This window comes from Flavobacterium gelidicaeli (assembly GCF_013294005.1).
Lineage (GTDB): Bacteria > Bacteroidota > Bacteroidia > Flavobacteriales > Flavobacteriaceae > Flavobacterium.
Genome location: NZ_JABSNK010000005.1, coordinates 230,687 through 288,357 on the forward strand (window position 1 = coordinate 230,687; position 57,671 = coordinate 288,357).

Sequence of the window (57,671 nt, forward strand, 5' to 3'; positions counted from 1 at the left end):
AGACACAAAAGGTGTAGACCTAGGAATCTGGAAGAGTATTGCTCCAGCGGTACTCTCCTGCCCTTTAGATGTACATTCTGGAAATGTTGCCCGCAAGTTAGGAATGCTTTCGCGAAAGCAAAATGACGGTAAAGCACTTTATGAACTCGATACAAAACTTCGTATTCTAGATCCTTTAGATCCATCAAAATATGACTTTGCTTTATTTGGTTTAGGAGTTTTTGAAGGTTTCTAAAATAATCTATTATTAGCTAGTTATTTTTCAACTATAAACACAACTAATTCATAAGTATTGCGTTGTAGAAATAGTAAGTATTGACATAGCTGATTTTTATGTAAAGAATAAAATATTAATAGATTTTAATTAATTTAAACAACTAATAATTTTCTTAAACAAATACATTATTGCAAATCGAAAATAGTCTATTATCATCCTTTAAATCATTAATTACAAATACGTTAATACCTAAACGTATTAAGATATCTTTGACCAATTTCAACGATTTTTTTCAAGAAATAAAAAATGGTCTGCTTACTATTTACAACACTAATGATATTACAACAATTAGTTATGAATTATTAAAATATATAATCATTCCTATATTTTTATTGATTGTTATATTAACTATACTTTCTTTAATAACGTACCGTTACCGTTATGAAAAAAGAACAATTTTGCTTCAAGAATTAAACACCAAACTAGATGATTTTCTTACAGAACTTGTTTTTTCTAATTACTCAAAAAAAGAATTAGAAACTAAAATTACAAATTACAAAAAACATCCTCTCTTTAAAAAAAATTGGTATAAAGAACTAATTCTAAATAAAATAATCGCTATTAAGCAAAATGTTAATGGTATAGATCCAAACCTACTATTGAAAATTTATAAAATTTTTGGCTTTCATCGCTATAGCAAAAAACTCATCTTAAGTAGAAAATGGAAAGATAAATTATTAGGAATATACCATTACCAGATCCTAGAATATAAAATTAAAACAGGCTATATTAGACCTTATGTAAACAACCACAGCAATAAATACCTAAATTCTAACGCCTTAATTGCTATGATTATTTTGTCAAATGAAAAATTTGAACTAATAGCAAACTATAAAAGAAAGATCTCAAAAACTGATGAACTAAAAATCCTCGATATTATTGCTAAAAAGAAAACGCACTTACCCACCAATATTATTGATTGGTTGTATTCTGACAATTCTTCAATTGTAATTTTAGCGATAAAATTAATGGTACGTTATAGAAAAGATTTTACAATTGAACAAATTCGTTTTTTATTAAATTATAACTCTATTAAAGTTCGAAAAGAAACATTATTAGCCATCAGTTTACTATATCTAATAGACGCCAATGACTATCTAATTGAATATTATAAAAATATAACCAATAAAGAGAATAAAATTTTTTGTTTAAAAACTTTTGCTGTTATTGGAAATGATGTTACCACAAAATTCCTTTGTAACTTTCTAGAAGAAAATGATTTAGATATTAAATTTCAACTTGTCAAAACGATTTACAAACTTGATCCAAATTATTTTAATCAAGAAAATAAACAAGAAAGTAAAGAGCAAAATATTTTAAATAAAATTTTATTACACGTTAAAAACCCCTATCTAAATTGAATACCATAGAAAAAATAATAAATGCTTTTGAGGCCTGTGTCATTTACTACTCACTGAGTTACCTTTTATGCTATTCTATTTTAGCAATATTATCATGGTTTGCAATTAAAAGATACTATAACAAGAAATATTTTTTATTGAAAGATGTATTAGTAAAATCAAATCATACTATTGGCGTTTCCATAATTGCACCGGCTTTTAATGAAGCTACAACTATTGAATACAATGTAAAATCCCTGCTTTCACAAGAGTATCCAAAATTTGAAGTTGTTATTGTTAATGACGGTAGTACTGATAAAACACTCGAAATATTAATCACTAAATTCAATCTGGTTAAAGTAGATTTTTTTTATCAAGAAAAAATACCTACTCAAGAAGTTATTGGTCATTATAAATCGACAAATCCTATTTACTCTAAATTATTAGTTGTAGATAAAATCAATGGAAAAAGTAAAGCCGATGGATCAAATGCAGGAATAAATTCAGCTAAATTCAATCTTTTTATATGTACTGATGTTGATTGTATTTTAAGAAAAGATACCGTTTCCATGTTGGCAAAGCCATTTATAGAGAACACTAAAAGAGTAATAGCAACTGGTGCTGCAATTAGAATATCCAATTCTTGCGAGTTTAAAGACGGTATGCTCTATCGCTCTCATTTTCCGACTAATTTTTTTGCAGGATTTCAGGAATTAGAGTACATACGCTCCTATTTATTTGGTAGAATGGCTTGGACTAGCGTTAACGGTTTATTATTGGTTTCTGGTGGATTGGGTATGTTTGATAAGGAAGTCGCAATTGAAGCGGGTGGTTATTGGCATAAATCTCTTGGAGAAGACATGGAACTTATTACGCGCATGAGAAAGTTAATGCATCATAAAAAAGAACAATTTTCAATAATCTATATTCCCGAATCCCTTTGTTGGACTGAAGTTCCTAGTACTTTAGAAATATTTTTACGTCAACGGGTAAGGTGGGCAAGAGGATTAGTACAAACATTGAATTTACATCGAGACGTTTTTTTAAATCCCAAATACGGAAAAACAGGCTTTTTAATTTTTCCATATTTTGTTTTTTTTGAGTTTTTGGTCCCTATTTTGGAAGTATTTGGATTGACTATCTTACTCTTAGACTTAATATTTTTTAGTGTAAATGTGCAACATCTTATTATAGGCACAAGTTTTGTGTACTTATTTTATATTACTATTACACTTATTTCCGTATTTTCGGATCAAGTCATTTATAAACATTATACTGGATTAAAGGAGGTTTTAATACTAATTTTTATGATTTTCATGGAGCCTTTAGTTTTTCACCCTATAAATGTATTTGCTTCAATTAAAGGATATTGGCACTTTTTTAAGCAAAAAGAACAAAAATGGGGAGTACAAGTGAGACAAGGATTTAATGCACCTAAGAATTAACAAATGAAGAAAACAATATTTATTATCTTATCGATAATACTCATCAATACCAGCGTACGAGCTCAAAAAATTGACACGGATAGTTTATTAGTAAAAGCTTACTATGAATTAAATACTGCCAAAAATAATACTAAAGCTATTGAACTTGGCCGTTTGGGAATAACCGAAGCTGCTGACTATGTTGATTTTTACATGGTTTTAGGAAGAGCATATATGAATACAAAACAAACAGATAGCGCTAGAGTCTATTTCAATCATGTCATTGATAAAAACCCTCAATACCAAGAGGCATTTTCTTATTTAACAAAATTAGAAATTCAAAATAAAAATTTTAAAAACGCAAGCAACACTATTGATAAAGCCCTTCAATTTTATCCTGATGATTTAGACTTTAATTTATTAAAATTAAATATCATCCAACTTAAAAATGAAGACAATGATGACGAGACGTTAAGCTTCCTTAATAGTTTAATCGAAAAATATCCTTCTAATTTAGATCTAAAACAAAGACTGACACAGTTAAAAACCAAAACAAATTCAGACAGAGTAGGCGTAAATTACAGCTTCACAACATTTAGTAGAGAAAGCGTAGGTCCATGGCAATTAACAGGCTTACAATATATTAGAGAAAGAAAAAAGTTTACTCTTATAGGTCGAATAAATTATGCTGATAGGCAATCTTTTGGTAATAGTATTGGTGCTGGATTTCAATATGAAATTGAATCCTACATAAAAAATAATGCTAAGAGCTATTCTTATGTAACTGCTTCCCTTAGTGATGCAATTGTATTTCCAAAATTAAGGCTTGGATATTCCTATTTTCATAATTTTGAAAAAGGATGGGAAGCTGATCTTGGTATGCGTTATACAAAGGCTGCTGATGATAACATATATGCTGCGGTTTTTGGTGTTGGAAAATACATCGGTTCGTACTGGTTAAACCTGAGATCCTATTTACAAATAAGTCAAAACGATGTAAATCCCGCATTTACTGCCACAGCAAGATATTATTTTAATACAAAATACGATTACGCTACCGTATTACTAGGTTATGGGTCTTCACCTGATGAAAGGGTTTCTTTAGTTGATGTTGAAAAAAGAATATCCTTAAGCTCATATAGAATAGGTGCTGGATATTATAAATTAATTAATGAACATTACTTGACCGGAATTCAAACCATATTTAACAATCAAGAATATGTGTCTACCAAGACCCAAAATGAATTCGAAGTCTTCTTAACGTTCCAATATAAATTTTAAGATGTTTCCTAAAAAATTGATTTTAAAAACCATAATAATCCTTTTTATTATAAGCTTCAAAATGATGGCTCAAAATGATCTTGTTATTAAAGACCAAACGATAAACAAAAATGTAATCACTATTGCATCCGAAAGTGAAAAACCTGCAGCAACATTATTAAAAAAGTATTTAGACAAGTCTTTTAAAAGTGCTTTTATTATCCAAAACACTTTTAATCAAGACTCCGAAAACACAACAATTCATCTTGAAATAAAAGCTTTAGAAGACAATACTACCTTTATAATTAAGAGTGATACTAGAGATATATTTCTGATTGCCCCTAATGCAAAACTGCTTCGTTATGCCGTATATACGCTTTTGGAAAAATGGGGTTTTAGAAAATTTACCGCACAAGAAACATACATTCCAAAACTAAACCTTGTTAAATTTCCAAAAAACAACGAAGAAATTAACAAACCCTCTTTTGAATATCGTGCTTTATTATATCCTGATGCATATGACGAAGATTTTAGAGATTGGCATAAATTAGACTGGCATATTGATGATTTTAGCGTTTGGGGACATTCCTTTAATATGCTTCTATCCGCTAAAGAATATTTCAAAACGAATCCTGATTTTTTTGCATTATACGAAGGTAATCGCAACACTGAATCACTTTGTATGACTAATGACACTGTAGTTGATTTAGTTATAAAAAAAATGACACAAGTAATTTCAGAACATCCAAATGCACAATTTTATTCTGTTAGTCAAAATGATGATGTCGTTTATTGTGAATGTACTAAATGTAGTACTATAAACCATAAACATGGAGGTCCGCAAGGCTCGCTTTATTATTTTTTAAACAAAATAGCAGTGCATTTTCCAAAAACAAAAATCACGACTCTTGCTTACTTACATACATTTAAACCACCAACAAATTTAAAGATACAACCAAATATTTATACCCTACTTTGCCCTATTGAGTTGAACAGAGGAAAAGCAATTGCTGACGATAATTATAGTAAACCATTTAGGAAAAATATTCAAGACTGGAACGCTGTCACTTCAAATTTATATTTATGGGATTATACCGTACAATTCTCAAATTACATGTCTCCTTTTCCTAACATCAATACCTTATCTGATAATTATAAATTTTTTAAAAAGAATAATATAAAAGGATTATTTGTGCAAGGATACGCTGATGTACCTGGTGACCTATCAGAATTAAGACAGTATCTTTTAGCTAAATTATTATGGAATACTGAAATCGACATTGATGCCACGACAGATGATTTTTTAAGGGGTTTTTATGGTAAAGCAGCGCCAAATGTTAGAAAGTATTTAAACCTATTAACTGAAAATCAACAAAAATCAAATGCTTATCTTGATATTTATTCAGGTCCTGTTCAAAGTCGCAATACTTTTTTGACACCAGAAGCAATGGATCAATATGACACTATTATTGACGCTGCTGAAATTGCAGTAGCTGATGATTCAATTTTAGCATCAAGAGTTCAAAAAATAAGATTAACGCTAGAATATGCTTTTTTTGAACAATCAAAATTTTATGGACAAGACAAGCACGGTATGTTTATTGTTAATCAAAATGGTACTAAAGAATTAAAAAAAGGGTTAAATGAAAGAGTATTAAATTTTACCAAAAAATGTACTGAATTAGGAATATACGAATTAAGCGAATCAGGAACAACACCTGAAAATTATTATAAAGAGTGGCTAGAGATATCTAATAATATAACCAGACATTTAGGTGAAAATTTAAAAGTGAATTTCTTGACCCAACCCGCTGAAGATTTTATAGGTAAAGGAAGCTACGGACTTGTAGACGGGACAAGAGGTTACAAAGATTTCAATATTAACTGGATTGGTTGGTACGGCAATAATCCCGAGATAGAAATAGAAACTAATAATACCGTTTTTAATCAAATAAAAATGAATTTTCTTGATGATCAAAGACATTGGATTTTTTTACCAAAAAAAATTACAGTTTATGGCTTCAAAAACAACAAATGGACATTTATCAACTCTAAAACAATTGGCGATTTAACTGAAAATTATGAAGTCAATATGTTAAATACGGAACTAAACAATAGTAAATTTAGTATTTTTGCAAAAATAAAAATAATTATTGAAAATCATGAGGATTTACCTATTTGGCGAAAGCGAAAACATAAAAAACCCATGGTCATGATCGATGAAATTGAACTTTACAATAAAACTGAAATAATAAAATGATTCCAAAAAAAATACTGATAATTGAAGACGACAGTCTAATTATAAAGATTTTAGATTTCATTCTAAAAAAAGAAGGGTATGAAACTCATATTTCTATAGACGGGAACGATGGTATTGCACAAATTGAGCTTTTTAAACCTGATCTAATCATAACTGATGTGATGATGCCGTATAAATCTGGTTTAGAAATTACAGCATTTTCTAAAAAAAATTATCCAAAAATACCGGTAATTATTGTTTCGGCACTTGGTAAAGAAGACCTTACTGTAATAGAAGGATTTAAACTAGGTGTCGATGATTTTGTTGCTAAACCATTTAATCCAATAGAATTAACATTGCGAGTAAAACGTTTCTTATTGTAATAAATTTTGGTAAAACACCAATAAACAATATATTACAATCGCCATAAAGTCATAACCCAACTATCCTTATAAAAACGTATCTTTGCAAAAAATATACGTTTTATGAGCACTTTTGAGCAATTTAATCTTCCTAAATCAGTACAAAAAGCAATTGATGATTTAGGCTTTACATCACCTACTCCCATTCAGGAAAAAACTTTTTCTGTAATTATGTCTGGAAGAGATATGATGGGAATTGCCCAAACTGGTACTGGTAAAACATTTGCCTACTTATTACCACTTTTAAAATTATACAAGTTTACGCCTGGCCACACTCCAAAAATTGTAATTCTAGTTCCTACACGTGAATTAGTTGTACAAGTTGTGGACGAAATCGAGAAATTGACTAAATACATGTCGGTTAGAACGATTGGTATTTTTGGAGGTGTAAATATCAACACTCAAAAAACAGCCGTTTATACTGGTTGTGATATTCTTGTAGGTACACCGGGTAGAATAATGGATTTAACATTAGATAATGTTATTCGTTTTGAGGAAATGCAAAAATTAGTTATTGATGAATTTGATGAAATGCTGAACTTAGGTTTCCGTGTGCAACTGACTTCTATCTTGGCTATGATGCCAAAAAAACGTCAGAACATTCTTTTCTCAGCTACAATGACTGAAGAAGTGGATGCTATCTTGAACGATTATTTTGATTACCCGCAAGAAGTTACACTTTCTGCTTCAGGAACACCACTTGAAAACATCAAGCAGATTACCTATAATGTTCCCAACTTTAATACAAAAATCAATTTACTAAAGCATTTATTAGCGACTAACGAAGACATGAGTCGTGTTTTAGTGTTTGTGAATAACAAGAAAATTTCTGATATGGTTCATGAACGAATCGAAGAAGATTTTGATGGTCAATTTGGAGTAATTCACTCTAATAAATCACAAAACTATCGTTTAACAACGATGGCAGAATTTCAAGAAGGAAATTTACGTGGTTTGATCACTACTGATATTATGGCTAGGGGTTTAGACATATCAAATATCACACATGTTGTTAACTTTGAAATGCCTGAAATGCCTGAGCTTTACATGCACCGTATAGGTAGAACTGGTCGTGCAGATAAAACGGGTACTGCATTAAGCTTTGTTACTCCTCGTGAAGAAGAGTTTAAAGTAGAAGTAGAAGTTTTAATGAATATGGAATTAGGCATCGATGCTTTTCCTGAAGAAGTCGAAGTTTCATTAAAATTAATCGAACCTGAGAAAGACAGACAACCGATGAAGTTCATGATGAAAAAAGTGAAACTTGAAGGTGATGGAGCGTTCCAAGAGAAGAGTAAGAAAAACAAAAAGGTAAACTTAGGTGGACCTGGAGTTACCAAGAAAAAAACACATGGTTCTGTAAACAGAAATATGTTAAAAATTCAAGCTCAAAAGAAGAAAAAGAAGAAAAAATAGTTTCTCTAAAATATAAAAAGTCCCGAAATCAACATTTTGATTTCGGGACTTTTTATTTATTACTGTTCTGTGAATACTAAACAAACTGGCGCGCACAACTCAATTCGTTTTCCAGTGTCAGTTAAGGCTCCGGTAATTATATCACGCTTAAAAACCACAACATTATTACTATACTGATGCGCGACTAATAAATAATTTCCAGTGGGGTCAATAGCAAAACTTCTAGGACCGTCACCTAATGTGCTTAGTTCTCCCTTAGATTTTAATTTTCCGTTTTTTAAGATTTCAAAAGTTGAAATTGTATTTGCCTCTCCCCTATTTGTAACATATAAAAATCTTCCATCAGGGGCTATTGCTATCGCCGCAGCAGTAAATTTCCCTTTAAATCCTTTTGTTAAAATAGATGTTGTTTGTATTTTTTTAAGTTGGCCTTCATTGTGACTGTAAACCGTTAAAGAGCCGTCAAGTTCATGCACTAAATACAAATACTTACCGTCATCACTAAATGTTAAATGTCTTGGTCCGCTTCCTGCTGCTACCTTCATGCTATCAACAAATTTCAAAGGAGTTTCTTTTGCATTAGCATCATAAGCGTAAGTAAATACCTGATCAGTTCCCAAATCAGTTGCTAAAACAAACTTTTTATCTGGCGAAAATTGTACCATATGTACATGAGGCCCTTCTTGTCTACTCGTATTTACACCTTTACCATGATGTTGCACTAGTTGTTTTATTTCGCCAATACTTCCATCGTTATTTTTTTCTAAAACGGTAATACTCCCTCCAGAATAATTTGCCGTAATAATATTCTTTTCATCATTAATTAAATAACAAGGATCAGCACCTTTAGTTTCTTGCTTATTTAATGGTGCAACTGTAGCTTTATTAGCTTTGTAACTAAAGGCGCTCACATAACTATCACTCCCATTTTCATTAACACTATAAATAAATTTATTATCAGTTGAAACCGATAAATAACTTGGATTTACAACTGCACTAGAACTGTTTTCATAACTAAAATCTCCCGTTTCTGAATTGAAATTGTAAAGGTAAATTCCGTTACTATCACAACTGTTTGTATAAGTACCTATTACTAAATTGAAATCTTTATTTTGTGCCTGAATAGTCGAAATTAGTAAAATTATAACAAATGTAAAATACTGCCTTTTCATGTTTTTAGCTTTTTTAATAGATAGCTAAAATACATATTATTCTAATAATGACATAGATTAATAAACAAGTTCAAAAAATTACAACAACATCAATTAAAACTGTGTACAAATTTGTATTTTTGAGTCATTAATTCAATGATAGCATTGAAAACAAAACCAGAAGAGATAAAGTACTATTTGAATGCAATTTAAAAATCCTGAAATTTTATATTTTCTGTTCTTATTAGTGGTGCCTATTTTGGTTCATTTATTTCAATTACGCCGTTTTAAAACGCAATATTTCACGAATGTTCGTTTTTTAAAAGCATTATCCATTCAATCTAGAAAGAGTGCTACAATAAAAAAATGGTTGTTACTTGCTTGTCGTTTGCTTTTACTAATTGCTTTACTAATTGCTTTTGCACAACCTTTTTATCTAGCCAAAGATGCTAAAAACGCTTCAAATGAGCTGTATATTATTCTTGATAATTCGTATAGCATGCAGGCTAAAGGTAAAAAAGGAGAACTACTGAAGCGTGCCATTCAAGAATTACTAGAAAACACAGCCGAAAAAACTCATTTCTCGTTACTTACTAATACAGATACTTACTGGAAAACAGATATCAAAGCCATAAAAAACAGTTTACAAAACTTAGATTATAGCGCAATTCCGTTTGAACTTGAAAACCAAATAACTAAAATAAAAGCGCATAAAACCGCATATAATAAAGACATTGTTATTATTACAGATGCTTTAGACTTAAGTAGTAAACAATTAAACGGTATTGATAAAAAAGACAACACTTATTTTATAATTCAAAAATCAGAACAAAAAAACAATACAGCAATTGATAGCGTTTACATCAATAAAACAGTTGATAATTTTTACGAAATAAGCGTTAACCTTTCTCATTACGGAGATAAAGGACAAGCAATTCCTATTGCAATTTACAATCAAAATCAATTAATTGCAAAAACGCAACTTCGCTTTGAAACTGATAAACAAACCGCTCAATTCACTATTCCAAAAACTGCATTTAATGGTTTTGTAAGCATTGAAGATGGTGGATTGACTTATGATAACAAACTTTATTTTTCTATTGCTGATCTTAAAAAAAATAAGGTAACAAGTATTGGAGATCCTCAAAAAAGTAATTTCCTTAAACGAATTTACACTCCTGATGAGTTTAATTTTAAAGCTGTTTCATTAAACACACTCAATTATAATGATTTAGAAAACCAAGATGCCATTGTATTGAATGAATTAGAGGAGATTCCGCAAGCACTGCAAACAACCTTAAAATCTTTTGTCTCTAAAGGAGGAAATCTTATAATTATTCCTGCAACAAATAGCACGATTACGGCTATCAATCCGTTTTTAAAAACTTTTGGCTCCGTACAGTTTCAAAAAAAGGAAACTATTGAAAAACAGCTTACAAAAATCAACTTTAACCACCCTTTATTCAAAGATGTATTTGAAGGTAAGGTCAAGAACTTTCAATATCCTACTACAAAAACTTCTTTTCTACTTACGCCTTCTGGATCAGTGGCATTAGCTAACAACGATCAATCATCGTTTTTGAGTACTATTGCTAGTAATGGAGGGAATGTATCTGTTTTTTCGGCTGCGTTGAATATTGAAAATTCAAATTTCCAACAATCTCCTTTGATTGTGCCTAGCTTTTATAAAATGGCAATTAGCAATCAAAACAATACTATAAAAGCTTTTTCAATTGGTAATTCAAATACTTATTTTGTTACTGCTGCTATTTCAAAAGATGCGATTTTAACGGTGAAAAATAAAGACGAACAATTCATCCCTATTCAACAAGTATTAAATAATAAAGTAAAATTGCTTTTCAATGATTACCCATTACATGCGGGGAATTTTGAAATTTTAAAAGAAAATAAAAATATTGACGCCCTTAGCTTTAATTATTCCCGCACTGAGAGTAATTTGGCTCCAGCCAATTTAAAAATACTAGATAATTATAAAACAATCGATTCAATTGAAGCCGTTTACGATAGCTTGCAAAGCGACAGAACAGATAATCAAATTTGGAAATGGTTTGTTATCTTTGCACTGTTATTTTTGCTTAGCGAAATGGCAATTATCCGATTCATGAAATAAATAAGTTCCTTTTAATTCAGCACTTAACACAACACAGCTATGAAACTAATCATCAGAGAAGCAAAAATTATTGATACAAAAAGTCCCTTTCACAATCAGACTGTAGATATTTTAATTGCCGATGGTTTTATAAAAAAAATAGGCAGCAAACTGGCTAATCCTGATCAATTTGAAGAAATAACACAAGAGAATCTTCACATTTCACAGGGTTGGTTTGACAGCAGTGTTTCATTAGGAGAACCAGGTTTTGAAGATCGCGAAACAATTGCCAACGGATTGAAAGTAGCCGCAAAAAGTGGTTTTACAGGAATTGGTTTGCAACCCAACTCTTTTCCGGTTATTGACAATCAATCACAAGTTTTATTTGTAAAAAACAAAGCATTACAGAGTGCTACGGAGTTATTCCCAATAGGTGCTTTGACCAAAGGAAGTGAAGGAAAAGACATGGCGGAATTATTTGATATGAAAAATGCTGGTGCAGTAGCTTTTGGTGATTATAACAAGAGCCAGGCTAATGCCAATATGCTAAAAATAGCGTTACAATACGTACAGGATTTTGATGGATTGGTTATTGCGTACCCACAAGATGAAATGATAAAAGGCCATGGCGTGGTTAATGAAGGGATTGTTTCGACACGATTAGGATTAAAAGGAATTCCAAATCTAGCTGAAGAGTTACAAATTGCTCGTAATTTATTTTTACTCGAATATACGGGCGGAAAGCTACATATCCCAACTATTTCTACAGCAAAATCTGTTGCATTAATTAGTGAGGCTAAAGCCAAAGGATTAGCAGTAACCTGTAGCGTAAGTGTGCATCATCTTGTACTTACTGACCAAAAATTAGAACAATTTGACACTCGTTATAAAGTGACACCACCTTTAAGAACTGAAACTGATAGAAAAGCATTACTAGAAGGAGTAAACAATGGCACAATAGACATGATAACCTCTGACCACAACCCTATCGATATTGAGCATAAAAAAATGGAATTTGATGCCGCCAAAGATGGAACAATAGGTTTAGAAAGCGCTTTTGCAGCCTTAATGACCGTATTGCCTCTTGAAACTGTAATTAATAAACTAACTGCAGGAAAAAATGTTTTCAAAATTGAATCGAATACTATTCAAGAAGGAAGTAAAGCTAATTTGAGTTTGTTTAATCCTGAAGGAGAGGTCGTTTTTACAAAAAAATCCATAGTATCTAAATCTCTTAATTCGGCTTTCTTAGGATTAACTTTAAAAGGAAAAGCCTACGGAATAATAAATCAAGAACAAATAATATTAGCATAACACTATGAACAATACAATTGAAAAAGGAAAAACAGCTGCAATAACAAGTTACATATTAGGGATTGGCGTTTTTATTGCTATGTCTATGAATGCTGAAGACAAAAATGCGTTCGCTTCTTTTCACATTCGCCAAGGATTAGGATTAACATTAACCTTTATTTCTTTGGGATTAATCATTAGTAATTTTGACAGCTTATTGATCTCTGCTCCTATGTGGATTTGCATTTCTGTCCTATGGTCTTACGGAATTTTTAGCGCTATTAAAGGAGAAACAAAACCACTCCCTTTACTAGGTGATTTATTTCAAAAATGGTTTAAAAGTATCTCTTAAAATATAAAAAATGAAATTATCCTTAGAATATCTCATCAGAGAACCTAAAATAAAATTAGATAAAAACCCGTTATTGCTATTATTGCATGGATACGGTAGTAATGAAGAAGACTTATTCTCTTTTGCAACAGAACTTCCAGAGGAATATTATGTTGTTTCGGCACGTGCCCCTTACAACATGCAGTACGGCAGTTATGCCTGGTACGCAATTAATTTTGACGCAGACGAGAACAAATTCTCAGACAATGAACAAGCAAAATCATCACGAGATTTGATTTTGAAGTTTGTTGATGAATTAATCGCAACCTACCCTATTGATCCTAAAAATGTCATTCTTACTGGCTTTAGCCAAGGTGCTATATTGAGCTATGCTGTAGCATTATCGCATCCTGATAGAATAAGCAAAGTTGTCGCTTTGAGCGGATATGTAAATGACGAAATCATAGCTAATAATTATCAAAATAACGATTTCTCAAAATTAAAAATATTTCATTCTCACGGAACTGTAGATCAAGTTATCCCTGTTGATTGGGCAAGAAAAACAAGTCCGTTTTTAGAAAAATTAAACATCAACGCCACTTACAAGGAGTATCCAATAGGACATGGTGTTTCTCCTCAAAATTTTTACGATTTTAAAAGCTGGTTATTAGCATAAAAAAAAGGTTCTCAATTGAGAACCTTTTTTTAATTTATTTTTGATACAATAAAGACTGATTGACTTCAAATGAAATAGATTGATCATCATTTACAAAGTATTTCAATAAGACCTCTCCCCAGAGATTACCATCACTAAAGTCAGCGATAATCCAACGGTGATTTAATACTTTTACTTTATTAATTATAAACTTATTTGTTCCTATTTGATCTTGACCTGTATACGGATTTCCTTTAGGATTTGCGTTAAGATCTAATAATCGTTCGGTAACAAATGGAATCAATTTTTGATGCTGAATAATTTTCGATCCATCAGCTGATTCAAAATAATTTTGTGCGTTTTCATTTTTTTCTAAAGAAAAGTAATTCGCATCAACTAATTTATTATTTACAGATTTTAAACTGTCTTTTAGTTTTGTAGTAACCTTATCGTATCGTTCTTGTTCAAAAGCTACTTGTTTACTATAAAACATGAACGTAAAAATATTCATGAGTACTAAAAGAATGAATGCGTAAAGTAAAAAAGATTTTTTCATTGGGGTAAATTATAGTGTTATTTCTAAATTATCATAAGCCAAAAAAACATTCTCTGGCAATTTTTTTTGAATCTCTTCATGGAAACCTAATAAATGGCTAATATGTGTTAGATACGCTTTTTTTGGCTTGACCAAAGCTATGAAATCTAAGGCTTCTTCCAAATTAAAATGGGTATTATGTGGCGCCTCCCTTAAAGCGTTTATAACGAGTACTTCTAAACCTATTAATTTATCCGTCTCTTCTTTTTCTATCGTTTTCACATCAGTTAAATAAGCAAAATTATCAAAACGATAGCCAAAAACCTGTAAGCTGCCATGCATTACATTAATAGGAACAACCTTTTTATCTCCTAGAATAAAAGGTTGGTCATTAACAACCTCAATTGTTTTGACAGATGGAGCACCAGGATACCTATTTTCAGTTTCAAAAATGTATTCAAAACGTCTTTTTAAATTATCTATTACTCTTTGATGTGCATAAACAGGCATTTCGCCTTGCATGAAATTAAATGGTCTTATATCATCAAGGCCTGCTGTATGATCTGCATGTTCGTGTGTAAAAAGGATTCCATCAACTTTTTGACATTTAGCGCTAAGCATTTGTTGTCTAAAATCAGGTCCGCAATCGATAACGTAAGAATAAGAATCCCAACTAATCCAGATTGCAACTCGAAGTCTTTTATCCTTACTATCAACACTTTGACAAACGGGATGATTGCTTCCTATGACAGGAATTCCTTGTGATGTACCGGTACCTAAGAAATATACTTTCAATGTGCTTATAATTTTTTACAAAAATAGGATTAATTCTCTTTCATTAGAAACCTATTTAGTTAACTTTGTATCCTATTAGCCATATTTAAAATAAAATGGATACTCAAATAAAACTGAAAGGTGACAAAGTCATCGCACAAATTCCTTCGATAAAAGACAAAGCACTACGTATAAATTTGAATGAAAATATATATGGAACCTTTGCTGAGATAGGTGCTGGACAAGAAACTGTGAGGCATTTTTTTAGATCAGGTGGATCTTCTGGAACTATTGCAAAAGCGATGTCTGCATACGATAAAGACTTCAGTGATGCCATTTATGGTATTGAAGAAGATGGTCGTTATGTAACTGAAAGCCGACTTAAAAGAATGATCACTATGGAAGGTGAGCTAGTTGAAAAGCGTTTAAGTAGGGAAAAGCACCCTAATAAAATGTTTTTTAGCTACGCTAATACTGTAGCAACGATTGATTTTGCAAAACAATTTAAAGGACACGGTTGGGTAGGTATTCGCTATCAAATTGAGCCTGATGAGGATTATAACGAAATCATTCTTCACATTCGTTTTAAAGAAACTGATGCAAGATTGCAACAAGAAACACTTGGGATTTTAGGAGTAAACCTTATATATGGTGCTTTTTACAAATACAATGACCCAAAACGCTTATTACGTTATTTATATGACCATTTAGACAAAGACCAACTTGAGATTGACACAATCAACTTCTCTGGTCCTCGTTTTGCTGATGTAGACAACCGTTTAATGAGTTTACAATTAGTTAAAAACGGAATGACTGATGCCGTAATGTTTGACCCTAACGGAAAAAATATCCTTCCGGCAGCTATTCTTTACAAGAAAAACATCCTTGCATTAAGAGGAAGTTTCCGTCCGGTTACTAAGGTAAACATGGACATGTATGAGAAATCATTAAAAATGTTTATTGAAGAAAATAAAGTAGAAAAAGAAAATACCTTAGTGGTTTTTGAAATTACCCTTTCCAACCTTCGCTCTGACGGAGAGATTGATGAAAGAGATTTCATGGATCGAGCCGAATTACTATGTTCGCTAGGTCAAACCGTAATGATCTCTAATTTTCAAGAATACTATAAGGTAGTTGAATATTTTGCTAATTATACTAAAGCCAGAATGGGATTAGCCATGGGCGTAAATAACTTAGTAGATATTTTTGACGAAAAATATTACCGCCATTTAAGTGGAGGAATACTTGAAGCTTTTGGGAAATTATTTTACCGTGATATGAAAGTATTTTTATATCCAATGTCTGATGAAAATGGAGAAATCATTAATTCTGACAATCTAAAAGTACATCCTAGAATGAAAGAATTGTATAAATTCTTTAAATTCAATGGTAAAGTAATTGATATTGATGATTATGATCCTGAAACTTTAGAGGTTTTTTCTCGCGAAGTACTAAAAATGATTAATGAAGGAAAACCAGGATGGGAACCAATGTTACCTTCAGGAATTGCCGAAATCATTAAGGAGCACTACCTTTTTGGGTATGATCCAAATAAGATTTTAAAAGAAATCAACTAGACTATTTACAAAAAAAAATAATTTAACTATATAATAATCACGCAGATGAACTGTTATATTTTGGGTGTTATTAGTTTATTTTCTCACTTTGATAACTCAAGTGCGAATTTAAGAAAAGAACTTAAATTAAATTCAATAGATAAAAATCACGAAATTGCATCATCACTTGATGATGCAAAAAGTGACTTTCGTTTAAGCAAAAATACATCCCGTAAAATTGTTTTTTTAGAAAAATTAGACAGTACAAAACATAGTACAATAACAATCGGCGAAATTGCCACTAACATCAATACCCTTTCTGATGTTAATAGCGATAAGCCAACTGGAAAAATCAAAACTAAAGGTATTGTAACTTATAGAATTTTTTTTACTGGTAAAATTGAAAAAGAAATCCCTAAAATCATAAAAAAAGGGAATGAAAATAAATACAAATACGTTTACATTGATAAAAAATGTAATGAATTTGATTTAGGTGACTATACGTTCAAGAAAACTCCTGTATATAGAGGTACTAAAGATGAATTTGTAAATCTTATTAATTTAGAAGAAGTACCCAAGTATTTCAAAAAAGGCAACCATCAATACCACTTCAATATCGATTCGGAGCGATCTTATGTGAATGAAAGAACATTAGCTAGTTTTTTTGGCGCGATGCTTGAAGTTAATTATTTAGACATTAGCTGCAATGGTTTTAGCCACGAAGATGGCTCCAGTAGACCTAGCCGAAGTCATATTAATGGCAATAATGGCGATTTTAAATACCTAAGAATTAATAAAACTATGAAATGCGGCTCCGGAACTAGTTTAAATATTAGTAAATCCCCTGATGCACTCGACGTTACACGACAAAACAAATGGATTGATGCCTTATACAAATTTGGCTGGAAACAAATGCTCGGTTGGTCTTATACTATTGATAAAAAAACTGAATATTTACATCACATTACACATAAAACAAAAAATCACCATCATCATTTGCATGTTCAAAGTTACGAACCACAATTTAAAGAAATAAAACTATGAAAAAAGCAGCTTTATTATTACTATTAATAGTCGTTTTTTCATGTAAAAAAGAAGGTGAAAAATCTACCAATACCAAAACAGAAATAGCTAAAACAGATAGTATTGTTTATAATACTAATGATTTTCAGCCACATTTAAAATTAGAAGATGAGTTTAGTGAATTTGAATTAACTGGACTTAAAAATCCTGAAAAGTTCACCGCTGTAGAGCTTACTTATCCGATAAAAGAGAATGAATTTGATTTTAAAAAATCAGCTGACTTTGATTATTTTACCGTTAATGATTTTAATGTAGACAAAACAAAATGTAAAATAATCGCATTTTCATCTTATGGAGAAAATGACTCAAAAATAGTTAATTTGCAATTAAACAGTTATCAATCAGGCGAACAAAAAGATGCTTTATTACTTGATTGTAGGTTCACTTTTGAAACGGAATACTACCGTAATTTTGAAATTAAAAAAGACGGTACTGTTATCATAAAAAAAATTGCTGTTAATGGTTTACTTTACAATAATGAAGGTGATATTACAGGTGAGAAAGCAGTAAATGACACAACCACTGAAGTTGTAAAATATAAAATGAATGCTAATGGTCAGTTTGTAAAGTTTTAATTTTACACTTATTACTCTAGCAACCAAATATAAAAAAGGCTCTAAGTGAAATTTAGAGCCTTTTTTTTGTATTATTTCAAAATTTGCGCAGCGTGCTCTTTTGTTTTTACTTTTTCGATTACTTCATCTATGATTCCGTTTTCATCGATTACAAAAGTGGTTCTGTGAATTCCGTCGTATTCTTTACCCATGAATTTTTTAGGTCCCCAAACTCCAAATGCTTCGATTACTGCTTTATCTTCATCGGCTAATAAAGGAAAAGGAAAATTGTATTTTTCTTTAAACTTAGCTTGTCTTGCAGCAGGATCTGCACTTACTCCTAATAACGCATAATTATTAGCTTCAAAACGTTTAAAGTTATCTCTTAAGTCACATGCTTCTGCAGTACAACCTGGCGTACTTGCTTTTGGGTAGAAAAAAACAACTAGTTTTTTTCCTTTATAATCAGCTAGTTTATGTGCATTTCCGTCTTGATCTACTCCTGAAAAAGCGGGTGCTTTATCTCCTTTTTTTAATGTTGTCATAAGTTTGTATTTTATTTATACGCGTTGTTAACCGCAAGATTTATTATTTTTTAACTTGTTGTATCAAATTTATATACTGCTTTATGCCCCAGATGGTCGTGGAAAGCCCGGACTGAAAAAACCTATTTTTTTCTTGGTAAAAAAGAGCGACCATAGGAAGCTCCTTATTTACCTTAGAAAAAAAGGTTTTTGAAGGAGGACTTGTAACATACAGCTGGATTAGGCACATGATAAAAATTATGCTATTTTTACAAGATATAAAATTACAAAAATGACTAAGCAAGAACGGGTAACATTTGTTATAAATACGTTAAAAGAATTATATCCTACCATCCCAATTCCGTTAGATCATAAAGATCCTTATACGTTGTTGATTGCGGTTTTGCTTTCGGCGCAATGTACTGATGTACGTGTGAACCAAATTACGCCTTTGTTGTTTGCTAAGGCTGATAATCCTTATGATATGATCAAAATGTCTGTAGAGGAAATCAGGGATATTATACGTCCTTGTGGGCTTTCGCCAATGAAATCTAAAGGCATTCATGGCTTGTCACATATTTTAATCGATAAACATAACGGTATTGTTCCCCAGAGTTTTGAATACTTAGAAGAATTACCTGCAGTGGGACATAAAACCGCTAGTGTAGTGATGTCACAAGCCTTTGGAGTTCCTGCTTTTCCTGTAGATACACACATTCACCGATTGATGTATCGCTGGAATTTAACCAATGGTAAAAATGTTGTACAGACTGAAAAAGATGCCAAACGTATTTTCCCAGAGGAGATATGGAACGACCTCCACTTACAAATTATTTGGTATGGAAGGCAATATTCTCCAGCTCGCGGTTGGGATTTAGAAAAGGATATTATTACCAAAACAATAGGTAGAAAAACAGTTATAAACGACTATCATAATAAATAATCAACTCTTTTACACAAGCGTTTGTTTAGAAAAAACTCAGTTTGATCATGATATTTTTTCCAGCTGCTATGGCTGTTTTATTATCTACGAATCTAATAGTGTACAAATTAGGATTAGTTGCTAATTGTTGCCAAGAATCGCCGCTATCATTTGAATAATAAACTCCCGAAGTACCAACACTCACTAAAGATTTACCTTTACTATTAGGTACATATTGTACGCAAGAACTGTAACCAAAACCACTGTTTTCAGCGACTAATTCCCATGTCTTTCCGCCATCACTAGTACGTGCTTTATTCCCGTAATTTTGATCTGGTTTTTCATAATTTCCACCAGCAACAAAACCATTTTTAGCATCATAAAAATCGGCCGTAAAGATGCCTGTCATTGCTTCGCCTTGTACTATAGGCGTGCTGTGTTTTTGCCATGTTTTTCCTTTATCAAGGGAGATAATTACGTTTGCCTTTTTACCTCCACTCACAATCCAAGTAGTGTTGTTTTTTATAACGATATTTGTATTACTAGCTGCAAAAGCGGCTTCGCCTTCATCAACTTTAGGTAATGCATCACAATTCACTTTTTGCCAAGTATTTCCACCATCTCTGGTTATAATAACCGAAAGACAATTTTCAATAGGATCCCCCATTGCGATTCCCTCTTTATCATTCCAGAATTTCATGCTATCGTAAAACACTTTTTCATGCTTTTCTTGATATACTACATTAACCATTAAATCTTTCTTATTTATTTTATACAGCATGGCTGGATTTGCGACATTTAAGATAAATAATGACGTACTATTTTGAGCGATACTTCTAAATTCAAGATTTTCTACTGGAATTATGTTTTCAACTTTATGGGTACTTTTTAAATTGTAATATCCATAACGTGAATTATTAGCTGCGTACCAAACTTTATCTGCATCAATAGCAATTGCTCGAATGCTTATTTTATCTTCAAAAAGCGTGTCTATTTTTACTGCTGTGTATTTTTTTGAAGCGGTAGCTCGGTTTTTAGTATTGGACATTTTGCAACCAGCAAGAACAAAAAGACAACTTAATATTAAAAGATAATTTTTCATTTAGGAATATATTTTGAGCTAATTTACAATTTAAAATAAAACTCGCAATTAAGAGTGAAAAATTTATTGGCACAGTAATTGGGTATTCTGTAATAACAATTATTAATACCTTTGTTATGAAAACTAAAATACTATTATTAAGTCTTGCGACCACCGTTTTTGCATTGCAATCACAGGCGCAAAATAGCACCAGAGTAAATGCAGCTAATTATGAAATAAGTGATAATTTAGATCTTAGAGCAGTTGCTTCTATCTTTGGGGATTCAAGAAACATTCAAGATTTTGAAAGAAAGCTAAATGATCCAGAAATCCAAATTTCGAATTTAGATCTAAATAATGATGACGAGGTAGATTATTTACGTGTTATAGAAACCGTAGAAAACAAAACCCACTTAGTTGTTATTCAAGCAGTACTTGATCGTGATGTTTACCAAGATGTTGCAACTATTGATCTTGAGAGAGATCACAATAATAAAGTACAAATTCAGTTTGTAGGTAACGAGTTCATGTATGGTTCAAACTATATTTATGAGCCAGTTTATTATAGCACACCAGCAATTTATGCTTCATTCTGGACCTCTAATTACCGTCCGTATGTTTCTAGCTACAACTGGAACTACTACCCTACTTATTATAATGCGTGGAATCCTTATCCAGTGTATCGTTATAGAAATAATATTAGTGTAAACATTAACATTAATAACCGATACAACTATGTAAATTCAAGACGAAGCAATCAAGCTGTCGTTATTTATAATTCAAGACGTTCAAATGGTTACGAAAGGCTGCATCCTAATTACGCATTTTCAAGAAGAAATACTACAGTAATTAATCGTTATGAATTAGATCAATCTAGAAGCCCTAGAAGAATAAGTTCAAGAAGCGAAGTAGGATACAATAACAGAAACAGCACTTCAAGAACAGTAAGTACGAGAAGACCTCAAAATGAACGAGTATATTCTCAAAACAGAGTGACTACATCTAGAGAGTCTGCGCCTACGCGAAGAGAATACTCGCAAAGAACTACAACTGACGCTAGACCTGTACGTACAACAACTCAAAGAGACTACTCACAAAGAAGAACTACAGCAACAATACCACAGCGAGAAAGTTCAAACACAAGTAGATCAAGAGAAAGTACGCCTCAAAGAACAGAAACGCGTAGATCAAGTAGTCTAGGAAACGGAAGTTCTACTAGACAAAGTAGTTCACAAAGAACAGAATCTAATAGAGCAACTAACTCTAGAGAATCAAACTCAGTTTCATCAAGATCAGAAAACAGACGTTCTTAGAACCATAATAAACATACATTAAAACACGGTTAAATATAGCCGTGTTTTTTTTTGTCTTTTTTTAAATAAAGCCTCTTAATTTATTTAAAAAGAGTAAATTTGACCCGTTATTTTAATTTTAGCAAATGAGCACCTCGCACAAAAACTTGCATTCCAAATTAACCTTAGGTGGTTTATTAATTACATTAGGAATAATATACGGAGATATTGGTACCTCGCCACTGTATGTAATGAAAGCCATACTTGGCGAAAGTATAATTACAGCCGATGTTGTTTTAGGAGGTATTTCTGCAGTTTTCTGGACACTGACCTTACAAACGACTATAAAATATGTAATTATCACATTAAGCGCTGATAATCATGGAGAAGGCGGAATCTTTGCATTATATGCATTAGTCAAAAAAACAAAAATTAAATGGCTTATTGTCCCCGCCATCATTGGTGGAAGTGCATTACTTGCTGATGGAATTATAACCCCCCCAATATCTGTATCTTCGGCAATAGAAGGAATTAGAACGTACTACCCTAGTATAAATACCGTTCCTATCGTAATAGGGATTTTATTTGTCCTGTTTACAATACAGCAATTTGGAACAAAACTAGTTGGTAAATTTTTTGCACCTATGATGCTTGTTTGGTTTAGTATGCTGGGAGTTCTTGGAGTCATCCAAATTGCAAAATTTCCAGAAGTTTTTAAAGCATTCAACCCTTACTACGCTTACCACTTATTAGCTATTCACCCCGAAGGTTTTTTTGTATTGGGATTTGTATTCCTTTGTACCACTGGTGCTGAGGCATTATATTCTGACATGGGGCATTGTGGTCGAAAAAATATTCGTATCAGTTGGATTTTTGTAAAAACAGCTTTAGTATTAAATTATTTTGGTCAAGCAGCTTACTTAATACAACATGAAGGCGAAACATTACAGTCATTAGGAGGATCAAATGGGAATCCGTTTTATCTTATCATGGCTAGCTGGTTTCAACCTATCGGAATTGTGATTTCTACGCTTGCTGCTGTAATTGCTTCTCAAGCACTTATTAGTGGTTCATTTACTTTAATTAATGAGGCAATGAGATTGAACTTTTGGCCTAAAGTAAGAATTAAATACCCTACTGAAGTAAAGGGACAATTATACATACCATCCATTAACTGGTTATTATTTATTGGTTGTGTGGGTATTGTATTGCATTTTGAAGAATCTAGCAACATGGAACATGCCTATGGTTTAGCAATTATTTTATGCATGATCATGACTACCATTTTACTTAATTTTTATTTAATCATGAAAAGGGTAAAATTATACTTCATCATCCCTTTGATTACGGTTTATCTAGCAATTGAATTGAGTTTCTTAGCAGCCAATATCACCAAATTTGCTGATGGAGGTTATGTAACCTTGATAATAGCATTGATGTTAATTTCAGTTATGACTACCTGGTATCTAGCTAAGAAAATTAGTAAAAACTATACTCGAATCGTTAAGATTGCCGATTATAAAAAAGTACTGATGGAATTAAGTGCTGATTTATCTATACCAAAATACGCTACGCATTTAGTTTACATGACCAATGCTAATCGTGTCGATGAAATTGAGGAAAAAGTAATGTATTCTATTTTACAAAAAAGACCCAAAAGAGCTGACATATATTGGTTTGTTCACGTTAATATTTTAAGTGAGCCTTATAAAACAGAATATAAAGTAACTGAAATTCTTAAAGACGATTTATACCGTGTAGATTTTAATTTAGGATTTAGAGAACCCACTAAAATCAACTTAATGTTCAAGGAAGTAATTAAGGATATGGTTAAAAAAGGAGAAGTAGATATCACGAGTCGTTATGAATCTTTAAATAAAAATAATATTATTGGCGACTTTAAATTTGTACTATCCGAAAAATTCCTTTCAAACGATAGTGATATGAGTTGGCATGAAAAAATCATCATGAATTCTTATTTCTTAATCAAGAAATTCAGTTTATCCGAAGAAAGTGCTTTTGGATTAGACAGTAGTTCTGTAAAAATAGAAAAATTCCCAATGGTGTTACATGCACCTGAAAATATAGGATTAACCCGAATTAAATAGTTCGGTTTTCAATAAATTAAGAAAAACACTGTAATACTACAGTGTTTTTTTTTTGATAATGAAAATATAAAGTCAACATTCATTATTAAAAATTTATCTTTCAATCAATTAATACTACCTTTGCACCTCAATTAATAAAAATGAGATTACACAGAAATTTAGTTTACACTACTATAGATTCCTTAAATGCAATATTTAATGAAGGAGAATATGCCGATAAAGTAGTTGCAAGAGCTTTAAAAAAAGACAAACGTTGGGGAAGTTCTGACAGAAAGTTTGTTGCCGAAACCATTTACGAAGTAGTAAGATGGAAACGTTTATATGCAGAAATTGCAGAAGTAAAAGAGCCATTTGACAGAGACAACATCTGGAGAATGTTCTCTGTATGGGCAGTACTTAGAGGCTACCCTATTCCTGATTGGAGACAATTAGAAGGAACACCTGAAAGAAAAATAAAAGGCCGTTTTGACGAGCTTTCTAAAATAAGAACACTTAAAGAATCTATTCCTGACTGGATGGATGAAGTAGGTGTAAAAGAATTAGGAGAAAAAGTGTGGTCAAAAGAAATCGCTGCACAAAACCAACCTGCAAAAGTTATTTTGAGAGTAAATACTTTAAAAACTACAAAAGCAGAATTAAGAGCAATCTTAATGGATTTAGACATTGATACAGATGTTTTAGAAAACCAACCAGACGCATTAGTACTTAAAGAAAGAGCGAATGTATTTATGACAGATGCCTTTAAACAAGGTTTCTTTGAAGTTCAAGATGCCAACTCACAACTTGTTGCTGCTTACCTTGACGTAAAACCAGGTATGCGTGTAGTAGATACTTGTGCAGGTGCTGGAGGAAAAACACTTCATATTGCTGCTTTGATGGAAAACAAAGGACAGTTAATCGCTATGGATTTATATGAAAGTAAATTAAAGCAATTAAAGATAAGAGCAAAACGTGATGGTGCTTTCAATATTGAATACCGAATTATTGATAGCACAAAAATAATCAAGAAGTTACACCAGAGAGCTGATCGTGTACTTATCGACGCACCTTGTAGTGGCCTTGGAGTTTTAAAAAGAAACCCAGATGCTAAATGGAAGTTACAACCTGAGTTTATTGACAATATTCGTAAAATACAGGCCGAAGTTTTAGAGAGCTATTCTAAAATTGTAAAACCAGGCGGGAAATTAGTTTATGCAACATGTTCAGTATTGCCATCTGAAAATCAAGATCAGATAGCTAAATTTTTAACTACAGATATTGGAAAAGAATTTACTTTTATTAAAGATCAAAAAATTCTTGCTCATGAATCTGGTTTTGATGGATTCTACATGGCACTTTTAGAAAGAAAAGAAGAGGTAATAAAACCTAAAGAAGTGAAAGCTGTAAAAGAAATAAAAAAAGAAGAGTAAGAACATAGCGTTACTACCAAATAGTTAAAAAAAAATCCTCGAAATAGTTTATACTACTTTCGAGGATTTTTTTTGTTAGAAAATAAACGAATCTATGTTCCTTATTCTATTTTATTCTTAATCTAATCGTTCATTGAGATTAAAAACTCTTCATTATTTCTTGTTTTTCTAAAACGATCGTTTATAAAACTCATTGCCTCAACAGGATTCATATCGGCAAGGTATTTTCTCATAATCCACATTCTGTGTAGCGTATTTTCATCTAATAATAAATCATCACGACGCGTACTAGAAGAAGTTAAATCAATAGCTGGAAAAATACGTTTGTTAGCAATTTTTCTATCTAATTGTAACTCCATGTTTCCAGTTCCTTTGAATTCCTCAAAGATAACTTCATCCATTTTAGAACCCGTTTCAGTTAACGCTGTAGCAATAATACTTAACGAACCTCCATTTTCTACATTACGAGCAGCTCCAAAGAAACGTTTAGGTTTTTGCAATGCATTAGCATCTACTCCACCACTTAATACCTTTCCAGACGCTGGCTGTACTGTATTATAAGCTCTAGCTAAACGTGTAATTGAGTCTAATAAAATCACAACATCATGACCACACTCTACTAAACGTTTTGCTTTTTCAAGAACAATGTTTGCAATTTTTACGTGTTCTTGTGGTTCTCTATCAAATGTAGAAGCAATTACCTCACCACGCACACTACGTTGCATATCTGTAACCTCCTCAGGACGCTCATCTATTAATAAAACTAATAAATAAACTTCAGGGTGATTAGCTGCAATTGCGTTTGCAATTTCTTTCAACAACATGGTTTTACCCGTTTTTGGTTGTGCTACAATCATACCACGTTGTCCTTTTCCTATTGGAGAAAACAAATCGATGATACGAGTTGAAATGGTGCTTTGTCTATCAGCAAGATTAAATTTTTCAGAAGGAAAGACAGGTGTTAGGTGTTCAAATGAAACACGATCACGAACAACTTGAGGATCGTGTCCGTTTATTTTCAAAACCTTAACTAAAGGAAAAAACTTCTCCCCTTCTTTTGGAGGACGCACTACACCTTTTACTGTATCCCCTGTTTTCAATCCAAATAAACGAATTTGAGACGTTGATAAATAAATATCATCTGGAGAAGCTAAATAATTATAATCAGAAGAACGTAAGAAACCATAACCATCAGGCATCATTTCAAGAACTCCTTCACTTTCTATTATTCCGTCAAATTCAAAATCAGAATCCCTAAAATTATTCTTTTTGTTCTTGAAGTTTGGGTTTTGATTTTGTTTATTTAACTGATTTGGATTTATTTTTTTGGCAGGAGCAGCAGTTTCAGTTACTACAGTATCAGTAGTTGGTGTATCTATTGCAACTTCTTTCTCATTGGCTGGTTCGTTAGACACCTCTTCTTTATTCTTTTTTAAAGCAATTTTTTTCTCATAAGCCGACTTACTAAATTTTACAATTTTGCCAACTTTTTTCTCAACTACTTTTTCTTCACTAGGTTCTTCAAGATCTAATTTTAGTTCCGTTTCCTTAACAACTTCAATATTATCTTGCCCCGCAGACTCAATAATTTTCTTGGCGCTAACTATTTTCGCTTTCGTTTTAGCCGCTAGAGGTTCATCTGTAGTGGTTATACGAGATCTTTTTGGTTTTTCATCCAAAGCAACATCTTCCTTTTTACTCTCTGATGCTGTTTCAACATTGGTTTTTTGATAGTCTAAAATTTGACCAATTAAGATCTCCTTTTTAACACCATTAAACTTTATTGTTTTAGCTGCTTTAGCTATTTGTTGAAGCTCAGAAAGCTTCATTTCTTTTAATGCAGAAATATCAAACATGAATGTTCTTTGAATTTAATTAATTTGGAAATACTATAAAAGACTTGATAGCATTTTTTTTATTTTGAACTGACCGCAGTATGAAGTGCTTACGGTATTGTTATGCAATAATACGAATAAAATTTAATGATACAATAGTATTTTTAAAAAAGAAAATATATTTTTGTAAAACAAATAAATAAAATGATACAGAGATTACAAACAGTATATTTAATACTTGCTTTTATTGCAACTGGAGTATTGCCCTTCGTTTTTCCTTTATGGAAATTAGACAATGGACATGATTTTTACTTTATGCTTAATCAAGTTTACGCTGTGTTATTTGGTTTTAGTACTGCAATGACTGTGATTAGTATTGTTTCTTATAAAAAAAGACAACATCAATTTGTATTAGGCAGATTGAATATAATATTAAATTTAATTTTATTAGGATTATTTGTATATCGTTCACTAAATATATCTGGAGAAGCAGTTAATGTTTCTGAGAAAGGTATTGGGATGTTTCTACCTATTGTTGCTATCGTGTTATTAGTTTTAGCTAATAAGGCCATCAAAAAGGATGAAGATCTTGTAAAATCTGTGGATAGATTGAGATAAACCTATAAACTTAGTTTATTAGTGCGAAGGAAACCCGAATGTAATTATTCGGGTTTTTTTGTGGACTAAATTCAATTATAATAACTTTTGAGACGCTATTAACATTTTTTTTATAAATTTGGATTCAGTTAACTACAAAAATGGAAGAAAAAATTCGGATTCACCTTGCTGACGATCATCAAGTACTTATTGACGGAATGAAAACACTACTGAATACAGTAGAAAACTTTGAGGTTGTAGGTTTTTCTTTAGATGGTAATACCATTTTTGAAGAAGTAACAAACAACAAATCTCATATTCTAGTTCTAGACATTAGTATGCCCAATAAAGATGGTATTGAAGTCATGAAGGAATTTAGCACTAAAGGCTTTCCTTGTAAAGTAATTGTGTTATCAAGCTATGATGACTTAAAAATCATTAAGGAAGTTATGAAACTCGGTGCTAGTGGTTATCTAACAAAACAGTGCGCAGGTGAAAGTATTGTTGAAGCAATACAATTTGTGAATAACGGACAAGAATATTTTTGTGATACTGTTAGAGAAAAAATATTCAATACCGCTACTAAAGACAACAGCAAACTTAACAAAAATAAGTCTAATGCACTTGCCTTGTTAACAGAACGTGAAATAGAAGTAATCACTTTAATTGCTCTAGAATATAGTGGTAAAGAAATCAGCGAACACTTGTTTATTAGTAGTAATACTGTTGAAACACACCGAAAGAATATTATGAAGAAACTAAAAGCTAAAAACACCATTAGCTTAGTTAAATACGCAATTAAAAATAAATTAATTAAATCCTAAAAGCCTAATTCATTTTTACGCTATCAACTGCCGTTTTTATGTTTCAAAAAAAAAACTTCATACTCTTATTACTTCTACTCTCATTATCATTTAGCAACACTATTGCCTCTCAAGTCCCCGCAGATGCGAATATAGAGATCCGAAAACTAGCCAATCAAGCTACGGAATTGATGATAAACGAGAAATATGAGAAATCATTAGTCGTATCTCGAATAGCTTTAACAAAAGCAATCAACATTAATGATGATTTATTGATTGCTAGATGCTACAACATTATTGCGGCTAACTTTGATGGAATAGCCGAATTTGAAAAAGCGTATTTTTATTATAAAAAAGGACTAATTTATGCTGATAGAACTGATGATGACGAGTTAAAAAACTGGCTTTACAATAACTTAGGAAACATATATTGTTTTGATAAAAAAGAATATGATACCGGAATTTATTATTATAAAAAATCTCTTGAATATAGTACTAAAATAGGAGATTCGGCACAGTTGGTTTTCACCAATTTAAACATTGCTTGGGCATATTTTGATATAGGAAACTACGAAAAAGGATACCCATATCTGCAGTACATCAATAAATACCATAGTAAATATGGAGACCAAACTACCGTTGTAGCTCTAAACATGCTTAACGGAATGTATTACAGCCATCAAAATAATAACCTAAAAGCAACTAACTATTTTGAGAAAGCCATAAAATTAGGTATAGCAGAAGATGAAAAATCAGATCTATCTTTTTCTTATCAAGAATACTCGCGTTTTTTATTAAAAAATGGTGATTATAAAAACGCTTACATCAATTTATGTAAATACAACTCTTTAACCACGGAAATAAACAACGAAGAAAAGGTTAAGAAGGCAAATATTGCTGGTATAAACTTAGAAATAGATGAATATAAGAGAGAGATAGACGACATTGAAGACAAGTACAAAACAAAAGAACAGGTACTGATAGAGAAACAGTCTAAAAACAAACGAATTAGTACAATTATCATTGCCTTACTGCTTTTTATCATTATCATTTTTTACTTTTTTACTCAAAATATTCGACTAAAACAGAAAAACAAACTAAAAGACGTACAAACAAAAATTCAAGAAAACATTTACAACGCCTCTGTAAACGGACAAGAGATTGAAAGAAAAAAAATAGCCGCTTTTTTACATGATGACATAAGTGCAATATTATCATCAGCAGGACTACACTTGAGTGTTTTTACGTCAAAAAATGCAATTACATCCGAAGAGATTACTAAAACCCGAAGTTTACTAAAGGAAGCTCACGATAAAGTACGTGATTTATCACACCAACTTATTCCCTCTCTTTTAGCGCGTTTTGGACTTTACTTTTCACTGAAAGATTTGTGCGAAAAAAACTCAAATTCGGTTATACAGTTTAAGTATTCTAGTTCAGTTGACGACAAAACACGTTATAAAGACGCATTCGAAATGAAAATGTATTTCATTATAGCTGAGCTGTTTAATAATATAATCAAACACAGTGAAGCAACACTCGCACAAATCAATATTGAAGAGAAAGAAGGAAAACTAATTATTCATATTGAAGATAACGGAAAAGGATTTAACAATGTCAAATTTAATTCGAAAGATGGTTTTGGTTTAAACCAAATTCGTGCTCGTATCAATAATATTCACGGAGAAATAAAAATTATCTCTAGTGAAAATAACGGTACTAAAATCAAGATTAAAACGCCTATTATTTACAAATCGTAACTAGGCACGTTTTTCGATTTCGATAATTTCTAATTCTTTTATAGCCTCACCATCAATTACAAACCGAAGCATGGTGCGCACTTGATGAAAACCACTTTTACCACAAGCACCCGGATTCATGTGTAGCAAATTATTTTTTTTATCAAATATCACTTTCAAAATATGAGAATGTCCACAAATAAATAATTTAGGTGGGTTCGATGCTATTTCGTTTTTAATATTAGGACTATACTTGCCTGGATAACCTCCTATATGCGTAATCCACACATCAACACCTTCACACATAAAGCGGTTGTGTAACGGGAATTCTAATCTTGCTTTATCATCATCTATGTTTCCATAAACCCCTCGTAATGGTTTTAGTTTTTTAATAGTATCAGTAACTGATAAATCTCCTATATCACCTGCATGCCAAACCTCGTCAGCTTGTGCTACATACTTTAAAATAGTGTCGTCAATGTGGCTATGCGTATCCGAAAGCAGCAGTATTTTTTTCATTCTAGTAACTTACTATTATAATTTAAAGAACACAAAGGTACTTTGTTTACTTAATAAAAATCAAAACTTGCCATCATAACTTACACATTTAACCTTTTCTCAACATAAAAACTTTGTACCTTTGTTCTTTTAAAAATTTGCGAATCTATTATCTTGAGATATTTTATAAAATTAGCTTACAACGGAACCCTTTATCACGGTTGGCAATACCAGCCTAACGCATCTTCGATTCAGGAAACTTTAAACAAAGCCTTATCTGTATTACTAAATTCTGCCATAGCAATTATGGGAGCAGGCCGTACTGATACTGGTGTTCATGCAAAGTTAATGTATGCTCATTTTGATTTTGAGAGTCCGCTTGATGTTCAAAAATTAGTACACAAGCTTAATGCTTACCTGCCTAAAGACATTGTTATCTATGATTTAATTCATGTTCATGATGCTGCGCATTGTCGTTTTGATGCAATACAACGAACATACGAATACCATATCAATGTTTTTAAAGATGCTTTTTTACAAGAGCAGAGTTGGTATTTTCATCAAAAACTAGATATAGAATTAATGAATGCAGCTGCAAATAAATTATTGAGCCATTCTGATTTTCAGTGTTTTTCAAAAGTTAATACAGATGTTAATACTTTTGATTGTACTATTTATGAAGCTAGCTGGAAACAAGAAAACAACAAATTAATATTTACAATATCAGCAAATCGTTTTTTAAGAAATATGGTACGCGCTATTGTAGGCACACTTGTTAACATAGGTTTACACAAAATTACATTAGATGATTTTGAAGCAATTATTATTAGTAAAAATAGAGACAAAGCGGGATTTTCAGTACCTGCTCATGGTTTGTATCTAACTGAGATTGATTATGATTATATTAATTAGTATTAAAAAGAAGGATATTTAATTATAAATCTTAATATTCTAAAAACAAATACATCCATAGCCCTGATGGCAATGGAAATCCTTAAGCGCCAGTGTTTGGCGGTTAAGATTGTAATGAACAGCAGGATTAAGCTCCTGAAAAAACTGAACTAAATTCAGCCTAAAAAAAATGAAAGCAAAAGCATTTGACACTCGTTTATTTAAACGAATATTACAATATACAAAGCCGTATCAATGGCGTTTTAATGGCGTTATCATATTTGCAATTTCACTATCGATATTTGCAGCACTTCGCCCCTATTTATTAAAGCAAACCGTTGACGGATACATTCAAACAGAGGATGCAAAAGGACTTTTATTTTACATCACCTTGATGGGAATTGTACTTTTATGTGAGGTTTTCTCGCAGTTTTACTTTGTTTATTGGGCAAACTGGCTGGGACAAGATATTGTAAAAGACATCAGAATTAAATTATTCAAACACATTTTGAGTTTTAGAATGAAGTATTTTGATTTAGTTCCCGTAGGGCAACTAGTAACGCGATCAGTGTCTGACATTGAGTCGATTGCACGTATTTTTAGCCAAGGATTATTTATGATCATTAGTGACTTAATGAAAATGCTAGTGGTGCTTATTTTTATGTTCTACATGAACTGGAAACTGACTTGGATTGTTATTGTGGCTATGCCAATATTAGTTTTTATCACTCGAATTTTTCAGCGTAAAATGCAAGTTGCTTTTGAAGAGGTTAGAAACCAAATTGCCAATATGAACTCCTTTGTACAAGAGCGCGTTACGGGAATGAAAATTGTGCAATTGTTTAACCGTGAAAATATCGAAGCCGATAAATTCATGGAAATCAATAACAAACATAAAAAAGCCTGGATAAAAACCATTTTATACAACTCAATATTTTTTCCTATTGCTGACATAATTTCGTCATTAACTTTAGGTTTTATTGTGCTTTATGGCGGAATAAAGATTTTGAATGGTGATACATTTACGACTTTTGGTGATTTGTTTTCATACACCATGTTTATTGGAATGCTGTTTAACCCATTACGCCAAATTGCTGACAAATTTAATGAAATGCAATTGGGAATGATTGCTGCAAATCGCGTATTTGACATTATTGATACTAAAGATCAAACACAAGATACAGGAACTCTAGAAGCACCTATTTTTGACGGAAATATTAGTTTTAAAGATGTTCATTTTAGCTATATTCCAGATGAAGAAGTCATTAAAGGAATCGATTTAGAAGTAAAAGCGGGACAAACGGTAGCAATCGTTGGTTCGACAGGCGCTGGAAAATCGACGATTATCAATTTATTAAATCGCTTTTACGAAATCAATAGCGGAACCATTTTTATTGACGGTCATAATATTGAAAATTATACTTTAGGATCTTTGCGTAAGCAAATTGCTGTAGTCTTGCAAGATGTATTTCTATTCGCTGATACTATTTACAACAATATCACACTCCATAATCCTGAAATTACTAGAGACGATGTTTTGGCTGCTGCCAAAGAAATAGGCGTTCACGATTTTATCATGAATTTGCCTGATAACTATGATTTTGATGTAAAAGAGCGTGGGGTGATGTTATCATCAGGCCAACGCCAATTGATTGCTTTTTTAAGAGCTTATGTAAGTAACCCAAGTATTTTAATTCTAGATGAAGCTACATCGTCAATTGATACCTATTCTGAAGAATTAATTCAACGTGCCACCGAAACTATTACGCAAGGAAGAACCTCTATTGTAATTGCGCATAGATTGGCAACGATCATAAATGCTGATAAAATTGTAGTGATGGATAAAGGTTTAATTGTAGAACAAGGAACACACCAAGAGTTAGTAAATAAAGAATCCGGATACTATAAAAATTTATATGACTCGCAGTTTAGCGTTACGAAGCCGAATTAATTAGAGTCGCTATTTCCTGCAAGGTTTGTTCATTTAATGGCTTAGTTAAGAACTGTACCACTTTGTCGTATTTTTTGGCTGTAGTTTTGTCTTGTTCTAAAAATGAAGAGCTAAGCATCATAATACTGGTATTGTTTTTATTGAATCCGTAGCTATAATATTGGTCTAAAAAATCAAATCCAGTCATTTGAGGCATGTTTACATCTAAAATAATTAAAGACGGTACATTATTATCATCATACAAATAACTCAGGGCTTCACGTCCACATATTTTTGAAGCAACTGAGTCACATATACCGTTTTTCAAAATCATTTTTGAATTAACGAAATTGGCGATATGATCATCATCTACTAGTAAAATTGATTTGGACATTTTTTTATTTTTAGAAACAGCTCTTCCGTATATAATAATGATTTTAAAATTTTATTTGAATTACACAAACAATATAACTCAAATAGAATTTCTTAAAAACCACTCCTCTAAACAAGAATAATACTTAACAACTAAGTATTATAACTTCATTATTGTTAAAAAATTGTAACAGTCCGTTATAATTATAACTTATTTGTGGTAAATAAATAATCACTTAACAAAACTATTTTTAAAACGCAATAAATCTCAAAACACCCCCTTAAAATTGCGCTGTAAGAACTACAACCTCAATCAACTACTGCTATTTATTAAAAAAAAGTAGTATTAACTTTATTTATGTTTTAAGAAAGAGAATAATTCCTTAAATTCGCCAAATCAATTAATTTAGAAAACTTATAAAAATGAAATACGATATCATTGTTTTAGGAAGTGGTCCAGGCGGATACGTTACTGCCATTAGAGCATCGCAATTAGGGTTTAAAGTTGCCATAATTGAAAAAGAGAACTTAGGTGGTGTATGTTTAAACTGGGGTTGTATCCCAACCAAAGCATTATTAAAATCAGCTCAAGTTTTTGATTATCTTAAACATGCTTCTGATTACGGATTGACTGTTTCATCATTTGATAAGGATTTTCCTGCTGTTGTACAACGTAGCCGTGGTGTTGCTGAGGCAATGAGCAAAGGAGTTCAGTTCTTGATGAAAAAAAATAAGATAGACGTTATTGATGGTTTTGGAAAAATAAAACCAGGTAAAAAAATTGACGTTACTGATAAAGATAATAAAGTTACTGAATACAGTGCTGATCATATTATTATTGCAACTGGAGCTCGCTCTCGTGAATTACCTAACTTGCCTCAAGATGGTGTAAAAGTGATTGGGTACAGACAAGCAATGACCTTAGCAAAACAACCAAAATCAATGATCATTGTAGGTTCTGGAGCTATTGGGATTGAGTTTGCACATTTCTATAATTCAATGGGAACAGAAGTTACTATTGTTGAGTTTATGCCTAATGTTGTTCCTGTTGAGGATGAAGACATCTCTAAACAAATGGAGCGTTCTTTGAAAAAAGCAGGTATTAAAATCATGACGAACTCATCTGTAGAAAGAATTGACACTACTGGTAACGGAGTAAAAGCTTTTGTAAAAACGGCTAAAGGTGAAGTTGAATTAGAAGCTGAAATATTATTATCGGCTGTTGGAATTAAAACTAACATCGAAAACATAGGTCTAGAAGAAGTAGGAATTGCTACAGATAGAGATAAAATATTAGTTAACGATTACAACGAAACTAATATTCCAGGTTATTACGCTATTGGTGATATAACTCCAGGACAAGCATTAGCTCACGTAGCTTCGGCTGAAGGTATCAACTGTGTTGAAAAAATTGCAGGATTACATGTAGAGCCTATCGATTATGGAAACGTACCGGGTTGTACTTATGCTACTCCTGAAATTGCTTCAGTTGGTTTAACTGAAAAACAAGCAATCGAAAAAGGATACGAATTAAAAATTGGTAAATTCCCTTTCTCTGCTTCAGGAAAAGCGAAAGCTGCAGGAACTCCTGATGGTTTTGTAAAAGTAATCTTTGATGCTAAATATGGTGAATGGTTAGGATGCCACATGATAGGTGCTGGTGTTACTGATATGATTGCTGAAGCAGTTGTTGCTCGTAAACTAGAAACTACTGGACATGAAATTTTAAAATCAATACACCCTCATCCTACAATGAGTGAAGCGGTTATGGAAGCAGTTGCTGATGCATATGGTGAAGTGATTCACTTGTAAGATTTTTTAACTAAATATAAAAGGCTTCATTTACGACAATCGTTGTAAATGAAGCCTTTTTTATTTATAATAACACCTCAAATAAACCGTTTAACGAAAGACTTTAATTTTTTACTATTAAGTCTAATATTTATTTAATATTTTTGAATATTACTTTTGTAAAAAGTCTAAATATTGTCAACTTTATTTCTTTTAAAATACATTTACTTCTAAAGTCTAAAACACATGCCTACTAGTAAAAATTATAGTTTTCTCAATAATGGTGGAGAAATGGGAGCCTTATTTCGAAATAAAGACTGGAGTAAAACCTCGTTAGGAGATCCTGAATTTTGGCCAAAAAGCTTGCAGGTAATGGTGTCTGTTATGCTTGAAAACCCTTTTCCTATGTATATTGTTTGGGGCGATGAATACATTCAATTATATAATGATGCTTACCGTCCTATTCTAGGAACATTAAAACATCCACAAGCATTAGGGACTAGTAGTAATGTAACATTTTCAGAAATTTGGCACACAATAGAACCCATGTTTCAAGATGTGATCAATGGTAAAACATTTCGTTCTACAGATAGCAACAACATGATGTTTCCTCTTAATCGAAATGGCTTCATTGAAAACTGTTATTTTGATTTTTCACATAGTCCTATTCGCGTTGAAGACGGATCAATAGGCGGAATTCTCGTTACACTAATTGAAACTACTACTAAAAAACTTGCCGAAGATGCTTTAAAAGAAAGTAATGATCAGTTGCAATTTGCTATTGAAGCGACTGAGTTAGGGACTTTTGATCTAAATCCACTAACTAATAAGTTCACTGCTAACAACCGCATGAAAGAATGGTTTGGCCTTCCTAATGATACTGAAATAGAGATTATACAAGCAATATCAGCAATAACTACTCATGATCAACCAAGGGTTATTGAAGCTATAGAAACTGCATTAAAATATGAATCTGGCGGGAAATTCAATATTGATTATACTATTCAAAATTTACTGACAAAAAAAGAACGCATCGTTAGAGTAAAAGGGCGTGTTTGGTTTAACCAAGACAAAGTTGCTATTCGTTTTAATGGAACGTTACAAGACATAACCAAGAAACACCTAGCCGAAAAAGAAAAACAAAAACTTATTGCTATAATTGAAGCAAGCGAGGAATACATAGGATTAACAGCCATAGATTCTAGCATACAATTTATTAATCCAGCTGGACTTAAAATGCTTGGTTGGAATGGCTATGAAGGCCGTACAATTATAGATTGTATATTTCCCTCAGAAAGAGAATTTGCTAAAAAAAATTTCCCTGAATCTCTTAATATAGATAATGAATATGACGAAATACAATTTTGGAATGAAATAACTGGTGAACCATTTTGGGTTCAGTGGAACGGAATTAAAATAAAAGACCAAGTTACAAATCAAGTTATTGGTATTGCAACCGTTAGCCCCAACATTACGGAACGCAAAAAAAATGATGAAAAATTAAAAACAAGCGAGAGGAATTTAAGACAAATGATTGTTCAAGCTCCTATTGCTATTGCAGTTTTACGGGCTGCGAATTATACCGTAGAAATAGTCAATAGCAAAGCATTAGAATTGTGGGGAAGAGAGGAAAACGAGGTTTTAAACAAAGCACTTCTTAACGCAATGCCTGAACTTCTTTCTCAAGGAATAAAAGAGATGTTAGACGGTGTGTACAGTACTGGAAATCCTTTCTCTGCAAAGGAGTTACCACTTCAATTACTTCGCGGCAAGGCTCTAGAAACCATCTATATTGATTTCTCTTATGAGCCGTTATATGATGACGAAGGAAAAGTAAATGGTATCATGGCAATAGGTATTGATGTAAGTGAACAAGTTCATGCACGTCAAATAATTGAAGCTAGTGAAGAAAAACTAAATATTGTTATTGAAGCTAGTGAACTTGGAATCTGGCAATATAATTTAAAAACAAATGCTGCCATTTGTTCTGATCGCTGTGTCGAAATATTAGGATATAATGATCATCGCGATTTAGATCACGATCAGTTATTAAAAAATTTCCATCCAGATGATTTAGAAGTCCGAAAATTAGCCTTCGAGAAATCTTATATTACTGGCGCTCTTTTTTACGTTGCAAGAATTATAAAAGAAAATGGAATAGTTTCTTGGGCTGAACTAAAAGGGAAAGTTTTTTATGACTCAGATAAAAACCCTAATGAAATATTGGGAACAATTAGAGACATTACTGAGGAACGTTTCTTCCAACAACAATTACTTGAAAGAGAACAGAAATTTAGATTATTAGCTGATTCTATGCCACAGCAGGTGTGGACCTCTGATCCAGCAGGGAATATAAATTACTATAACCAGTCAGTATTTGATTTCACCGGGCTATCACTAGAACAAATACTAAATGAAGAAGGATGGGTGGGTATTGTTCATCCTGATGATCGGGATCGAAATATTGAGTTATGGGCTGATGCTATTAAAACTGGTAATAATTTTTTAATAGAACATCGTTTTAGAAAATATGACGGAACTTACCGCTGGCAATTAAGTAGAGCCGTTCCTCAAAAAGATGAAGATGGTAATGTACAAATGTGGGTAGGAACAAGCACGGACATCCAAGATCAAAAAATGTTCGCAAATGAACTTGAGGAACTAGTTTTAGAAAGAACAGCAGAATTAGAACAAAAAAATATTGACTTAGAATATATGAATAAAGAGTTACAGTCTTTTGCCTATATTTCAAGTCATGACTTACAAGAACCATTGCGTAAAATTCAAACATTTGCATCACGAATTATAGATAAAGAAAAAGACAATCTTTCTGATTTTGGAAAAGACTATTTCTATAAAATTCAAACTTCTGCTAATAGAATGCAAACCCTTATTCAAGACTTATTAGCATATTCTAGAACGAATAATAGTGATAAAAAATTTGAGGAAATTAACCTAGCAACTATTATAGCAGAAACTACTGGTGACTTAATGGAAGAGTTACAACAAAGCAATGGGGTTATAACGGTAGGTAAAACCTGTGATTTAAAGATCATTCCTTTTCAGTTTAGACAATTATTACACAATCTAATTAGTAATTCTTTAAAATTTGCAAGAGCTGATTTATATCCGGTAATTACTATTGACTGCACTATTGGAGCGGGAAAGGATTTTGAAAATAAGACATTAGTGGCTGAGAAACAATATTGCTACATCCGTTATACAGACAACGGAATTGGTTTTGAACAACAATACAGTAGTAAAATATTTGAACTTTTTCAACGATTAGGTGGAAAAGAAAAATACAGCGGAACAGGTATTGGCTTAGCCATAGTAAAAAAAATAATCGAAAACCATAACGGTACTATTAGTGTAACATCAGCCATCAATAAAGGAGTAGTTTTCTCTATTTTTATTCCAATACAGTAATAAACAACAACTTGTAGAGCACTATAAAAACATTAAGCTGTTTAGAATATAAATTATAAATATCTTTATAAGCAAATACGGGGTAAACTCGCAATAAATAAATTAAGTACTATGAAAAAAATGATCTTTCCGTTGCTAATTTTGTTCAGTTTTTCGATGAAAGGACAAATGAAAGCAGATGATGTGAAAACATTTACACTAACTAATGGAATGAAAATTCTAGTAGTTGAAGACTTCTCTATACCTAATGCTAACATGTATTTGTTTTACAAAGTTGGTAGTAGAAACGAGCATCAAGGAATCACTGGGCTTTCTCATTTCTTTGAACACATGATGTTTAACGGTGCTAAAAAATACGGACCAAAACTTTTTGACCGCACAATGGAATTCAACGGTGGCTCAAATAATGCTTATACTACTGAAAACGTTACTGTTTACACTGATTGGTTTCCTGCATCAGCTACTGAAACTATTTTTGATTTAGAAAGTGATCGTATTGCCAATCTTAGTATTGACCCTAAAGTTGTTGAAAGCGAAAGAGGTGTTGTGTTAAGCGAAAGAAGTACTGGTCTTGAAAACTCCCCATGGAGACTTTTGTCACAATCAATGCAAGCCACTGCTTTTCAAGAGCATCCTTACCACTGGCCAGTTATTGGTTATGAGGACGATATGAAAAACTGGACCCAACAAGATTTAGAACTATATTTTAAGACTTATTACGCACCTAATAACTGTGTAGTGGTAATTTCGGGAGCCGTTAAATTTGAGGAAATTAAAAAATTAGCAAAACAGTATTTTGAACCTATTCCCGCGCAACCCACTCCGCCAGTAGTTCATATCGTAGAGCCAAAACAAACAGGAGAACGTAGAATAACGGTTCAAAAAGATGTGGCTACACCTTACTTAATGATTGGTTACCATACACCCGAATCCAAAAACGAAGATTATTACGCTTTAAACATTCTTAGTGCGGTACTTTCTAACGGGAATTCTTCCCGTTTATACGCTTCATTGGTTGACAAACAACAATTAGCAACACAAGTTTTTACAGAATATGGTGATAGTTTTGACCCAACACTATTCTCTATTTATGCTGTAGCCAATAAAGATATTAATGAAAGTGATTTAGAAAATGCTATCTACGCTGAGATTGAAAAAATCCAGAAAGACGGAATTACCGAAAATGAATTGCAAAAAATCAAAAACCAGAAATTAATGGAATTTTACGGTCAAGTAGAAACTATTAATGGTAAATCTAGAAATATTGGTACTTACGAAGTATTTTTTGGCGATTACAAAAAAATGTTCAATGCGCCCGCTGATTTCAATAAAATCACTGTCGCAGATGTTCAAAAGGTAGCTCAAAAATATTTTGCAAAAAGCAATAGAACAGTAGGTGTATTAAAAACAAATGTAGAGAACTAATTTTATGAAAAATATAAATCAAAAGCTAATTAGCATCTGTCTGCTACTTTTAGTACTTGCAAATGCATCAGCACAAGGATATAAATTACCCGCATACACTACTTTTAAACTTTCTAACGGTCTTACTGTGAATTTAATGGAACAGCATGACGTTCCTTTAATAAGTGTTTCTACTGTGGTGCCAGCAGGTGCAATTTATGATGGAGAGCAAGCAGGTTTAGCGTCATTGACTGCTACGGCATTAAAACACGGAACAAAAAATTATACTAAAGCACAAATAGATCAAGAACTTGATTTTATAGGTGCGAGTATCGATGCATCGGCTACTAAAGAGTATGCACGACTTTCGGCTAATTTTGCTACGAAGGATCAAAAAAAAGTATTAAATATTGTTAAAGAAATTTTATTAGATCCAGCATTCGATGAAAAAGAATTTGATAAAGAAAAAAGCCGTTTATTAGTTGGTCTTGAACAACAAAAAGAAAGTCCTAGAGCAGTAATTGGTTTTTATTTTGATAAATTCTTATACGGAAACCACGTGTACGGTAACATCATCAACGGAATGAAAGCAACAGTGGAAGGATTGACGGCTAGCGATGTTAAAAAATTCTACCAAGCAAATTACACCCCAAACAATGCTGCAATTACATTAGTGGGCGATTTTTCTACAAAAGAAATGAAAGCCAGTATTACTAAACTTTTCTCAGAGTGGAAAAAAGGAAAAGAGGTAAAAGAAGACCTTTCAACATTAGCGTATAAAAAACCTACTGAAAGCCGTGTTTTATTAATTAATAAAGAAGATGCTAACGAAACAACATTTTTAATAGGTGCTCCTGGAATAAGTAGAAACAATCCTGATTATGTAGCAATAGATGTTGTTAACACGCTTTTTGGTGGTCGCTTTACATCGATGCTTAATGATGAGTTAAGAGTAAATACAGGATTAACTTATGGTGCTAGTAGCCGTTTTAATACTTTGAAAAATGATGGTACTTTTGTTATTAGCACCTTTACAAATATCAAAACTACAGAAGCTGCATTAGACAAAGCGGTTGAAGTCCTTAATAAGTTACATCAAAACGGAATCGATGAAAACGCATTAACATCTGCTAAAAACTATGTTAAAGGACAGTTTCCGCCAGATTATGAGACTTCTGGACAGTTAGCTAGTTTATTATCACAAATGTTCTGGTATAAGTTTGACCGCAGCTTCATTGATAATTTTGAAAAAAATGTAGATAGCCTTGATTTGGCTAGAGCCAATGAAATAATTGCTACCTATTTCCCAAAAGACAAATTGCAATTTATCCTTGTTGGGAAAGCATCTGAAATCAAAAAAATAGCGGAGAAATTTGGTCCTGTTACAGATATAAACATCAACGAAAACCCTGAATTTTAGTGAGCTGATTTTTAAAAAAAAAGTTATAAAAAAAGGATCTGACGAAAATCAGATCCTTTTTTTATTTAATCAACCGCTACTTTATAAGTAGGATCTTCTATTATATTAATGTCGATAACATCATCAGCATTTTTCAATAATTGACGACAATCTGTACTTAGATGTCTTAAATGTACTTTCTTACCTTCTTTAGCATAGCGCTCTGTAATTTTGTTTAAGGCATCAATAGCACTCATATCAGCAATTTTACTTTCTTTAAAGTCAATTACTACTTCATTTGGGTCATTGAAAACATCAAACTTTTCAGCAAAAGCAGTTGTTGATGCAAAAAATAACGGGCCGTATATTTCATAATGTTTTACACCATTGTCATCTACATATTTTTTAGCTCGGATACGCTTAGCGCTTTCCCAAGCAAAAACTAAAGCCGAGATAATCACTCCAATCAGAACAGCAAGCGCTAAATTGTGCAATAAAATAGTAATTACAGCAACTAGGATTCCAACAAAAATATCATGTTTTGGCATTTTATTAATGATACGAATACTGATCCACTCAAAAGTTCCAATGGCAACCATCACCATCACCCCTACTAAAGCAGCCATAGGCAATTGTTCAATTATAGGTGCCCCAAATAAAATGATTACTAATATTGTTAACGCAGCAATTATTCCAGATAATCTCGCTCTAGAACCTGCAGAAAGATTTACCAAAGTTTGTGCAATCATAGGACAACCACCCATCCCGTAGAAAAAGCCATTTAGTACATTTGCACTTCCTTGAGCAATACACTCCCTGTTACCACTTCCTTTTGTACCCGTCATTTCATCGACTAAATTCAATGTTAACAGCCCTTCAGTCAATCCTACTGAAGCCATAATTAATGAATAAGGAAATATTAATTTTAAGGTATCAAATGTCAATGCGATTTCAGGAATATGAAAAGGAGGAAAACCACCACCTACAGAAGCAATGTCAGCAACCGTTTTAGTATCAATTCCTAGTCCTAAGACCAAACCAAAAACAACAATTATTGCAACAAGTGAAGCAGGAACAGCTTTTGTTATTTTTGGAAAAAACAATACAATCCCCACAGTCAACAATACTAGTCCTAGCATTATATATAAGGGACTACCGGTTAACCAAACACTTTCGCCGTTTACAATAGTCTTGAATTGTTCTAGCTGCGACATAAAAATAATAATCGCTAAACCATTAACAAAACCAAACATAACTGGTTGTGGAACCAGTCGTATAAACTTACCCAGTTTAAATACTCCTACAAGAATTTGCAAAATTCCAGCTAAGGCAACCGCTGCAAATACATACTCTAAACCACCAGGGTTCGAATTCATTAAAGCAATTAAAACTATTACTGTAGCTCCAGCACCTCCCGAAACCATTCCTGGTCTCCCTCCAAAGATTGCTGTTACTAAACCCATTATAAAAGCAGCGTATAAACCTACTAAAGGCGGAAAACCTGCTAGAATAGCAAATGATAATGATTCTGGAATCATTGTCATAGCTACGGTTAAACCTGCTAAAATCTCTGTTTTATAATTCACCTTTTGAGTGAAGTCAAATAAATTGAAATACTGTTTCATTCTTTTTCTAAATAATTATAAAATATTATTTTTCCGGATTTTACTTTCCGAAATTGATGCGTAACCAATAAAAATTGGAGGAATTAAGCTGATTAATAAGTCTGAATTAAGACTTAATTTCTTGATAAGAATAAAACTATTCTTAAGAATCAGAATTTGCAAATGTAAATCTTTTTAAAGGATGTTCAAATAGAAAACCAAAATCATTAATTAATCTTAACTTCAAGAATCTCTTTTTAAAGGTAAAAACAAAAAAGCTGTATAAAAATTTCTCGATTAAGAAACCTTTATACAGCTTTGTTATTTGAAACCCATCATAAATGATGATTGACTATTTATCTATTTTTAAATATATTCAGTTCTATTTTTAAGTTCATTAATCGCTTTAAGACAAAGTTCATTTAATTTCACAACTGCTTCGTATCGCAAACTACCACTAGGGTTCGTTTGTAATTCATTTTCAATTATATTTATAGTATCCAAGACTTTTTGAATTCCGAAAATACTTACCGATGATTTAAACTTGTGGACTGCCTTTTTTAAATTATGATTATTTTCATTATTTGCAGCTTCTGTTATTTCGACTAAAGTACCTGGTGCGTCTTCTAAAAACAACTCAATAACTTCTTTTATAAAATAGGCGTCATTCTCCGAAAAATCAATTAAATAATCAAAATTCACTAAACATTCAGAGGTAATTGGTGGTTTTGTAGCTGACTTTACAATAGAAACCTCAGCATCTAAATTTATGTTGCGGTACAATTTTTCTAATAAAATATTAAAATCAAATGGTTTAGACAAGTAATCATTCATTCCATTTGCAATACACCTTTTTTCTTCATCAACCGTTGCGTGAGCTGTCATTGCAATAATTGCAACTTGCGACTTAGGAGCAGCCATTGCTTCTCTTATATATTTAGTCACCTCATTACCGTCCATTTCAGGCATTTGAATGTCCATTAATATAATATCGTAGGTATTGGAATTAATTTTTTCAATGGCAATTGCACCATTTTCTGCTATATCAATTTCTTTATTCCATTTTTTAAATAATTTAACGGTCAATAGCTGATTTAACTCATTGTCTTCTACTAATAATATTTTTATGTCCTTTAAAAAAACAGGATCTAATGTTGTCTTTTTCTCATCAAGCGAAACAGTAAAGTCTTTTTGTGCTTTTTTATATTTAATCATAAAAGAGAAAGTACTTCCTACTGCCACTTCACTCTCTAAAGAAATTATTCCGCCTTGAAGTTCAACCAATTTTTTAGTAATAGTAAGTCCTAAACCTGAACCACCATATTTCCTTGTAGTTTCATTAGAAGCTTGGTTAAAACTATCAAAAATAGAATAAATCATATCCTCAGCGATACCAATACCGGTATCAATTATTGAAAACCGAATACAAGTTTCAATATCACACTCGTCCTCTTCGGTTACGCGCAATAATACACTTCCTGAATTAGTAAATTTTAAAGCATTACCTGCTAAATTAATTAAAATTTGAGTAAGTCGTGTAGGGTCACCAACCAATAAATCACTTATTGTTGGACTAATATCAGCAGTGAAAGTTACTTTTTTATCGCGCGCTGCTGGGGTAAATAATTCTGTGATTGCATTAACGGTTTTTCTAACAGAAAACGGAATAGCTTCAAAAACTATTTTGTCAGCTTCAATTTTGGATAAATCCAAAATATCGTTAATAATAGTCATTAAATTCTCCCCTGCCGTACGAATTGCTTTGACACTTTGGCTTTGATTTTCGTCTAGATTAGTTTCTTCCAGAATTTTTGCAAAACCAATAACCCCATTCATAGGCGTTCTAATTTCATGACTCATATTCGTCAGAAAGCGCTCCTTTAATTTAACAGATTGCTCTGCTAAATTTTTAGCTTCGATTAATTCTTTCTCAATCTCTTTTTGAATACTTACATCTTGAATCGTTCCTAAAATGCGATAGGGTTTATCATTATCATCAGTCAAACATTTTATATATTCATTGATGTATTTAACGGTTCCTTTTCTATCTAAAATGGTATGACTAAACAACGTTTGTTCATAATTAATTTGAACATCTCTTAGTTTCTTTTCAAATAGAATGATATCCTCTGTACTTGTAAAAAAGGATTTCAATAGTGCAATTGAAGGCTCCTCATGTACATCTAATTCTAGAATGTTATACAACTCTTCGGAGAAATAAATAGCGCCATCATTTAAGTTAATTTCCCAGCTACCAATTTTTGCAAGCTTTTGCGCTTCAGAAAGTCGGTTAGAATTTATTTTTAATTCTAATTCGGCGTTTTTCCTTAATTTTTGGTTTTCGTGCAATTTTAATGCCGTTCGAACACTATGGGAAATACCGTCAGAAGTCAATAAAGTTTTTGGCATATAATCAGATGCACCTGCTAATATTGCTTGACTCGCAATTTTTTCATCTCCTTGCGAGGTAATAAAAATAACAGGAGTTTCAATATCTAGACTACGTAGCTTTTTTAAAATGGAAATCCCATCTGAATCAGGCATCATATAATCTAAGAAAATTAAATCATAATGACTATTTTCTAATTTTTGAAAACCTTCTTTAGCAGAATGCGCACTATCAATTTCGGCATCAATATCTGATCTAGTTATTGATCTAACAATTGCAATAGCATCAACTTTGTCATCATCAATAATTAATATTTTTAAGGAGTGGGTCATTTTAATTTTGTTGCTCGTGAAAATTCTAGTATATCCAAATAATCATATAGAATTACAAAAAAATCATTCATTTTTTCTTCATTCAAAGGTTTGTGGATATAGGCAGCTACGTTCAAATTTAATGCCACACTTCTAAAACTTTCATTACCTGATTTTTTTAAAATAAAAATTAACGTAGATTTTAGTACTACATCTTCTCTTATTTTTTTAATTAAATTTATTTCGTCTTCATAATCATCATCACAATCAATTATTAAAATCTTAGGTAATGTAGATTTTTCTCCTAATTCTCGCAACATTGTCCAAGCTTCAATACTATCCTTAGCTACGTCAACAACAGTGTATTGATTTTTATCCAAGAAAAAATCTTGAAACGTTTTAGCATCACCAGTGTTATTTTCGACTAATAATATATTAAATTCTTTCATCTTTATAAGGTATAATACTGGCTACATTTCACATAGCTGCCAGAAATTTTTAAGTGTCGCTACTGAGGTAATGAACTTTTCAAACGATAGTGGTTTTAAAATGTAACCTGCAATATTAAGATTATAGGCATTAATTTTATCACTATCCTCATTAGAAGTTGTCATCACAAATACCGATATGTTCTTGAGTCTTTCGTCAGCACGCAATACTTTTAGAAATTCAATTCCGTTCATTTTAGGCATATTAATATCTAAAATAATTATTTTGGGTAAAGGAATTATTTTGCTTTCTAGCATTTCGAGTGCTTCTACACCGTTTCCTGCAATAAATAGTGGATTTTGAATGTTGTTTTTAGAGAAAGCTCTTTTAACGTTCATTACATCGACTTCGTCATCTTCTACTAATAGAATGTTTACTAATTTTGCACTCATATTTTATATTATTAAATTTAATTGATTGTTTTTTGGCCAACTTATTTTAAATATAGATCCTATAGGACTAGCAGCCTCATAAGTGATTTTTCCTGCCATGGTTTCCATAATTTTTTTACTAATGGCTAAACCTGCGCCGGTGGTGTCTAAATCATCTTTAGAACTAACAGTATAAAAAATATTGAAAATTTTATCCCTAACTTCCTCAACAATTCCGGGTCCGTCATCTTGAACCGAAATTTCATACATTCTATCGGTTTCATTTACTGTAACAAAAATATTCTTTTTTTCCTTATCATGAAACTGAATTGCATTATCAAGAAGTTCAAAAAATACCTTTTGCATCTTCTTAGCTAATATAGCAACATTTAATTCTTTTACATTATAATCTAACTTAATTTTGACACTTGTATTCACCTCAGCCATCACGATACATTCCTTTATCATTTCTAAAAGCGTAGCAGCATCTCCTTTAGTCTCTAATTTATTAACTCGGGATAACTCCAGTAAGGCATTCATCATTTTTTCTAAACGTCCTACTCTATTTTTTAACAGACCAAAATTATCTAGAATGTCTTTGTTTACATTATCGCCCAGATCTTCTTCTATCCAATTCGTTATATTACTTATGGCTCTCATTGGACTTTTTAAATCATGAGAAACTATATATATAAACTCATCATATTCTTTTTTTAAGGCAACAAAATCCTCAAAATATTTATCTTCTGACATTACTCTTATTTGTTTATTTTGGGTAAAGTAAAAACAAAACTGGCTCCTTTATCCTCTTCTGATTCAATATAAATTTGACCTCCTTTTTCTTCAATTATTTTTTGAACAATTGACAATCCTATTCCTGTGCTTTCCTTTTTATCTCGGGCTTCAATAGTTTGAAAAACACCAAATACTTTTTTATGATATTCCTTGCTTATTCCTGGTCCGTTATCAGTTATTTTAAATTGATGAAAACCAGGTAAAGATTCATAAGTACAACTAATTGTACCAATAGGTTTATCATTATATTTCACTGCATTACTAATTATATTACTAAAGACTTGATACAATAATATTTTTGCACTAAAAACTTCGGGCATATCACTTACAGTAACTTCAAAACCTTTAGTAGGCACGATTGTTTCTACAATTTGACTAATCATGAGGTTTAAGTCTATTGTTTCTTTTTCGATTTTTGTTCTTCCTATTCGAGAATAATCTAGAACGCCATTAATTAAGTTTTCCATTCTTAAAATCCTACCTCGCAATAAATTTAGATTGTTACTAACATCTTGAGGCATCTCAGGCATATCTTCAACAATCCATTCAGCTAAATTATTTATAGCACGTAAGGGCGCTTTTAAATCATGTGAAACTACATAAGCAAACTGGTCTAATTCCTTGTTCGTTTTTTGTAAACCTAATAAGGCACTTTGCAAATTTTCTTCAGCTATCTTTTCCTGAGTTATATCAGCACTAATTGCAATATACTGATAAGGCTTACCGTTTTTATCTAAAAATGGAACAATGGTTGTGTGTACCCAGTAATAAGATCCGTCTTTTGCAATTTGTTTTAATTCCCCTTTCCAAATATTACCATTAGCAATAGATAACCAGATTTTTTTTACTAATATGTTAGTGTAATTTCCCGAAGCATCAATATAATGATGTTGCCCTAGAAGTTCCTCTTTTGAAAACTGCGAAATGGAACAAAACTTATCATTAACATAAGTTAATATTCCGTTTTGATCAGTAATGGTAACAATTGCTGACTCGTCAAGTGCTGCTCTTACATCATTTATTTCCTTAGCTTTATCTTTTATTTTGTTTTCAGCAAGTTTAATTTCAGTAACATCTTGAACATTACCTTGCATCCCTACCGTTTTTCCGTTTGCATCTAGAAGCGGACTTGCTATTTCAAGAATATGCTTAATTCTTCCATCTGGAAAAACAATACGGTAATTTACACTAAAATCTGTTCCGTTTTTAACGATTTTTTTTTCTAATATATCTAATTTTATAAGGTCCTCTGGATGAATTCTACTTCTATAAGCTTCATTTAATTTATCTCCTGAAGTTTCTTCAAATTCAAATACCTCATAATGCCCTTTTGACCAAATAAGGTTATTTGTTTTAGTATCAAATTTCCAACTTCCTATTTTTGCAATTCGTTGGGAATCATCCAGTAAAATTTTACTATTAATAAGGTCTTGCTCTGCCTCTTTCTCTTTAGTAACATCTTTGGCAATTCCTAAATAACCTGTGATTTCTCCTAGATCATTTTTTATAGCAGTGACTGACAAAACAATTGGAAAAACAGTACCGTCTTTTTTAACATAACTCCATTCATGAGAATCTGCTAAATCAAATTTTTGTACTTTAATGACAAACACATCAAATCCAGCAGTCACATTTTCAGATAATTCTGCTGATAATGCTGCAGCTCTTTTTTCTACCTCATCTTGAAGATGGAAAATAGAACTATTTTTTTTATCTATTACTTCCTCAGCACTATATCCTAATAATTTCTCTGCTCCTTTATTAAACTGCTTGATATTACCCTCTTTGTCCGTAGCGATAATTGAAAATTCAGCCGAGTTTAATATTGCTGTTAAATCTGTCGTAGTTTGTTTAAGTACTTGTTTCTGTTGGTTTTCAATAGTCATATCGCGAGCAATACAATATAAATTACCCGTTTCAGGATCTGGAGAACTATTCCAACTCAAGGTTACATAACTACCATCTTTACAACGTGACCTGTTTTCAAAACTAATGGTTGTAAAACCTTGACTCAATTTAGCGACCTCTTTATATGTTTTATCAAGATCTTCAGGATGTACAAATTTTATAAACGGCTGCCCTTCTAGTTCCTCTTTTGAATATCCTAAAACAGTCGTAAAAGCAGGATTTACTTTATAATAATTACCATCAACATTAGCAATACATACGAGGTCTTTAGAAAGCGAGATGAAATTTTGAAATTCTTTTTGAGTTTCAATTAATTTTGTATTATTCTTCCTTAGTTTTAACAAACTAACTACCTGATGGCTTAATAATTGTAAAGCCTCTTTTTGTTGCTCACTAAGCGTTCTAGGAACGGTATCAATAACACATAAAGTGCCTAAATTGAACCCTTCTTCATCTTTTATAGGTGCGCCGGCATAAAAGCGAATGTTTGGATCACCCGTAACTAATGGATTTTTAGAAAAATTGTTATCCTCTAAGGCATTACTCACTTCATAAATACCATCACCCATGATTGCGTATTGACAAAACGATATTTCTCTTGCTGTTTCTTTAACATCTATTCCCACTGAAGATTTAAACCACTGGCGTTCTTCATCTAATAAACTTACTAAAGAAATAGGTGTTTCACAGATAAACGAAGCTAGTTTGGTAATGGAATCATACTCATCTTCTGGCAAAGAATCCATGATTGAATATCTTTTTAATGCTTTAATTCGCTCCAGTTCATTAGTAGGTATTGGGATGTTTTTCATTGTAGTTTTAAATTTATTTTACTAAAAAAGTAGGTATTCTTCAGCTTTAGACAGTAATTAAATTTGAATACTAATAAGCAAATTATCGTAAGTCTTATTACAAAAATAAATCAATTTTATGTCTTTTTACCATATATCTTAACAACAATACAATATAATAAACAAATAAAACCGTTCTAGGTTTCCTTATCGAAAAAAAAACTGACAAAAGCACTAATCAAACGCTCTGTTTAGAATTCAAGTAAAATTAATTCACAATTAAATCGCTTAGTAAACACGGGGATTATTCGCTATTTCAGATACCTTACTTACTACAATCAACTTTGCATTTTTTAGAAAATAAAATAAAAAAAGAACATTCCCGTTTAAGAATTATTACCAAATATACATTTTTAACAATTTATTAATATCAATAACCGCTTTTCAATAGAGATAGTTCTAATTTTACCTTTTTTAAAAACAAATAACCATGAAACATTTTTACTTAAAAAAACAGCATTTTTTTGTTGCTGTATTGTCTTTTTTAAGTCTTTTCTCTTTTGGTCAAGTCCCGACCTATTATAACGGAACCAACCTTAACCAATCAGGAACTGAACTAAAATCGAGTCTTGCCACCTTAATTAGTAGTAACACCACTATCTTATCCTATACTCCTGGAGTTTGGGATGCTTTAAAGCAAACAGATATTGATCCTACTGACCCTAGCAAAGTATTACTAATCTATGGCTACAACGATTCTGATTCTGATAGCACAAATGATAGAACGCGCTCAAAAGATGCTAATGGCGGAAATGCTGGTCAATGGAATCGCGAACACGTTTATGCTAAATCTTTAGGAGTGCCTAATCTAGGAACTTCAGGACCTGGAAGCGATGCGCATCATTTAAGAGCTTCTGATATTGCTTTTAACGCCACAAGAAGTAATTATCCTTATGGAGCTGGATCAGGAAATGCAGCACTTATAAATAATGCTTATTTCTATCCTGGTGATGAGTGGAAAGGTGATGTTGCTCGAATGTTAATGTACATGTATTTACGCTATGGCGAACAATGTCTTCCTGCTAATGTAACGGTGGGCGCGCGTACTTTTAATAATGATATTACCGATATTTTACTACTGTGGAATATTGAAGATCCTGTATCTCAATTTGAATTAAATCGAAATACAATTTTAGAGGGCGTGCAAGGTAATCGAAATCCTTTTATTGATAATCCAGCATTTGCAACAACAATTTGGGGTGGTCCTCAAGCCGAAAATCGTTTTACCGGAAATACCACTGCAGATACTCAGGCTCCTACAACGCCTAGTAATCTAGTTGTAAATAGCGTTACGCAAGAATCTGCAATACTAAATTGGACTGCAAGTACAGATGATGTTGCCGTTTTAGGATACCGTATTTTTAACGGAACTAACTTCTTAGCTTCATCGCAAAATAATAGCTATAACTTAACGAGCTTAACTGCTAATACTAGCTACACACTTACTATTAAAGCTTTTGACGCTGCAGGGAACAATTCTCTAGCTAGCAATACTGTTACATTTACAACTGCTGCCGCTACAACAACACCTAATCCTGTTGCTACGGTATTTATTAACGAAATTCATTATGATAATGCTGGAACTGACCTAGGAGAAGGTGTCGAAATCGCTGGTACTGCAGGTACTGATTTAAGCAATTGGTCTATTATTCCATACAACGGTAATGGTGGCGCTAGTTATTCTCCCGTGGGAGTGCTTTCTGGTACAATTCCTAATCAATCAAATGGTTATGGAACTGTTTTTGTCGCTATTAATGGACTTCAAAACGGTGCTCCTGATGGTTTAGCATTAGTTAATAATCTAGGAGAGGCAATTCAGTTTTTAAGCTATGAAGGTAGTTTTATAGCAACAAATGGTCCTGCAAACGGAATGACAAGCACAGACATAGGCGTTTCACAAACAGGAACCGAAGCTGCTGGATTATCATTACAATTAACTGGATCAGGGACTAATTATACTGACTTTACTTGGTTAACAGCTACAGCAAGCACTTATGGAGCAATTAATAATGGACAATCTTTTGCTAATAGCCCTGTTGCTCTTACTGCTCCTACAAACTTACTAGCGAGTAACACAACAAGCACAACCACTAATTTAGTTTGGGATGCTTCCAATGGTGTTTCGTATAGCATCTATAATGGTACTACTGAAATAGCAACTACAACAGCAACCAACTTTTTAATTACTGGTTTAACAGCAAATACATCTTATAATTTTACAGTTAAAGCTGTAGATGTTGATGACAACACATCTGAACCGAGTAACGTTATTGTTGTGACAACTTTAAATAACAACACAACGCCTACTCCTGCTGGAGCTGTTTTTATAAACGAAATTCACTATGATAATGCCGGAACTGATATTGATGAAGGTGTTGAAATCGCGGGACTTGCTGGAACTGATATTACTGGATGGAGAATTATTCCTTACAACGGTAACGGAGGTGCCAGCTATACACCAATAGGAAATTTATCTGGTATTATCCCAAACCAATCAAATGGTTATGGAACAATTTCTATAAGTATTTCTGGTTTACAAAATGGTGCTCCTGATGGATTAGCCTTAGTAGATGCTAATGATAATGTGATTCAGTTTTTAAGTTACGAAGGCAGCTTTACCGCCACAAATGGTCCTGCAAACGGAATGACGAGTACGGATATTGGGGCAGCTGAATCGAGCACTGCGAACGTAGGAACCTCACTACAGTTAGTTGGAAAAGGAACTAAATATACTGATTTCACTTGGGAAGCTGCTATCAGTACTTCTGGAAAAGTGAATGCGGGACAAAAATTTGGTGATTTGGTTTTCATTAACGAAATCCATTATGACAATGTAGGAACTGACATTGATGAAGCAGTAGAAATTGCTGGTTATGCAGGAACCGATTTAACCAATTGGACAATCGTTCCTTACAACGGAAATGGTGGTACTAGTTACACACCTACAGGAACTTTATCCGGAATTATTCCTGATCAAATGAACGGTTACGGAACTGTTTATGTAAGTATTCCTGGTTTACAAAATGGCGCTCCTGATGGTTTAGCATTGGTTAACCCTCAAGGAAATGTGATTCAGTTTTTAAGTTATGAAGGCAGTTTTACCGCTACAGATGGTCCCGCAAATGGAATGACTAGTACTGACATTGGAATAGTTGAAGAAAGTAGCGCTGCAGTAGGAACATCTCTTCAATTAACGGGTGCTGGATTTAATTATACTGATTTCACTTGGCAAGCAGCAATTGCTACTGCTGGAAAAATAAATACAGGACAGTTTTTTGGAGACGCTAGTGACATTGTTACTGTAATTCCAATTGCCGATGCTCGAGCAAAAGCCGATGGCGAAATTGTTACCGTGACTGGTATTTTAACAGTTTCAGATCAATTAGCTGGTTCGGCTTATATTCAAGATACTAGTGGTGCAATTGCTATTTATGATAAAACAGTTTACGGTGCTGGATTGTTTAAAATAGGAGATTCTATTACAGTAACTGGGGCAAGAAGTTCTTATTATGATCAAGTGCAAATAGGTCCTGTTAGCGCTGTGACTTACAACGGAAATGCAAATCAAGTGATCCAACCGCTTACGATTACTTTAGGCGAAATGGCAAATCATCCAGCGGAATTAGTCCGTATAGAAAATACTACTTTTCCTAAACCTGGAGCAATTATGTTTGGGAATTCAAATACTACTATTACTGACGCGAGCGGAACTGCACAATTAAGACTTGATGCTGATGTAACTGAGCTTACAGGTTTTGCACAACCAGAGACTTGCGCTGAAATCATAGGTGTTGTCGCTAATTATTTCACCACGCAACAATTATTACCTAGATTGAGAACTGATTTACCTTGTGCCGAAAAATTCCAACAATCAGGAAGTGATTTGACTATTTCTAAAGATAAAACTCTAGATATCGCAACCTGGAATGTAGCGTGGTTTGGTGATGAAACAAATTCGCCTGCAGCTGGAAAATCCGACTCAGATAATATCCAAAAAGAAGCGGTTAAAGCTGTACTTCAAAATCTAGATGCAGATATTTATGCAGTTGAAGAAGTTTCTGATGACGTTTTATTAGGTCAAATGGTTAGTGAAATGAACGATTATAGTTTTGTTTTATCTAACGCTACTTCATATCCTAATGATACTACAGGTCCCACTCAAAAAGTAGGATTCATCTATAAAAACAAAACTGTAAAAGCAGTGAGTACAAAAGTGTTGTTAAAAACCATTCACCCCTATTATAATGGAGGAGATGCCTCGGCTTTAGCCAATTATCCCGAAGCTGATAAAACACGCTTTTTTGCCAGCGGAAGACTGCCTTTCATGTTAACTGCAAATGTTACCATTGACGGTACCGAAAAACAAATTAATATTATCGATCTTCATGCAAGAGCAAATACAAGTGGTGATGCTCAAGGCAAATACGACATGCGTAAGTTTGATGTGGAAGTTTTAAAAGACAGCTTGGATACACAATATCCTAATGCAAATTTAATTTTGCTTGGCGATTATAATGACGATGTTGATTTTACCGTTTCAGATATTACTACTACAACTGCATCATCCTATGCAGCTTACGTTAAGGACACTGCAAACTATTTTGTCCCAACAAAAACATTAAGTGATGCTGGGTTTAGATCTTATGTAACTTATGAAAACATGATTGATCACATTACACTTTCTAATGAATTAGCTAATTTATACCTTCCTGAATCAGCAAGAGTGCATTATGAGTTTTACACGAGCGATTATACTAAAACAGCTTCTGATCACTTTCCTGTTTCTGTTAGAATCCAAATGAAACCAATGACAGTTGCTAGCTCTAGTAGTACAAATATAACTTGTAATGGAGAAGAAAACGGAACCGCAACCGTTGTGGTAACAGGAGGAATTACACCTTACACTTATCTTTGGAACAACGGCGCAACTACAAATAGTGTTTCTAATCTTTCAGCAGGAAACTATACTGTTACTGTAAAAGATGCTCTTAATAAAGCAATAACTACTGCGTTCATAATTACTGAAGCCGATGCGATTGAAATACCAAATGCAGATGATGTAACCGTTTATTATGGTTACAAGGACAAATCTTGCACAACACTTCAAGCTGGTGAAATCATAGGAGGCGTACAACCTTTTACTTATGAATGGAGTACTGGAGCAAAAACTAATGCTATAAAAGTATGTCCAGAACAAACCACTACTTATACATTAACAGTAACTGATGCAAAGGGCTGTACTGCGGTTACAGAGCGAACTGTAACTGTAGAAAACGTACAATGCGGAAACAATTCTAGACACCCAAAAGTAGCAATTTGCCATAAAGGAAAAACAATTTGTGTTGATGAATATGCCGTAAAATGGCATTTAGCTCATGGAGATGTTCTAGGAAACTGCACTAATGATACAAACCCTACTTGTGCTGTAACTAACATAACCGTTTATCCTAATCCATTTGTGAGTAACGTAAATGTTAGTATAAATAGTTCGGCTTTCGCCAAAGTAGATTTCCTAGTGTACAATATTTATGGACAATTAGTAAGTAGGTCTTCTGAAGAAATTAGTGCAGGGAAATCTGTTTCTAATTTGGAATTATCACAATTGAGAAGAGGGTTTTATTTCTTAAAAACAATAATTAACGGAAGGGTTGTAAATATTAAATACTTGATAAAAAAATAATTCATCAAGTTTCATAATTTTACTTTTCTGTAAAATAATTAAAGCCATCAAATTCAGTTTTGATGGCTTTTTTTTATGACAAAAAAACAACATTCTAAATAGGAATAAGTCTAGCTCCTATTTTCCTGAAATGGTAATGCAAATGTGGTAATAATGCAATACCTAACATGATAAAAAATATCATAATGCTCACATAATAATAGTAATCTCTTGCAAATAGTATATTTGTGTGGTTCGCTACTGCTTTACCAAGCATTTTTTTAGCCATCACTTTTGCTTTAAGCGCTGAAGCTCCTTTTGCAAGAGCAATATTCTCATACAATTGTAAGCGTTTACTTGACTCTACATTTAATGTTGTAACAGTGTTTCCTAATTCATGATAATGTACGCTTGTTTGTCTTAAATTCATATATGATATTAGTGCTAAACTAACTGTAAAAGCAAAAAAACGAAATGAAACCCCACTTAAAGAAGCTGAAAAACTTTTAGATTCTGGAACTGAAGTTATCAAAAACAACACAATAGAAAGCATCAATATTCCGTTTCCCATTCCTTGAAAAAATAAGGGCAACAAAACACTTTGCTCATTGGCCTGCGAGCCAAAAACATAAAACATTTGGATATGATACACTAATAGAAAAGCAAAACCAGTAAGCCAGATTAAGCGCATGTTGCGCTTTGTTAAAATAAATCTTGCGGTTATACTTATTCCTATAATAATACCTAAGGCATTAAAAAACATAATATAAGCGTAATGATAAGAGTCTAAATTCATCTTTTCCAAAAAGAAATTATTAGCAACACTTAAATCTCCTTTGCAAATGTAATA

Annotated in this window: 43 protein-coding genes (2 of these 43 running past the window's edge); 28 read left to right on the forward strand and 15 right to left on the reverse strand. The window is 32.3% G+C overall.

Translation table 11 applies throughout. The annotated features are described in order from the left end of the window. From HNP99_RS09735 to HNP99_RS09765, 7 genes are all read left to right on the forward strand, one after another. A protein-coding gene (locus HNP99_RS09735; RefSeq protein ID WP_173853186.1) for a TIGR02757 family protein crosses the window boundary here: on the forward strand, nucleotides 1–235 show its final stretch. 530 nt of this gene lie to the left of the window's left edge; 235 of the gene's 765 nt are visible here — the last part of the coding sequence; its start codon lies off the left edge, out of view; the stop codon is at nucleotides 233–235. A gap of 170 nt (nucleotides 236–405) precedes the next feature. Continuing rightward, nucleotides 406–1,638 carry a hypothetical protein gene (locus HNP99_RS09740; RefSeq protein ID WP_173853187.1) on the forward strand — a complete coding sequence of 411 codons (1,233 nt, stop codon included), beginning with the start codon at nucleotides 406–408 and terminating at the stop codon, nucleotides 1,636–1,638. A gap of 137 nt (nucleotides 1,639–1,775) precedes the next feature. Further along, nucleotides 1,776–3,062 carry a glycosyltransferase gene (locus HNP99_RS09745; protein ID WP_225738041.1) on the forward strand — a complete coding sequence of 429 codons (1,287 nt, stop codon included), beginning with the start codon at nucleotides 1,776–1,778 and terminating at the stop codon, nucleotides 3,060–3,062. A 3-nt stretch (nucleotides 3,063–3,065) separates the two neighbouring features. After that, entirely contained in the window at nucleotides 3,066–4,322 is a 1,257-nt protein-coding gene (locus HNP99_RS09750) for a YaiO family outer membrane beta-barrel protein (protein ID WP_173853188.1), read from the forward strand. 1 nt (nucleotide 4,323) lies between these two features. Next, a complete protein-coding gene (locus tag HNP99_RS09755) occupies nucleotides 4,324–6,561 on the forward strand; it encodes a DUF4838 domain-containing protein (protein WP_254596845.1) in 2,238 nt (745 codons plus the stop codon). After that, nucleotides 6,558–6,923 carry a response regulator transcription factor gene (locus HNP99_RS09760; RefSeq protein ID WP_173853189.1) on the forward strand — a complete coding sequence of 122 codons (366 nt, stop codon included), beginning with the start codon at nucleotides 6,558–6,560 and terminating at the stop codon, nucleotides 6,921–6,923. The genes HNP99_RS09755 and HNP99_RS09760 overlap by 4 nt, the downstream gene beginning before the upstream one ends. A 102-nt stretch (nucleotides 6,924–7,025) precedes the next feature. Next, complete coding sequence (locus tag HNP99_RS09765) at nucleotides 7,026–8,378, forward strand: DEAD/DEAH box helicase (RefSeq protein ID WP_173853190.1); 1,353 nt, start codon at nucleotides 7,026–7,028, stop codon at nucleotides 8,376–8,378. A 59-nt stretch (nucleotides 8,379–8,437) separates the two neighbouring features. Here the strand turns inward: HNP99_RS09765 and HNP99_RS09770 are convergent, their stop codons facing one another. Continuing rightward, entirely contained in the window at nucleotides 8,438–9,550 is a 1,113-nt protein-coding gene (locus tag HNP99_RS09770) for a lactonase family protein (protein ID WP_173853191.1), read from the reverse strand. A 181-nt stretch (nucleotides 9,551–9,731) separates the two neighbouring features. Between HNP99_RS09770 and HNP99_RS09775 the strand changes: the two genes are divergently transcribed. The 4 genes from HNP99_RS09775 to HNP99_RS09790 are packed head-to-tail and all read left to right on the forward strand — an operon-like array spanning nucleotide 9,732 to nucleotide 13,939. Beyond that, nucleotides 9,732–11,660 carry a BatA domain-containing protein gene (locus HNP99_RS09775; protein ID WP_173853192.1) on the forward strand — a complete coding sequence of 643 codons (1,929 nt, stop codon included), beginning with the start codon at nucleotides 9,732–9,734 and terminating at the stop codon, nucleotides 11,658–11,660. A gap of 39 nt (nucleotides 11,661–11,699) precedes the next feature. Then, nucleotides 11,700–12,953 (forward strand): dihydroorotase, encoded by a 1,254-nt coding sequence (locus HNP99_RS09780; protein ID WP_173853193.1) that lies wholly within the window; start codon nucleotides 11,700–11,702, stop codon nucleotides 12,951–12,953. Nucleotides 12,954–12,957: 4 nt separating this feature from the next. Continuing rightward, nucleotides 12,958–13,284: a hypothetical protein gene (locus HNP99_RS09785; RefSeq protein WP_173853194.1), complete on the forward strand. Its 327-nt coding sequence runs from the start codon at nucleotides 12,958–12,960 to the stop codon at nucleotides 13,282–13,284. A 10-nt stretch (nucleotides 13,285–13,294) separates the two neighbouring features. After that, the gene (locus HNP99_RS09790) at nucleotides 13,295–13,939 is read left to right on the forward strand and encodes an alpha/beta hydrolase (RefSeq protein WP_173853195.1); all 645 of its coding nucleotides are present in this window, start codon (nucleotides 13,295–13,297) and stop codon (nucleotides 13,937–13,939) included. Between the two features lie 34 nt (nucleotides 13,940–13,973). Here the strand turns inward: HNP99_RS09790 and HNP99_RS09795 are convergent, their stop codons facing one another. Continuing rightward, nucleotides 13,974–14,474: a hypothetical protein gene (locus HNP99_RS09795; RefSeq protein ID WP_173853196.1), complete on the reverse strand. Its 501-nt coding sequence runs from the start codon at nucleotides 14,472–14,474 to the stop codon at nucleotides 13,974–13,976. Between the two features lie 9 nt (nucleotides 14,475–14,483). Then, entirely contained in the window at nucleotides 14,484–15,248 is a 765-nt protein-coding gene (locus tag HNP99_RS09800) for an MBL fold metallo-hydrolase (protein WP_173853197.1), read from the reverse strand. A 95-nt stretch (nucleotides 15,249–15,343) separates the two neighbouring features. Here HNP99_RS09800 and HNP99_RS09805 point away from each other — a divergent pair, with 95 nt between their 5' ends. Genes HNP99_RS09805 through HNP99_RS09815 form a run of 3 tightly spaced genes read left to right on the forward strand, consistent with a single transcriptional unit; the run spans nucleotide 15,344 to nucleotide 18,441 of the window. Beyond that, nucleotides 15,344–16,804 (forward strand): TonB-dependent receptor, encoded by a 1,461-nt coding sequence (locus HNP99_RS09805; protein WP_173853198.1) that lies wholly within the window; start codon nucleotides 15,344–15,346, stop codon nucleotides 16,802–16,804. Between the two features lie 45 nt (nucleotides 16,805–16,849). Then, nucleotides 16,850–17,827, forward strand: coding sequence for a hypothetical protein (locus tag HNP99_RS09810; protein WP_173853199.1), 978 nt, complete (start codon nucleotides 16,850–16,852; stop codon nucleotides 17,825–17,827). Further along, nucleotides 17,824–18,441, forward strand: coding sequence for a hypothetical protein (locus HNP99_RS09815; RefSeq protein ID WP_173853200.1), 618 nt, complete (start codon nucleotides 17,824–17,826; stop codon nucleotides 18,439–18,441). Before HNP99_RS09810 ends, HNP99_RS09815 begins: the two co-directional genes overlap by 4 nt. A 71-nt stretch (nucleotides 18,442–18,512) precedes the next feature. Here HNP99_RS09815 and bcp read toward each other — a convergent pair whose 3' ends face one another. Further along, a complete protein-coding gene (gene bcp / locus HNP99_RS09820) occupies nucleotides 18,513–18,965 on the reverse strand; it encodes a thioredoxin-dependent thiol peroxidase (protein ID WP_173853201.1) in 453 nt (150 codons plus the stop codon). 271 nt (nucleotides 18,966–19,236) lie between these two features. On the opposite strand from bcp, the gene HNP99_RS09825 reads away from it, so the two are divergent. After that, nucleotides 19,237–19,887 carry an endonuclease III domain-containing protein gene (locus tag HNP99_RS09825; protein WP_173853202.1) on the forward strand — a complete coding sequence of 217 codons (651 nt, stop codon included), beginning with the start codon at nucleotides 19,237–19,239 and terminating at the stop codon, nucleotides 19,885–19,887. A gap of 25 nt (nucleotides 19,888–19,912) precedes the next feature. Here the strand turns inward: HNP99_RS09825 and HNP99_RS09830 are convergent, their stop codons facing one another. Further along, nucleotides 19,913–20,968 carry a WD40/YVTN/BNR-like repeat-containing protein gene (locus HNP99_RS09830; protein ID WP_173853203.1) on the reverse strand — a complete coding sequence of 352 codons (1,056 nt, stop codon included), beginning with the start codon at nucleotides 20,966–20,968 and terminating at the stop codon, nucleotides 19,913–19,915. Nucleotides 20,969–21,084: 116 nt separating this feature from the next. On the opposite strand from HNP99_RS09830, the gene HNP99_RS09835 reads away from it, so the two are divergent. The 3 genes from HNP99_RS09835 to HNP99_RS09845 all read left to right on the forward strand — a co-directional run bounded on the left by HNP99_RS09835 (nucleotide 21,085) and on the right by HNP99_RS09845 (nucleotide 25,756). Beyond that, nucleotides 21,085–22,260, forward strand: a complete 1,176-nt coding sequence (locus HNP99_RS09835; protein ID WP_173853204.1) for a hypothetical protein — start codon at nucleotides 21,085–21,087, stop codon at nucleotides 22,258–22,260. A 125-nt stretch (nucleotides 22,261–22,385) separates the two neighbouring features. Further along, entirely contained in the window at nucleotides 22,386–24,347 is a 1,962-nt protein-coding gene (locus HNP99_RS09840) for a KUP/HAK/KT family potassium transporter (protein ID WP_173853205.1), read from the forward strand. Between the two features lie 140 nt (nucleotides 24,348–24,487). Continuing rightward, on the forward strand, nucleotides 24,488–25,756 hold the full coding sequence (locus HNP99_RS09845) for an RsmB/NOP family class I SAM-dependent RNA methyltransferase (protein WP_173853206.1): 1,269 nt from the start codon (nucleotides 24,488–24,490) through the stop codon (nucleotides 25,754–25,756). Between the two features lie 122 nt (nucleotides 25,757–25,878). Here HNP99_RS09845 and rho read toward each other — a convergent pair whose 3' ends face one another. Next, nucleotides 25,879–27,612, reverse strand: coding sequence for a transcription termination factor Rho (gene rho, locus HNP99_RS09850; protein ID WP_173853207.1), 1,734 nt, complete (start codon nucleotides 27,610–27,612; stop codon nucleotides 25,879–25,881). Between the two features lie 183 nt (nucleotides 27,613–27,795). Here rho and HNP99_RS09855 point away from each other — a divergent pair, with 183 nt between their 5' ends. The 3 genes from HNP99_RS09855 to HNP99_RS09865 all read left to right on the forward strand — a co-directional run bounded on the left by HNP99_RS09855 (nucleotide 27,796) and on the right by HNP99_RS09865 (nucleotide 30,751). Next, nucleotides 27,796–28,209 (forward strand): DUF4293 domain-containing protein, encoded by a 414-nt coding sequence (locus HNP99_RS09855; RefSeq protein ID WP_173853208.1) that lies wholly within the window; start codon nucleotides 27,796–27,798, stop codon nucleotides 28,207–28,209. Nucleotides 28,210–28,349: 140 nt separating this feature from the next. Beyond that, entirely contained in the window at nucleotides 28,350–29,012 is a 663-nt protein-coding gene (locus HNP99_RS09860; RefSeq protein ID WP_173853209.1) for a response regulator, read from the forward strand. Nucleotides 29,013–29,050: 38 nt separating this feature from the next. Next, nucleotides 29,051–30,751: a tetratricopeptide repeat-containing sensor histidine kinase gene (locus tag HNP99_RS09865; protein ID WP_173853210.1), complete on the forward strand. Its 1,701-nt coding sequence runs from the start codon at nucleotides 29,051–29,053 to the stop codon at nucleotides 30,749–30,751. On the opposite strand, the gene HNP99_RS09870 is transcribed toward HNP99_RS09865, so the two are convergent. Further along, entirely contained in the window at nucleotides 30,752–31,249 is a 498-nt protein-coding gene (locus HNP99_RS09870) for a metallophosphoesterase family protein (protein ID WP_173853211.1), read from the reverse strand. A 153-nt stretch (nucleotides 31,250–31,402) separates the two neighbouring features. On the opposite strand from HNP99_RS09870, the gene truA reads away from it, so the two are divergent. Further along, complete coding sequence (truA, locus tag HNP99_RS09875) at nucleotides 31,403–32,140, forward strand: tRNA pseudouridine(38-40) synthase TruA (RefSeq protein ID WP_173853212.1); 738 nt, start codon at nucleotides 31,403–31,405, stop codon at nucleotides 32,138–32,140. A 169-nt stretch (nucleotides 32,141–32,309) separates the two neighbouring features. Beyond that, on the forward strand, nucleotides 32,310–34,070 hold the full coding sequence (locus HNP99_RS09880) for an ABC transporter ATP-binding protein (RefSeq protein WP_173853213.1): 1,761 nt from the start codon (nucleotides 32,310–32,312) through the stop codon (nucleotides 34,068–34,070). Here HNP99_RS09880 and HNP99_RS09885 read toward each other — a convergent pair. Next, nucleotides 34,054–34,443 (reverse strand): response regulator, encoded by a 390-nt coding sequence (locus HNP99_RS09885; RefSeq protein WP_173853214.1) that lies wholly within the window; start codon nucleotides 34,441–34,443, stop codon nucleotides 34,054–34,056. The genes HNP99_RS09880 and HNP99_RS09885 overlap by 17 nt on opposite strands. Nucleotides 34,444–34,844: 401 nt before the next feature. Here HNP99_RS09885 and lpdA point away from each other — a divergent pair, with 401 nt between their 5' ends. The 4 genes from lpdA to HNP99_RS09905 all read left to right on the forward strand — a co-directional run bounded on the left by lpdA (nucleotide 34,845) and on the right by HNP99_RS09905 (nucleotide 42,465). Then, on the forward strand, nucleotides 34,845–36,233 hold the full coding sequence (lpdA, locus tag HNP99_RS09890) for a dihydrolipoyl dehydrogenase (RefSeq protein ID WP_173853215.1): 1,389 nt from the start codon (nucleotides 34,845–34,847) through the stop codon (nucleotides 36,231–36,233). Between the two features lie 225 nt (nucleotides 36,234–36,458). Continuing rightward, nucleotides 36,459–39,641, forward strand: a complete 3,183-nt coding sequence (locus HNP99_RS09895) for a PAS domain-containing sensor histidine kinase (protein WP_173853216.1) — start codon at nucleotides 36,459–36,461, stop codon at nucleotides 39,639–39,641. Nucleotides 39,642–39,752: 111 nt separating this feature from the next. Then, nucleotides 39,753–41,066, forward strand: a complete 1,314-nt coding sequence (locus HNP99_RS09900) for a M16 family metallopeptidase (protein ID WP_173853217.1) — start codon at nucleotides 39,753–39,755, stop codon at nucleotides 41,064–41,066. Between the two features lie 4 nt (nucleotides 41,067–41,070). Then, a complete protein-coding gene (locus HNP99_RS09905) occupies nucleotides 41,071–42,465 on the forward strand; it encodes a M16 family metallopeptidase (protein ID WP_173853218.1) in 1,395 nt (464 codons plus the stop codon). A 65-nt stretch (nucleotides 42,466–42,530) separates the two neighbouring features. On the opposite strand, the gene HNP99_RS09910 is transcribed toward HNP99_RS09905, so the two are convergent. From HNP99_RS09910 to HNP99_RS09935, 6 genes are all read right to left on the reverse strand, one after another. Next, the gene (locus HNP99_RS09910; RefSeq protein ID WP_173853219.1) at nucleotides 42,531–44,069 is read right to left on the reverse strand and encodes a SulP family inorganic anion transporter; all 1,539 of its coding nucleotides are present in this window, start codon (nucleotides 44,067–44,069) and stop codon (nucleotides 42,531–42,533) included. 345 nt (nucleotides 44,070–44,414) lie between these two features. Then, nucleotides 44,415–46,769: a response regulator gene (locus HNP99_RS09915; RefSeq protein WP_173853220.1), complete on the reverse strand. Its 2,355-nt coding sequence runs from the start codon at nucleotides 46,767–46,769 to the stop codon at nucleotides 44,415–44,417. Then, entirely contained in the window at nucleotides 46,766–47,197 is a 432-nt protein-coding gene (locus tag HNP99_RS09920) for a response regulator (protein ID WP_173853221.1), read from the reverse strand. The genes HNP99_RS09915 and HNP99_RS09920 overlap by 4 nt, the downstream gene beginning before the upstream one ends. A 21-nt stretch (nucleotides 47,198–47,218) precedes the next feature. Continuing rightward, the gene (locus HNP99_RS09925) at nucleotides 47,219–47,629 is read right to left on the reverse strand and encodes a response regulator (RefSeq protein WP_173853222.1); all 411 of its coding nucleotides are present in this window, start codon (nucleotides 47,627–47,629) and stop codon (nucleotides 47,219–47,221) included. 3 nt (nucleotides 47,630–47,632) lie between these two features. Then, entirely contained in the window at nucleotides 47,633–48,361 is a 729-nt protein-coding gene (locus tag HNP99_RS09930) for a sensor histidine kinase (RefSeq protein WP_173853223.1), read from the reverse strand. 5 nt (nucleotides 48,362–48,366) lie between these two features. Further along, entirely contained in the window at nucleotides 48,367–51,123 is a 2,757-nt protein-coding gene (locus HNP99_RS09935; protein ID WP_173853224.1) for a PAS domain S-box protein, read from the reverse strand. Nucleotides 51,124–51,592: 469 nt separating this feature from the next. Here HNP99_RS09935 and HNP99_RS09940 point away from each other — a divergent pair, with 469 nt between their 5' ends. Further along, the gene (locus HNP99_RS09940; protein ID WP_173853225.1) at nucleotides 51,593–56,842 is read left to right on the forward strand and encodes an endonuclease; all 5,250 of its coding nucleotides are present in this window, start codon (nucleotides 51,593–51,595) and stop codon (nucleotides 56,840–56,842) included. Nucleotides 56,843–56,936: 94 nt separating this feature from the next. Here HNP99_RS09940 and HNP99_RS09945 read toward each other — a convergent pair whose 3' ends face one another. Then, nucleotides 56,937–57,671 carry the 3' end of an MFS transporter gene (locus HNP99_RS09945; RefSeq protein WP_173853226.1) on the reverse strand. The gene runs 858 nt beyond the window's last position, so only the last 735 of its 1,593 coding nucleotides appear in the window; its start codon lies off the right edge, out of view; its stop codon occupies nucleotides 56,937–56,939.

Excerpts from the sequence above, each read along its gene's own strand:
- HNP99_RS09750 (WP_173853188.1), top strand. The coding sequence starts at position 3,066 with ATGAAGAAAACAATATTTATTATCTTATCGATAATACTCATCAATACC.
- HNP99_RS09755 (WP_254596845.1), top strand. The coding sequence starts at position 4,324 with ATGTTTCCTAAAAAATTGATTTTAAAAACCATAATAATCCTTTTTATT.
- HNP99_RS09760 (WP_173853189.1), top strand. The coding sequence starts at position 6,558 with ATGATTCCAAAAAAAATACTGATAATTGAAGACGACAGTCTAATTATA.
- HNP99_RS09765 (WP_173853190.1), top strand. The coding sequence starts at position 7,026 with ATGAGCACTTTTGAGCAATTTAATCTTCCTAAATCAGTACAAAAAGCA.
- HNP99_RS09770 (WP_173853191.1), bottom strand. The coding sequence starts at position 9,550 with ATGAAAAGGCAGTATTTTACATTTGTTATAATTTTACTAATTTCGACT.
- HNP99_RS09775 (WP_173853192.1), top strand. The coding sequence starts at position 9,732 with ATGCAATTTAAAAATCCTGAAATTTTATATTTTCTGTTCTTATTAGTG.
- HNP99_RS09780 (WP_173853193.1), top strand. The coding sequence starts at position 11,700 with ATGAAACTAATCATCAGAGAAGCAAAAATTATTGATACAAAAAGTCCC.
- HNP99_RS09785 (WP_173853194.1), top strand. The coding sequence starts at position 12,958 with ATGAACAATACAATTGAAAAAGGAAAAACAGCTGCAATAACAAGTTAC.
- HNP99_RS09790 (WP_173853195.1), top strand. The coding sequence starts at position 13,295 with ATGAAATTATCCTTAGAATATCTCATCAGAGAACCTAAAATAAAATTA.
- HNP99_RS09795 (WP_173853196.1), bottom strand. The coding sequence starts at position 14,474 with ATGAAAAAATCTTTTTTACTTTACGCATTCATTCTTTTAGTACTCATG.
- HNP99_RS09805 (WP_173853198.1), top strand. The coding sequence starts at position 15,344 with ATGGATACTCAAATAAAACTGAAAGGTGACAAAGTCATCGCACAAATT.
- HNP99_RS09810 (WP_173853199.1), top strand. The coding sequence starts at position 16,850 with ATGAACTGTTATATTTTGGGTGTTATTAGTTTATTTTCTCACTTTGAT.
- HNP99_RS09815 (WP_173853200.1), top strand. The coding sequence starts at position 17,824 with ATGAAAAAAGCAGCTTTATTATTACTATTAATAGTCGTTTTTTCATGT.
- bcp (WP_173853201.1), bottom strand. The coding sequence starts at position 18,965 with ATGACAACATTAAAAAAAGGAGATAAAGCACCCGCTTTTTCAGGAGTA.
- HNP99_RS09825 (WP_173853202.1), top strand. The coding sequence starts at position 19,237 with ATGACTAAGCAAGAACGGGTAACATTTGTTATAAATACGTTAAAAGAA.
- HNP99_RS09830 (WP_173853203.1), bottom strand. The coding sequence starts at position 20,968 with ATGAAAAATTATCTTTTAATATTAAGTTGTCTTTTTGTTCTTGCTGGT.
- HNP99_RS09835 (WP_173853204.1), top strand. The coding sequence starts at position 21,085 with ATGAAAACTAAAATACTATTATTAAGTCTTGCGACCACCGTTTTTGCA.
- HNP99_RS09840 (WP_173853205.1), top strand. The coding sequence starts at position 22,386 with ATGAGCACCTCGCACAAAAACTTGCATTCCAAATTAACCTTAGGTGGT.
- HNP99_RS09845 (WP_173853206.1), top strand. The coding sequence starts at position 24,488 with ATGAGATTACACAGAAATTTAGTTTACACTACTATAGATTCCTTAAAT.
- rho (WP_173853207.1), bottom strand. The coding sequence starts at position 27,612 with ATGTTTGATATTTCTGCATTAAAAGAAATGAAGCTTTCTGAGCTTCAA.
- HNP99_RS09855 (WP_173853208.1), top strand. The coding sequence starts at position 27,796 with ATGATACAGAGATTACAAACAGTATATTTAATACTTGCTTTTATTGCA.
- HNP99_RS09860 (WP_173853209.1), top strand. The coding sequence starts at position 28,350 with ATGGAAGAAAAAATTCGGATTCACCTTGCTGACGATCATCAAGTACTT.
- HNP99_RS09865 (WP_173853210.1), top strand. The coding sequence starts at position 29,051 with ATGTTTCAAAAAAAAAACTTCATACTCTTATTACTTCTACTCTCATTA.
- HNP99_RS09870 (WP_173853211.1), bottom strand. The coding sequence starts at position 31,249 with ATGAAAAAAATACTGCTGCTTTCGGATACGCATAGCCACATTGACGAC.
- HNP99_RS09880 (WP_173853213.1), top strand. The coding sequence starts at position 32,310 with ATGAAAGCAAAAGCATTTGACACTCGTTTATTTAAACGAATATTACAA.
- HNP99_RS09885 (WP_173853214.1), bottom strand. The coding sequence starts at position 34,443 with ATGTCCAAATCAATTTTACTAGTAGATGATGATCATATCGCCAATTTC.
- lpdA (WP_173853215.1), top strand. The coding sequence starts at position 34,845 with ATGAAATACGATATCATTGTTTTAGGAAGTGGTCCAGGCGGATACGTT.
- HNP99_RS09895 (WP_173853216.1), top strand. The coding sequence starts at position 36,459 with ATGCCTACTAGTAAAAATTATAGTTTTCTCAATAATGGTGGAGAAATG.
- HNP99_RS09900 (WP_173853217.1), top strand. The coding sequence starts at position 39,753 with ATGAAAAAAATGATCTTTCCGTTGCTAATTTTGTTCAGTTTTTCGATG.
- HNP99_RS09905 (WP_173853218.1), top strand. The coding sequence starts at position 41,071 with ATGAAAAATATAAATCAAAAGCTAATTAGCATCTGTCTGCTACTTTTA.
- HNP99_RS09910 (WP_173853219.1), bottom strand. The coding sequence starts at position 44,069 with ATGAAACAGTATTTCAATTTATTTGACTTCACTCAAAAGGTGAATTAT.
- HNP99_RS09915 (WP_173853220.1), bottom strand. The coding sequence starts at position 46,769 with ATGACCCACTCCTTAAAAATATTAATTATTGATGATGACAAAGTTGAT.
- HNP99_RS09920 (WP_173853221.1), bottom strand. The coding sequence starts at position 47,197 with ATGAAAGAATTTAATATATTATTAGTCGAAAATAACACTGGTGATGCT.
- HNP99_RS09925 (WP_173853222.1), bottom strand. The coding sequence starts at position 47,629 with ATGAGTGCAAAATTAGTAAACATTCTATTAGTAGAAGATGACGAAGTC.
- HNP99_RS09930 (WP_173853223.1), bottom strand. The coding sequence starts at position 48,361 with ATGTCAGAAGATAAATATTTTGAGGATTTTGTTGCCTTAAAAAAAGAA.
- HNP99_RS09935 (WP_173853224.1), bottom strand. The coding sequence starts at position 51,123 with ATGAAAAACATCCCAATACCTACTAATGAACTGGAGCGAATTAAAGCA.
- HNP99_RS09940 (WP_173853225.1), top strand. The coding sequence starts at position 51,593 with ATGAAACATTTTTACTTAAAAAAACAGCATTTTTTTGTTGCTGTATTG.